We start from the raw sequence: 55,256 nt of genomic DNA, 5'->3' as shown, positions 1-55,256 counted from the left end.
GCCCCGCAAATCTGTGGCCATGGCCGAATTGTAAGCGGAAGCCGGTCGATGAGAACCAGTGTTACCGTTTTTCGGAAATCCTACTATCCTGCGCTCATGCCCTTCCCGACGATCTCACCCACGATCCCCGCTCTGGTGAGGTTTTGCGCAGCACGCTTCGGAGACAGGCCGTTCCTCATCGCCGACGGGCGGAGATTGACCTACGTTGATCTCGACCGGCGTTCAGCCGCACTGGCCGCTGCCCTGTTGGCACAGGGCATCAGCAAGGGTGATCATGTCGGAATCCTCATGCCCAACAGCGTCGACTGGGCACTGGCGTGGTTTGCCGCCACACGCATCGGTGCGGTCGCCGTTCCGCTCAACACCTTCTACAAGTCCTCTGAACTGGCCTGGACCGCGCGCCATGCGGACCTGAACGCGATCTTGGCGTGGTCGCGGTTCCACAATCACGACTTTTTGACCCGGCTGGAAGCTGCACTGCCGGGCCTCGCGGGTCAGGACCGGCCAGGTCGCATCATGGTGCGCAAGGCCCCCTTTTTGCGGACGGTCGCGGTGTGGGGACCGTCCGATCGGGCCTGGACAACGAGGCTCCACGCCGACGGCAAGCTGCCGGCCGTCGACGCCGACTTCCTCGTCGACGTGGAATCGTGTGTGACCCCGGCCGACGAGGTGATGATCATCTACACCTCGGGCAGTACCGGTGACCCGAAAGGGCCTGTGCATACCCACGGCACGCTGGTCCGCCACACCTACAACCTCACCTTCAGCTATGGCGTCACCCACGATTCCGTGATGTTCACGGCGATGCCCTTTTTTTGGGTGGGGGGACTGATCACCGGGTTGCATGCCGTAATCCACCACGGCGCCGTGCTGGTCACGCAGCCCGCGTTCGACGCCGCTGAGGCCTTGGAACTGATGGAGCGCCACCGCGCGACGATCACGCTGGGATGGCCGCAGCAGGGCAAGACGCTGGCCGAACATCCCGACTTCTCCACACACGATCTGAGCTCGGTCCAACGCACCAGCATGCCCGCGATGGTGCCACCCGAGCGTCGACCCAAAGGCCCGAATGCCCTGGGCATGACGGAGTTGTGCGGCAATCACATAGGGGTCGACCCGTACGTGCCGCAGCCGCCCGATCGGTCCGAAACGGGCGGCGTATCAATCGAGGGGCTCCAGCACTTGCTCGTCGACCCCGACACAGCACGGCCGGCGCCCATCGGCACGCCGGGCGAAATCTGGGTGCGCGGGTACTCGTTGATGCAACGTTTGCACAAGCGCGAGCGGGAAGAGGTATTCACCCCGGACGGCTACTACCGGACGGGTGACTGTGGCGTCGAGTACGACGACGGTTGGATCAAATTTACCGGGCGGCTGGGCGATCTGATCAAGACGGGTGGCGGCACCAACGTCACTCCCAGCGAAGTCGAACTGGCACTGGCCAACTGCGACGGTGTGCTCGAGGCCTACGTGGTCGGCGCCGAGAGCGATAACGGGACGGTGGTCGCCGCGGCGGTGGTGCCCCGAGGCGAATCGACACTCAATGGCGAATCTCTGCGAGAGCAACTGCGCGCGCGGCTCTCGGCCTACAAGGTGCCGAAGTTCATCTGGGTCACCACAAAACAGGACCTCCCTTTCACCGCGACCGGGAAGGTGAAGAAGTCGGAATTGGCGCGGCAGCTCAGCGGACTGTTGTCGGCCCGCTAAGGGGTAATCTGTTGCCCGTCCGGCATATTTGTACTCATCAGCGTCAACGGAATCCCGAACAGCGGCTCGAGCTTGACTTCGGTCAACTCGAAGCCGTCGCCGTCGTGCCGCTGCCGGAAGTCGGATTTGACGCCGTACCGCGCGGCGATGTGTTCGCCGGCAGCACAGTCGGCGGTACGCACGATCACCGAGAAGAGCCCGTCGCCGTTGCGGGCCAGAAAGTCCGCCGCTGTACCCGCGTCGGTTGGCGCGGCCGGGGTGGGCGCGATGAGCTCAAACCCGCGATCCCAGTCGAGGCGGATCTGCAGGCCGAGGTGCTCCAGTTCGAAAGCCTGGAACTGAAAACCCAGAGCGCTCAGGTAATCCGCGGCAAGGTCGAGCCGCTCGAGGCCGATCGCGAAAACAACGTGGTGCAACAGTGGCAGTGCCCGGGACATGTGAACGACTTTACGATGTCGGAGAAGGAATACCTTCCGTATTCGGAAACATTGATTCTCATTGCGGTAGATTTGCGGCTGCATATGCACACATCTGCGCAGAGAGGCGCGTCGTGGCACTGGAACAGTTCAAGCTAGACGGTCAGGTCGCGATAGTCACCGGCGCCGGGCGAGGTGTCGGCGAGGGCATCGCGAAGGTACTCGCAGAAGCAGGTGCCACGGTCGTCGGCACGGCCCGAACGACGTCCGAGGTGCAACGGACGATCGCCGAAATCGAAGATGCGGGCGGAAAGGGCCTTGCGCTCACCGCCGACGCGCTCGAGCGCTCCGACAGCGAGCGCGTGGTGCGGACCGCGGTCGACGAGTTCGGCCGCATCGACATACTGGTCAACAACGTTGGTTTCGCCACCTACGGACCGTTTCTGAGCCTCAACGACGATAACCTTCGCCAAACGTTCGACTATTGCGTCACAACCGCGTTCGTCATGAGTCAGCTTGCCGTGCCCCACATGTTGGAAGTGGGGCGGGGCTCGATCGTCAACATCTCCTCCGGGGCCGGTCGATTCGGAATCCGCGGATTACTGCCTTACTCGGTGGCCAAGGGAGGGCTCGAAGCACTGACCCGAGCCATGGCGCAAGAGCTCGCCCCCAAGATCCGCGTGAATGCCATCGCACTGGGCGCATTCATGACGACCGGGCTGCAGTCGAGCTTCGACCTGATGCCCGGATCCGAGGAGAAATTGAAAGAGCTGACGCCGCTGCATCGTATTGGTGACGTCGCAGACCTCGGCCGGCTGACGTTGTACCTGTGCACCAGGGATTGTTACGCCACCAATTCGACCTTCATCGTCGACGGTGGCCTGCAGGGGCCGAATTCATCACTTCCGATCCCCGATCTGTAAGCAACCGAGGAGCAGTGACCATGCCAGACAAAGTGTTACGCGTAGCGGTCATATCGACAGGCGGTGTGGGCAGCATCGCGGTGCGGGCGATAAACCGCCGAGCGCACCTCGACCTGATCGGGGTGTGGGTGCACAGTCCCGAGAAGACGGGCCGCGATGCCGGTGAGGTCGTCGGCCTTGGCCCCATCGGCGTGACGACCACATCCGACCTCGACGACATCATCAAGCTCAGACCGGACTGCGTGGTCTACGCGGCGTTGGGTGCCGACATGGATGCGGCCGCAGTTCCCGACTATGTCCGTTTCCTGAACGCCGGAATCAACGTCGTCACGACCAACACACCGGGAATGATGTTTCCCGACAGATGGATTCCCGATTTGGCAGATCAAGTGCGCGCGGCGGCGCTCGCCGGCGAGGTCACGATATACACCTCGGGTATCGAACCGGGTTTCGCCGGTGATCAGTTCGCCGTCATGCTGTCGACCCTGTCCAACACCATCCGATCGGTCCGCGCGCAGGAGATCATCGACTACTCGGCCTACCCCAATGAGTACTCGATGTTCGACGCAATGGGCTTCGGTCGTCCACTCGACTTCACGCCGCTGCTCGAGCTGGAAGGCGCACAGCGATTCGCCTGGGGACCACCGATCGGTCTGGTGGCGCGAGCCCTTGGCGTCGAGCTCGACGAGGTGACCGAACGCTACGAGCGGGTGATCACGCCACGCGACCTCCACGTGGCGTGCGGGCTGATCCCTGCCGGCACCTGTGGGGCGGTGCGCGCCGAGACCACCGGTGTCGTCGGCGGCCATCCGGTGATCACCATCGAACACATCAACCGCATGGCCCCCGATCTCGCACCCGAATGGGCGACGGCGCCACACGGCACCTACCGCATCATCATCGAGGGCGAGCCGCACATCCACTGCGATCTTCGTTTCGGTACCGAACCAACCGCGAAGTCGGCGAACGACGATGCCATGGAGGCGACAGCCATGCGCGTGGTCAACGCAATCCCGTACGTTGTCGATGCCGCCCCCGGCATCGCCACCTCGCTGGATCTGCCGATCACCGCGCCCCGCGACGCATTGGATTTCGGCTAAACGGTGAACATCGGGCCACGAGGCGCGCCCCTCACCTCGTTGCCGCCGTCGATCGCGAAACTCTGCCCGGTCATCCAACTCGACTCGGGTCCGGCGAGGTACCGGACGCCGGGCGCGATATCGTCGGACACCCCAAGCCGGCCCAGCGGGACACGTTCGAGGAAGCTGCTGGTCAATTCCTCCAGGTGAATGTAGCCCTGCGTGGTGGCCGCCTCCGTCAACCCGGGCCGGACGGCGTTGACGCGAATTCCTTTCGGCCCGAGTTCGGATGCCGCCACCCGGATCATCATCTCGAGCGCGGCCTTGCCGGCCGAGTAGTGCCCCAGTCCCTCCATCGGGATCTTCGACGACGTCGACGAGATGAACACGATTGACCCGCCGTTCGTCATCAGCGGCGCCGAGTAGCGCATCGCCAGGAAATTGGACCGCAGATTGCCCATGACGAAGTTGGTGAAGGTCTCGAGGTCCTGCTCGATCAACGGACCTGTGCCCCCGATGGCCACCGTACCGAGGACGATGTCCAGCCGCGCGTTGACGTCGAAGGCCGCCTGGGCGGCTGCCGCGACGGTCGCCTCGTCTTCCGGATCGCCCTTCTGGACTACGATTTCGGCCTCGGGAGCTACGGCGAGGATGCCCTCGCGGGTCGCTTCCAGGCGCGTGCTCGACCTGCCGAGCAGGTATAGCGTGGCACCGTCGGCGGCCAACAGCCTGGCACTCGCCTGAGCGATTCCGGCCGAGGCGCCCAGAATGAATGCGGTCTGTCCGTCAAGTACACCCATGCGATCGTAGAATACTCATTCTCAGCAAAAGATAAAGGAAGTTCTCATACGCGGGCGTGCTGATGTAGCGTACCTGTGTGCCAGACATGACCGGCAAGGTTGTATTCATTACGGGGGCCGCCCGCGGCCAGGGCCGTGCCCACGCCGTCAGGTTGAGCGCCGACGGCGCCGACGCCATCCTCGTCGACATCGCGGGCCCACTGCCGCCAAGCGTCCCATACGATTCGGCCACCCCCGAGGAGTTGGCCGAAACCGCCGACCTCGTCGCTGCGAATGGCAGGCGCGCGGTCGCCGCGATCGTCGACACCCGCGATTACGACGCGTTGTGCGCCGCCGTCGACAAGGGCGTAGCCGAATTAGGCCGGCTCGACGTGATCGTCGCCAACGCCGGCATCTGCTGCCCGGCCGCTTGGGATCAGGTCTCCCCCGGCGATTTTCAGGACACCGTCAACATCAACCTGGTCGGCACGTGGAACACGGTGATGGCCGGTGCAAAGCACATTATTGCCGGTGGGCGGGGCGGGTCGATCATCCTCATCGGATCGGTGGCGGGGATAAAGATGGAGCCCTTCATGGTGGCCTATACGGCGAGCAAACACGGCGTCACCGGGCTCGCAAAATCCTTCGCCGTCGAACTCGGCCGCTACGACATCCGGGTGAACAGCCTGCACCCGGGGTCGGTCGCGACGCCGATGGGTAGTGGCCGGATGATCGAAGCAATGCAGCAGGCGGCCGATTCCTACTCTCGTCCTCAATACGGCTTCAGTAAGCAGCTCCTACCCAACGCGGTGACGATGCCCGAGGATGTCGCCAACGCGGTCGCGTGGCTCGCCTCGGAGGAGTCGAAATTTGTTACCGCAGCCGCGATTTCGGTCGACGTCGGAGTCACCCAGGCATAGCGAGTCGAGTAACGATTTCAGGGCCGGCCAGCGGCAATTCGTGGCTCACCTGTAGAAGGGTCCCGGCTTGCCCGATTCCCGAAGATGCCCGTACGGGTCGTACACCTTGATATTCGGATACGGGTTCTGCTCGTAAGCGGGTTCGGACAGTCCCGCTGCCCGCAGCCCGGAAAGCACCGCCAGCGGCGTCGCGAACGACACCAGACCTATTGCAACCGAGACGAGGAGCTGTCGCGTCAGCGTGATACTGCTGCCGTCCCGACGCGCCGGAAGCCAGCGGGCGATCCGGTTGATCAGCACCAGCTCGCCGCCCTCGTCGCGGACGCACATGACGGCGACCATGCCGAAGATTATTGAGTCGTACACCGCCATGATCAGTGGGAAATAGACATGGCCGATTCGCAGTACAGGCCCGACGGCTTCGGTGTAGAAAAAGATGCCGAACCGCATCCAGCTGAACTGGATCAACCCGTTAACGGGGATCGCGACGATTGTCGCGCCGACGAACACCGCAATCAGTCGACGGCGGGCGAGCCAACCCACGCGCCGCATCAGCGGGTCGATAAACCGGTCATGCAAGCGCAGGAAAACCAGGCCGTTGAGGAGGTAGTACGCGGCGTAACCGCCGAGGAACGCCAGCGCCGGCTCCAGGTCCGGCGAGATCTTCACATACGGCCATGACAGCGGGAAGTGCAGCATGCGCGGGTCGAAGATCGCGAACGTCGCCCAGTTGGCCAACGGATCCAGCGCCCCGGTGATCAGGCCCGCAAAAGCGATCACCACCGTCCAGTGCACCTGGCGCCGTCTCACCGAGAGCCACACCAGCGTTGCGACCAGGCCGATCGCCATCGGAATCGAACTCAGGGCAACCGCCAGAGGCCAGTTATCAAAACCGAGGAAAGGCGGATAGGGCGTCGGGCCGGGGTTTGGGTTCGTGATCCGCGAATCCCCGTGAGTGCCCGATTGCATGGTCGCGACGGTGACGACCGCAAAGACCAGATAGGCGACGATGAAAAGTCCCCATCCGAGCCTGGACCACGACCGCGACCCGCTCCTTCCGGCCGGCCTGGCGGAGCCCGAATCGGTACTTGAGTCAACGGTATTCGTCATCTCACAGCCTCACCGGCGACGTAGTGCGGCCCAAGGCCGCGATTCTTCTCTCGCCGACGCTATCGCCATCGACGCCCTCGAGAATATACATATCCATCTTCCGTAAACGTCTCGTTTCACCAGCTTCGTTAACGTCCGGCTGCACGACGCGGATGTCCGCGCTCCGGTAGCTCAGCCGGCCACTGCGGGTTTGCCGCTGTTGCCGTTGATGACGGGCATATTCGTCCACGTCCCCTGGTCGTCGCGATACCACCCGGCCGCGGCCAATGCACCGCCATCGGCGTGCACCACAGTCCCAGACACCCAGGCTGCCAGAGGGCTCGCGAGAAACAGCACACAGCCTGCGATATCTTCCGGAGTCCCGAAGCGGCCCAACGGAATCCAACGCGGAATATGGTGCCGTTGCGACTCATGGATCATGCGATCGAGCGGCACCTGCGCGGTGTCGGTGGTCTCGGGCGCTACGGCATTCACCCGTATACCCGCCGGCCCCAGCTCGAGGGCGAGGCTCTTCGTAAAGCCCGTCACGGCGGCCTTGAATGCGCCGTACACCGCGAATTGAGGTATCCCCCGGAAACCCTCAATCGACGAGACGTTCGTGATACTGGGACTGCCCGCAGCGGCGCGCAGCAATGGCAGCATCGATCGGGTCACCAGGAAGACGTGTTTGAGGTTTACGCGATAGACATCCTCGATCTGCTCGTCGGTGAGCCGCTCGAATGGCGTCGGTCGCGTCATGAAGTGACCTACGTTGTTTACCAGTACGTCGAGGTGCCCGTACCGCTTGTCGATCGTGTCAGCGAGCGCCGAGACGTCGGCGGCGGAGGCCGCATCCCCCGCGACTACGAGCGCACGATCGCCCAACTCGTCGCGCAAACCCTCCGCCCGTTGTGCATCGATCTCGAGCGCGACCACCGACGCACCGAGGTCGGCGAACGCCTCGACCGTGGCCCGCCCGATCCCCGCTCCGCCGCCGGTGACGAGCACGACCTTGCCTTCGAAATCGAGGGAATCGATCACGTGGCCTCCTCATAATTCGCCGGGCGGCGCCGATGCCGCGCCACCCTCGCCGAGAATACTAATTCTCTCATGCGAGAATCTGCCTAACTTCGGCGCAAAGGAAGCGGATATGAGCGACCGGCACTCCAATCTCGAGGGCACCCGGATGCTGATCATCGGAGCGTCCTCGGGCATCGGAAAGGCGTTGGCCGTTGCCGCGCATTCCAGGGGCGCCTCTGTGGCACTCGCCGCGCGGCGGAAGGACGTCCTATCGGAACTGGCCGACGGACTCGACGGAACCGCGCACGAATTGGACGTATCCGACCCGCACGCGATCGAATCCGTCATCGGCGACGTCGCCGCCAAGTTTGGTGGGCTCGATGCGGTGGTGTTCACGAGTGCCGTGGTTCCATTCGCACTGATCGAAGAGACCGATGTGGAGACCTGGCTCCACGCGTACGCGGTGAACGCCGTCGGCGCGTCGCACGACCTGCGCGCCGCCCAGCCCCACCTGAGCGACAACGCGGTAGTGGTTGTCGCGTCGAGTCACGACGTAGGCCGACCCCGCGCCGGTGTGGCCGCCTACCACGCGAGCAAGGCCGCACTCGACGAGATCCTGCGGTCATGGCGGGCCGAACATCCCGACCTCGCCGTCATCCGCGTGAGCGTCGGTCCCACCGAAGGCACCGAGATCCTGAGAGGCGCCGACCGCGACCTGCTGGCCGAGTTGTATCGGGCCTGGGCGGTGGAAGGTCAGATTCCCGCCAAGATGTCCGCGGTCGCGGACGTGGCCAACGCGATGCTTTCCCTGATTTCAATTTCACGCGCGAACCCCTCCGTGGTCAGCGAGATCGTGCACCTGGCCCCCAGAGTCATCAAGGACCAGTAGGCCTTGGAAACAGATTCGAAAGGACGACTCGATGGATCTCGGTTTCGGGGGCGCGATGGCGGTCGTGACCGGCGGCAGCAAAGGGATGGGTCTGGCAATCGCCGAAACCCTCGGGGCAGAGGGCGCTTCGGTGGCGATCATGGCGCGAGGCCGGGCCGCGTTGGACTCGGCTGCGGAACAGATCCGGCGGGCGGGTGCTCCCGAAGTGCTGGCGATCAGCGTCGACATGGCCGACGCCGAATCCATCGCGGGTGCGTTCGCGTCGGTTGGTGAGGCCTGGGGCAGCCTGAATGTCCTGGTGCACACCGTCGGTCCGAACGCGGGTACATTCGAAGACCTCGATGACGACGACTGGCACGCCGCGTTCGATCTCGGCACGCTTTCCGCCGTGCGCTCGGTCCGCGCCGCGCTGCCAATGTTGCGATCGGCCGACTGGGCTCGCATCGTCACCCTCTCCGCCCATTCGATCCAGCGCCAGAGCCCTCGCCTGGTCGCGTACACCGCCTCGAAATCGGCGCTGTCCAGCTTTACTAAAAACTTATCTAAAAGCCTTGGTGCCGAGGGAATTTTGGTCAATTGTGTCTGCCCGGGCACTATTGTGACGGCCAGCTTCACCGAGGTTCTGCGGGATGTGCTGGCCGCAGACAGCCTGGACTCGTCGGATCCCAAAGACGTGATGACGTGGGTCGAGAAGACCTACGGCCATCCCTGCGACATCGGTCGTGCCGGGTTGCCCGAGGAGATCGCGTCCGTCACCGCATATCTGGCGTCATGCAGAAATGGCTACGTGACGGGAGCCACCGTAAACGTCGATGGTGGGTCAGACTTCATCTGAGCCGCCGTCAGCCCTTGGTCGTCCGGATGCCTTTGGGGTTCTCGGTCCACTGCGCCTGGTGGAGCCCCATGGTCATGGCGCCGTTCCAGCCGCCATCAGTCCACAGGGGTGGAGTAGCGGCCGACCGGCGCGACCGACTGATCGAGATCTCCTTGCCCTCGAAGTCGTGGAACGCCGGCATCATCGCGATCTCCGTAGGCCCGGGATCGATGCAGTTGACGCGGATGCCTGCCGGCGCGGGTTCGGGGTGAATGCGACCTTATAGGAATCGAGAATAAACGTTATCAATATGGAAGAGTGATGGTGCCGCTACGGTGCGAAGGGAGTCCAGAATTTGACCGTGCATTCCCGACGACTTCGAGTCATCCAGTGGGCCACCGGCGCTGTGGGCACTGAGATGATCAACACGATCCTCGACCATCGGCCCGATCTCGAACTGGTCGGGGCACGGGTGTATTCCGACTTCAAAGATGGAGTCGACGTCGGCACTCTGGCCGACCGAAGCCCGATCGGCGTCACCGCCACCACCGATGTTGCCAAAATTCTGGCGACGGACGCCGACATCGTGCTGTACGCACCATCTTTCACGAGCCTCGACGATGTGTGCGCGCTGCTGGAAAGCGGAAAGAATGTCGCGACGGTCTCGTTTCTGTTCCACCCCCGGCGCATCGGCGAAGCCGACCGCCGGCGGCTGCTGGCGGCATGCAGAAAGGGCAACAGCACGATCCACGCCAGCGGTCTCAATCCGGGCAACCTGTCCGGCGTGCTGCCGCTGGCCCTGTCCGGGATGAGCCGCACTATCGACCGGTTCACCCTGCAGGAGCGCGCCGACTGGTCGCTGTGGGAAAGCACCGGAATCACCTTCGACGGAATGTGGTTCGGGCGACCTCCCGAGGACATCACGCCGACCGCGAACGAGTTCCTAACCTTCAATACAGCCCTGTTCACCCAGCAGACCTGGTTCATCGCCGACACCCTGAACGCTGCGATCGACGATGTCACGGTCAGCGTCGACGCGGTGCCCGCGACGAAGGACTTCCAGATCTTCGATCATCAGGTGCGCGCGGGCACGACCGCCGGTCAGCGCTGGAACTTCGTTGGGCACCGGAACGGCGAGCCGCTCATCGAGTTCGAGACGCTGTGGACGGTCGGCGGCGAGTATCCCGCGCACTGGCCCAAACCGGATGATGGGTGGACCCTCACCCTCGAAGGGGACCCGTCGATGCGCGTCCACTTCTTGTGCCTGGCCAGCTTTTCGCGGCCGGCGTCGGTCGAGGAGCACGTGCGGGCCGGGCTTGTCGCCGTTGCGATGCAGGTCGTCAACGCCATACCCGCGATATGTTCCGCGCCCGCGGGTTTCGCCACGATGGCCGATCTGCCGCTGATCCGCAGCTATACGGGTTTTGGCGACGGGCCCATCGCCGTCACAGACTGACGGAGGTTGAGATGGCGAAGGCATAGCCGACGAGCTTGTCGACGCCTAGCCCAGCGGCGGCGTGACGTGTCCGCGCGCGTCGGTGACGACTACCCGTTCCATGATCAGCCAGCCCGCGCGGCCGTCACACACGTAGACGTCTTGATACCGGATGTACATCACGTCGTCATCGAGCCGGCCCGGCTCGAAGGAATTGAAATGGTGCGCAACGCAATACACTTCACCGATTGCTCGTTCGCCGTCCACTTGAAAAAGCCCCTGCCCGACCAGATGGAAGGTGCGTGGCCAGTAGCTGACGGCCTGAATCAGCTTGGCCAGTTCTTCGCGGCCGGTCAACGTCATTGGTCCGCGCCCGGGCGGGTGGGCGCGGAGCGTCGCGTCGGGGTGGAACACTGCGAGCAATGCGGACTGATCTCGCTGGTCGAGTGCCGCTGCATACCGGAATGACAGCGTCGCCAGGTCACCATCGGCAACGCCCAGCGATATAACCGTCATTTTCGATTCCGGTTCCGGGGCGGCTACGCCGTCGGCATGACGCCGCGCTCGGTCCAGTGGGCGACGAACGGGGCGATCGTCGAGAGGTCGTAAAGCCCCGGCTCAGCCGCAATCACGGCCGGGATGGCGTTGATGGCATGCATGGCGGTTGCCAGGCAACCCTGTTCGGCGTGATCCTCGTCGTGGGCGCCGATCACGAGATGGAAACTCATGTTGGGCTTGCCCTCGAAAGCCACCTGATAACCGATCTCCGTCGGCCAGTCGGGGGCCAGGTCGTCGGCCATCCTAGTGAGATGCTCTACCGCGAGCGTGGTCTCGCCGCAGTCGACCACCACACCGAAGCGCATGGCGCCCACGGTTCCCGCGGGTATCTCCCCGGCCGCCACCGTCAGCGCCCTCGGTGTCGTCGCGACCTCGCGAAACCCCTCGACGGATCGAATCTCGAGCCCGAGCGCCTGCGCCAGCACCGTCGCGCTGCCGATCCATGCGCTCGCGGCGTAGTCGGTGTTGGTCAGCAAGGGCGTCGTGTCGTCCGGTGCATGACCAAAACCCATCGCGTTGAAAATCAGGTCGTGGCTGGCGTAGGTCGAGTAGTTCAGCACCTCCCGCACACTAATGCGGCTGGTGCGCTCGGTCAGCCGGGACAGGATCGGCGCCAGTGACTCACCGACGAAGCCCGGGTACAGGCCCAGCCCGAGAAACGAGGAACCGCCCACACGACAAGCTTTTTCGATGCCGTCGGCCAGCGATTCGTGCAGCGAGCGAGGATGGATGAACCGGCTGCCGGTGGCCACCACGTTCTTGCCCGAAGCCAAAAGATCACAGACGTCGGCAAAGCAGCCGGGCGTATCGGTCTCCACCTTGCCCATGTAGAGCACCACATCGGCGTCGGTACCGATGACGGCGTCCCGATCGGCAGAAGTCAGCACCCCCGCTTTGGGAGCGCCGCACAGGGTGCCCGCGTCGACGCCGGTTTTGGCCGGGTCGTACACCCGCACGGCGACCAATTCCAGGTCCGGACGGCCCAACACGTGGCGCAACGACATCATCCCGGTCACCCCGGTCGCCCATTGGATCACGCGAGTCATATTCAGGCGAACCTCAATCCCATACCACGTCCAGCCGCGGCGGCGAACGGAACATCGTGCCGCTCACATAGGGCGGCGGGGCGTCGGGATCCAGCCGCAGTCCCGGAAGTTGGTCGAAGAGCGCGTTGAAGAACTTGGTGCTCTCCAACCGTGCCAAGTGCATTCCCAGGCACAGGTGCGCTCCGTGACCGAACCCGATGTGCGGCTTGCGTTCCCGGAAGATGTTGAAGGACTCGGCGTCCGCCCAGCGCGTCTCGTCGTGGTTGGCACTGCCGAGGTTCACCATCATGGTCGATCCTTTCGGGATGTCCAGCCCGAAGAATTCGGTGTCGGTGCTGACCTCCCGGATGAAATTCAGCAGGGGCGTCTCCCACCGGATGCCCTCCTCGATCGCCTGCGGCAACAGACTGCGGTCGGCGCGCACCGCGTCGAGCTGGTCGGTGTGGGTCAGCAAGGCCAGCGCGAGGCTGGCGGTCGATCGCGACGTGGTCTCCGCTCCGGCAGGCAGAAGATTGCGCATGAATCCGTAGATCTGCTCGTCGGACATTTTGACGCCGTCGATCTCGGCCTGCGACAGGATGGTCACCATGTCGTCCTTCGGCAACTTGCGTCGGTCGGCAAGCACGCCGACGAAGTACTCCTTCATCTCCGCCGACGCTTTCATGGCGGTCTCCATGTCGGCACGAAAGCCGAGCAGGTCGATCGCCAGCCGGTGAAACTCTCCGATGTCTGATTCCGGCAATCCGAGAAGCGCCGCGATGATGCGCACCGGAATCGGCATGAATACCGCGTCGACCAAGTCGGCACGCTTGTCGTCGCGGAACTTCGCGATCGTGCGATCCACCAGCGGCCCTACCAGTTCGGAGTCCCACCGTTTCATCGAGGACTTGGCGAAGGCGAACTCGTGCAATCGGCGGTAAGTGGCGTGCTCGGGCTCCTGCATCTCCAGGATGGTCGGTCCCTGTAGCGGCCGCACCATGTCTTCGTAGATTCGCGTGCTGAAGGTCAGATTGTCGGTGAAGACGGCTTTGACGGCGTCGAAGGAGTACGCCGTGAAGGTCTTCTTGCCCGCCGGCCCGTCCTCGGGGACGCCCATCTCCGGCCAGCCTGGGTGGACGGGCGCCTCCTTGCGCAGTTCGCGCAGCAACGGATAGGGGGTAGCGTCGCCGTCGGCGCCCATCCCGGCGTTGAACTTCTGCTGCGCCTCGCGGATGCGCTGCGCCCGGATCGTCTCGAAGTCGTCAGTAACCGCCGGCTCGACCACCTGCCACCTCGCGTACGCTCGATCAACCTACATGCTGTCGGTTGCAAACGTACATCATGTACGTTGAACGAACCAGAACCCCGCGAAATCGCGAAAGCGCAACCTGGAGCATTCGATTGGTCATTCGAGTCGTGCAATGGGCCACCGGCGCCGTCGGTCGCGCCGCCCTGCAGGAACTTATTGAGAATCCCCATTATCAGCTGGTGGGCGTGCTGGTGTACGACCCGGCGAAGGCCGGCCTCGACGCGGGCGCATTGTGCGGGCTGCCGCCGACAACGGGCGTAATCGCCACGGCGGACAAGGACGAGATCATCGCGCTGGGCGCCGATGTAGTCGTGCACGCGGCCAGCAAGGCCCACGCGATCGAGACGAACGCCGAGGACATCTGCCGGCTACTCGCGGCGGGCAGCACCGTCATCACCACGACGTCGTACAACCACCTACCCACCTACGGGGCCGAAACCGAATCGGCATTCCGCAGCGCCTGCCGGCAGGGCGGGTCACGGTTCCACGCCGCGGGCGAGAACCCTGGTTTCATGTTCGAGCGCCTGGTCGCCACGGTGACGGGGCTGAGCAAGACCATCGACCGGATCGACCTCTATGAAGCCACCGACGTGTCGGCCGTCGACAGCCGGCCGATGCTCGTCGACCTCATGGGCATGGGGAGGCCGCCCGAAGACGTCACTGTCGACTCTCCGATCATCAAAAAGCTCGACATGGCCTACCGCCAGGCGCTCAACGCCACGGCAGACGTCCTGGGGATCAGCCTGTCGCACATCGACGTGACCGTCGATGCGACCACGCTGCACCATGACATCGAGGTCCTCGCGGGTACGATCGAGGCGGGAACGGTTGTCGGGCAGCGGTTCTCGTGGACCGGTCACTGGTCGGGGCGCCCGCTGCTGGCCATCCACGAGGAGTGGGTACTCACCCGCGACCTTCCCCAGTGGAACATGGCACCGCTGGCGCCCGGAGAGAAGGCGCCGCTCATCCGCGCGGTCATCAAAGGTCAGCCGAACTTCGAACTGCAGCTCGACGTCGGATCCGATGCTTCAGCGCCGGCGGGCCAGCACGCCATCCCGGGTCACCTGATGATCGCGATGGGCGCGGTTCGCGCCATCCCCTACGTGCTTGCCCAACCGCCCGGCATCGTGACCGCGCCGGTGTTCGGCGCGATCCAACTAGCGTGAGCTGAGAGCGACCGCGCGCGCGATGTGGTCGCTGGGCGCCGCATGGAACACGTGTGCGCTGCCGTCAGCCAGCACCCGTCGGGCCACGAGATAGTCCGAACCCATCCAGCCCTGCCGGATGAACCGGCCGAACCGCAAAAACGTTCCCGGGGCGCCGCTGGCCGATGGGACGAGCTTCACCTGCTCCATCCCGTTCTTCACGCCCTCTCCGGTCAGCGGGCGCGCCGCGGCGATGGCGCGCACGATCACGGTGGCCGCGTCGTGTGACAAGCCGGGCATCGAATGTCCGGGCCGGCGTCCGTATCGTTCCTCGAACCGGTCGAGGAACGCCTGCCCGACGGTATTGCGCTCGTCGTAGCTGTCCAGACCGATCCAGCCGGACAGGTGGCGCATCCACTCCGCGTTGATGTGGGCCATTTCGAAGGCGGTCGTCGTATAGCGCGGCGGATCCCAGCCCGTAGCCAGGAGCGCATCCGTGAAGCCCCACAGGCCGTGCCCGAACCCGACATGCACCAGAGCGTCGGGCTCCGACGCGCGCAGCGCTGCCACCGCTTCCGTCTTGTCGGCCTCCACCTGCGGAATCGCCACGGTGGCAACGACATTCAGGCCGGCTGCGTCGTATGCTTTGTGAGCGAAGGCGAGGTACTCCTTGCCGATCAGCGACGACTCGTAGGCAATGGCGATCCGCGACCGGCCGTCGCCGATCATCACCGCGGCCAGCATCACCGGCTCCTCGGCCATCGAGCCGTTGTTCAGCGCGAAGCACCACTCGCCGAGCGCACCCTCCGAACCTGAGAGGGTGACGATCGGGACCCGCGCGGTGGCCTCGACGTGCGGACGCAGCGGCACCACGTTGTCCGACACCCACGGCCCGTAGATCGCCAGACAACCCTCCGCCACAAGCTCGTCGAAGGCCCGCTCGACCGCGAGGTAGGTTCCGTTGGGCAGGCCGACCACGTTGCGGGTGACGAGTTCGATCGGCCGGTCGATGAGCCCCGAGGATAGGGCTTCATCCATCACCAGCCGCAGCGCATCCATGCTGTCGTTGTCGGTGTCGCCGGTGGTCGGATAATCGTTGAGCAAGCCAACTTTCAACGGAGCGACCGAACCGTATGCGCGAACCTCGTCGTCTGCCATAGCGGCAACATACAGGATGAAGGTTGTTCCACCGGCCACGGATCTCGGCCCCCGGATCGGAAATTGCAATTTACGGAAGCTGAATATTGGCCTTCTTGCGGTGTACTTTGCGAGTGGGAACCGCACGAAGGAGATGACATGACGCTCGCATCACCGCTGGAATCGCGCGCGCCCACGGCCGAGAGAAGGTATCGCGTCATCCAATGGGGCATGGGGAATGTCGGGACGTTGGCGCTGCGGCACTTCGCACACAACCCGCTCTATGAAGTGGTCGGAGTGCTCTGTAATCGCCCAGAGAAGGTCGGCAGGGACGCCGGCGAACTGGTTGGGGTGGCGCCGATCGGCGTGCTCGCAACCACCGACAAGGCGGCCCTGGAGGCCCTCGACGCCGATTGCGTTTTCTACGCGCCACTCTGGTCGGATGTCGACGAGATCTGCCGGCTGCTGCGCGGCGGTAAGAGCGTCGTCGCCTCGGGTGGCGCGTGGTGGCATCGGACCGAGACCAACAGCGCGGACATCGACAAGATCGAAGCGGCGTGCCAAGAGGGCGGTACTTCGTTTCATGGAGGTGGCATCCACCCCGGCTATGCGGCGGACCTGCTTGTCCTGACGCTGGCCCGGATCGTCGGCAAGACCGACCACATCCACATCTACGAGGCGGTGAACTTCAACAGGGACACCCTGAAGTATCTGGACGAAATGGGTTTCGGGAAAACCCCGTCCGAGTTCGCGAAGGGAAATCTCTTCCAGGATGCGTGGTCGTTGTTCGCGCAGTCGCTGACGATGGTCGTCGAAGGACTGGGCAAAACGGTGGAAAAGTTCACGACCGACGTGGAGTTGGGCACGGCCACCCGCGATATTCCCTATGAGGGGACTCCGGACATGGACATGCCGGACCTTAAAGGTGTGATCAAGGAGGGCACCGTCGCGTCCCAACATCACCTCTGGACGGCGTGGGTGGACGGCCGGCCATTCATCACGTTGCACGAGCTGTACTCGTTCACCGACCACGACGCCATCGAACCGAAGCCGGATTGGGAGCCGTACTACCACTACCGCGTGGTGATCGAGGGCGACCCGGGAACCGAGCTGATTTTGCGGGGCAACCAGGAAGCCCGAGAGCACGCGAAGCCCGGCTACGTCGGCTACGCCTGGACCGCGATGGAACCCGTGAACTCGATCCCCGCCATCTGCGACGCCCCGCCGGGTTTCAAGTCCCACGCCGAACTCGGCCTGATGACCGTTCGCGGGATCGTGCGCTGAGGAAACAACCGGCGGGCCACTCAACATTCAAACTGAATGTTGCTACGATCGCCGGCATGGCGAAGCGCGGTGGGGCGGATGACGAGCGGAGGGCCCGAGGGGAGCAGACTCGGCTGGACCTCATCGACGCGGGTCGCGAACTCTTCGTGGAATACGGATTTTTCAACACGAGCATCAGCGACATCGTGACCCAGTCGGGCGTCGGGACCCGGGGCGCGTTCTACCACCACTTCAAGGACAAGGCCGAGCTGTTTCGCGCCGTGTTCGAAGACGTCGAGAACGACCTCACGCTTCGGTCCATTGCTGCTCCCCCGCCGGGAGCGGACCCCTGGGAGCGGCTCACGAGGGGTCTGCACGGGTTCCTCGAAGCGGCACAGGAGCCCGCAGTGCAGCGGGTGATACTCGTCGACGGACCGGTGGTGCTGGGCTGGCAAACCCTGCGCGAAATCCAGGAGGGCAACAGCATCGCCCTCATCAACGACGTGGTCCGCGAGGCGATTGCTGAAGGAATCATTGACGATCAGCCCGTCGGGGAGCTGACGCACATGATCGTCGCCGCGCTCGAGGAGGCCTCGCTACTGGTGGCGCACGCCGCAAACCCCGGCAGGGCGCGCCGACGGGCCGCCAAAGTCCTCGACCGTCTCCTGCTCTCATTTGCCGTCGAGCCCCAAAAAGTCCTGCGGCGGTGATCGGTGCGGTTACTGCGTGCGGACCCTCGCCGCCATCGCGGAAATGCATATTTCCATAAATCGAAATAGTGCCTCCACTTTCCTGATAATCTCGTTTTCAACCTCTGCCCAAGGAGACCCATGCAGCCCGAAGACATGATCCTGGTGAGCGTCGACGACCACCTGGTCGAGCCCCCGAACCTGTTCGAGGGCAGGGTCCCAGGCAAGTACGCCGACCAGACGCCGCGAATCATCCGTCAACCCGACGGGTCGGAGGTCTGGACATTCAACGGTGCGATCATTCCCAACATCGGCCTCAACGCGGTGGCGGGGCGCCCGCGCGAGGAGTACGGCATCGAGCCCACCGCATTCGACGAGATGCGACCCGGGTGCTACGACATCCACGAGCGGATCAAGGACATGGACGCGGGCGGCGTGCTCGGGTCGATGTGCTTCCCATCCTTCCCCGGCTTCGCCGGCCGGCTGTTCGCGACCCACCCCGACAAGGACCTCGCGCTCGCCGTCACGCAGGCGTACAACGACTGGCACATCGACGACTGGTGCGGCTCCTATCCGGGACGCTTCCTACCGATGGGACTGCCCGTGCTCTGGGATCCGGAGCTGTGCGCCAAGGAGATCCGTCGTAACGCCGACAAAGGCTGCCACTCCGTGACTTTCACCGAAAACCCCGCCACGCTCGGATTCCCGAGCTTCCACGACGAGTATTGGGACCCGATGTGGCGGGCGCTGTCGGACACCAACACGGTGCTCTCGGTCCACTTGGGGTCCTCGGGCAAGATCACGATGACCGCCGACAACGCCCCCATCGACGTCATGATCACGCTGCAGCCGATGAATGTGTGCTCGGCGGCCGCCGACCTGCTCTGGTCGCGCGTCATCAAGAAGTTCCCCGACGTCCGGTTCGCACTGTCCGAGGGCGGCACGGGATGGATCCCCTATTTCATCGACCGGCTGGACCGCACCTACGAGATGCATCACCTGTGGACCGGCCAGGACTTCGGCGGCAGGCTGCCCAGCGAAATCTTCCGGGAACGCTTTCTTACCTGTTTCATCGCCGATCCGATCGGAATCAAGCTCCGCCACGACATCGGTATCGACAACATCGCCTGGGAGTGCGACTACCCGCACTCCGATTCGTCGTGGCCTTTGGCGGCCGAGGAACTCGCCCTCGTCATGGCCGGGCTGCCCGACGACGAAGTCAACAAGATCACCTACGAGAATGCGTGCCGGTGGTATTCGTTCGACCCGTTCGAACACCGCACGCGCGCGCAGTGCACGGTGGGCGCCCTGCGCGCCGAGGCGGGTGACCACGACGTCGAGATCCGCAGCTTCGACCACGCCCGGTTCGAACGCACCATCGGCGCAACCCTCGGCTCCGTGAGCGCGAAGCTCGATGTCTGAGAACGAACAACGCCCGTTGCGAGTCGCGGTCGTGGGCGCCTCCTCGGGTCTGGGCCGGTGCATCGGAATCGGGCTCGCACAGCGGGGCGCGCACGTCGCGCTGTTGGCGCGTCGATACGACAGGCTGGTCGAAGCGGCCAAGGAAGCGGGCAACGGTGCGGTGGCCGTCGCCTGCGACGTCACCGTGACCGACAGTTGCCAGGAAGCGATCTCCGAGGCGGTCGGCGCGCTGGGCGGTCTTGATGCCCTGGTGTACACGACCGGCATGGGCGTGCTCGCGCCGCTGCACGATGTGACCGCAGAACAATGGGCGCAGCTGTTCGCCACCAATGTCACCGGTGCTTCGCTCGTCACGGCCGCCGCGGCGCCACACCTGGCGACGACGGCGGGCTCGGCCGTGTACCTGTCGTCGCTGAGTGCGTCGTACACGACTCCGTGGCCACTGCTAGGGGCTTACGCGGTGACCAAAGGCGCACTGGACAAACTCGTCGAGGCCTGGCGCGCCGAGCATCCGGAGATCGGCTTCACCCGCCTCGCTGTGGGCGACAGCCTCGGCGGCAGCGGCGACGCGCAGACCGAGTTCAACAAGAGCTGGGATCCCGACGCGTTGGAGACGGCCATCCGGTTCTGGATGGATAACAAGTACATGCTTGGCGGGTTGGTTGACGCCGAGCATCTGACCGATGTCGTCAATTCCGTGATCCGTTGCGGGAACAGCAGTTTCATCCCTTACCTGACCTTGGCGCCGCGCACCTCCGACGCAGTGAAGGAACTTCGCAAATGGTGAACCACGAACCGCGAATGCTGATCGATGGCAAGCTCGTCGAATCCGAGACCGGGCGACAATTCGAAAACATCAACCCCGCGACCGAGGAAACCCTGGGCACCACCAGCGACGGAACCCGCGCAGACATGGGACGCGCCATCGCCGCGGCGCGGCGCGCGTTCGACGACACCGATTGGCCGCGGGACGGCGACGCCCGAGCCGCCGGACTGCGCCAGCTGCAGGCGGCGCTGGAAGCGGAACGTGAGGACCTGCGGAGCGAACTCGTCGCCGAGGTCGGCTGTCCCGTGTTGTCCACCTACGGACCGCAGCTCGACGTGCCCCTCAAGGAGGCCCTCTCCTGGCCTGCCGACATGATCCGCGAATTCGCATGGAAGCGTTCGCTTCCCGACAAGGACGCGTTCGGCATGGGCAGCCTGACTACCCGCGAAGTGTGGAAAGAGCCGATCGGCGTCGTCGGCGTCATCACCCCGTGGAACTTCCCCTTCGAGATCATCCTCAATAAGATCGGCCCAATCCTCGCAATGGGCAACACGTGCGTGCTCAAGCCCGCTCCGGACACACCCTGGAACGCCACCAGGATCGGCCGAATCATCGCCGAGCAGACGGATATCCCGCCCGGCGTCGTCAACATTGTGCCATCGTCTGATCATCTTGTCGGCGAGGTGATTTCGACGTCTCCGCTCGTCGATATGGTGGCGTTTACCGGTTCGACGGCCGTCGGCCGACGCATCATGGCTGACGCCGCCCAGAGTCTCAAACCCACCTTTCTCGAGCTGGGCGGCAAGTCTGTGTACCTGATCCTCGACGAGGACGGTGACATCAGCGGGCCGGTCGGCGGCAGCGCCTTCATCTGCATGCACGCCGGGCAGGGTTGTGCCATGCCGACCCGCCTGCTGGTCCCCAATTCGCGCTACGACGAGGCAGTCGAGATGGTCACGGCGGCAATGGAAAAAAATAAATACGGCGACCCCACCGATCCCTCGGTGCTGCAGGGCCCGTTGATTTCCAAGAAGCAGCAAGATCGGGTGCTCGGCTACATCGAAAAGGGCAAGCAGGAAGGCGCCCGACTGGTCACCGGCGGCAACGTGCCCAAGCATCTGCCGAAAGGCTATTTCGTCGAGCCGACTGTGTTCGCGAATGTCGACAACAAGATGACCATCGCCCAGGAGGAGATCTTCGGTCCTGTGCTGTCGGTCATCGGGTTCGACGGCGACGACGATGCGGTGCGGATCGCCAACGATTCGATCTATGGCCTGTCTGGCGTCGTGTTCGCCAATGACCTCGACCGCGCCAAGTCCGTGGCGAGCCGGATCAGGACCGGCACCCTCGGCATCAACGGCGGTCTGTGGTACGGCGCCGACGCACCGTTCGGGGGCTACAAGCAGTCCGGCGTCGGCCGTCAGTGCGGCGTCGAGGGACTTGAGATGTTCACCGAGACAAAGACGGTCGGCTGGCCGGCTTCCTGACCCCCCAACTCCCCCAACGAAAGAGTGACAATGAAGTCCAAAGCAGCGGTGTTGCGCGGCGTCGGTGTCGATTGGGAAGTCACCGAAGTCGAGCTCGATCCACCGCACGCGGGTGAAGTCTTGGTCAAGATGGCCTACGCGGGAATTTGCCACTCGGACGAGCACTTCTACACCGGCGACAGTGTGCCGACCCCGGAGATGGAAGAAATGATGCGGGCCTCCGGCCTTCCGGTGCCCGAATGGTTTCCCATGCTCGGCGGCCACGAGGGCTCCGGCGTCGTCGAAGCGGTCGGTCCCGAGGTGAAAACACTCAAACCCGGTGACCACGTGGCGATCTCGTTCCTGCCTGCCTGCGGCAGCTGCCGATGGTGCGCCACCGGGCACACGTACCTGTGCGACGTGGGCTCTGACATTTACAGCAAGGCAATGACCACCGACGGCACCCGGCGTCGCCACCTCGGCGACGAGGATTTGATGGCGATGATGCAGGTCGGCACGTTTTCCGAGTACGTGGTGGCGTCCGAGCGTTCGCTGGTGAAAGTGAACGACTGGATCCCCCTGGAGGCCGCCTCCCTGGTGTCCTGTGGTGTGACAACGGGATTCGGGTCGGGATCCGTCGCGGCAGGCACGGGAGCGGGTGACACCGTCGTTGTGATTGGCGTCGGCGGGATCGGCATGAATGCGGTGCAGGGCGCGAAGGTCGCGGGCGCCAAGCACATCGTCGCTGTGGACCCCAACGAGTTCAAACGTGAGATTGCGCCGACGTTCGGCGCCACCCACACCGCTGTCGACGCCGGTGCAGCAGTGGAACTGGTCAAGGAGATCACGTGGGGAGTCATGGCCGATCGCGTCGTTCTCACTCCCGGGGTGGTGCCCGCAGACCTGATCTTTACGGCGATGATGTTGTTGCGCAAGGGCGGAACCTGTGTGCTGACCGGGATGGCCAAGATCACCGACATGATGGTCCCGATGATGCTCGGCGACATGGTCAACTCCTGCAAGACCTTCAAAGGGGCGCTCTATGGTGAGATGAACCCGCGCGAAGCCATGCCGAAACTACTGTCGATGTACGAGGCGGGCCTGATCAAGCTCGACGAGCTGGTAACCCAGAAGTACAAGCTGGACGACATCAACGAAGCCATGAAAGACCTCCGCGCCGGCAAGAACATCCGCGGCGTCATCGCCTTCGAGTAATTGCTCCGGCGGCTCGCGGCGACGGCGCCCCCAGCAAGGAATCTGCTCAGCGTCGCGGCACCACCTAGCGAAGAGGGATTGGACGCGATGAGCATGCCTGACGGGCCTAGCGCAGGCTCGTTTCGCCTGGATCCGGCTGCCATCGTATGGACACTCGTCCGCGAACTAGTAGCAGGGCACGCCGCATTGCCGAGATCGAAGAAAGGCTCGCGGTTGGACAAGCCGAGGCCGCCAGCGACGTCGACGACATGCTGAGTCTTTCCTTTGGCCTCAAGAACGATTCTGACCTGGCCATGTTGAAGGCACTCTGGTATCAGAGAACAGTCCCAAAACTCATTGCGCAACTGGGTTTCGCCCTGGAGGTTCACGAAGCGTCCGGCGATGGCGTGGCTACGATCGACGATCCCATCGATGCAGCCCGCGGGCAAAACACCGGCTCCGGTTCGTCCGAACGCGACTTCGTGGGCTGATAAAACCTGCGCCGCAACGATTCCTACAGCTGCACTCCCAGCAGCGCATCGACCGCGGTCGCCACCAGCTGCGGCGCCCCGGCGTCGTGGCCGCCGTACTCGAGCGCGTCGGTCGACCAACCATCCAGCGCGGCAAGGGCTTTCGGCGTGTCCAGGTCGTCGGTAAGATATTGGCGCACCCGGGCGACGACGTCGGTGGCGTCCGGGCCGGCGGGCAGCGCGGCCGCCTCCCGCCAGCGCCGCAGCCGCTCGGTCGCCTCGTCGAGCACCTGGGGGCTCCAGGACCGGTCCGCACGGTAGTGCCCGGCCAGCAGCCCCAGCCGGATCGCCGCCGGCTCAACACCCTGCGCGCGCAACTCCGACACCAAAACCAGGTTGCCGCGGCTCTTGGACATCTTGTGCCCGTCCCAGCCGATCATCCCGGCGTGCACGTAGTGGCGGGCGAACCGCCGCTCCCCGCGCACGCATTCGGCGTGGGCGGCGGTGAATTCGTGGTGCGGGAAGATCAGGTCGCTGCCGCCGCCCTGGATGTCCACGGGGCTGCCGATGCGGCTGAGCGCGATCGCCGCGCACTCGACGTGCCAGCCGGGCCGGCCGTCGCCGAACGGGGAAGGCCAGCTGGGCTCGCCGGGCCGCGCCGCGCGCCACAACAGGGCGTCGAGCTCGTCGGTCTTACCGGGGCGGCCCGGGTCGCCGCCGCGCTCGGCGAACAGCGCCAGCATGGTGTCGCGGTCATACCCGGACTCGTAGCCGAACTGGACTGTGGCGTCCGCCCGGTAGTAGACGTCCGGATATTCGCCCTCCAGGACGTACGCCGCGCCCGACGCCAGCATCTTCTCGACGAGTTCGACGACCTCGGCGATCGCCTCCGTCGCGCCGACGTACTCCCGCGGCGGCAGGATGCGCAGCGCCGTCATGTCCGCGCGGAACAGGGCGACCTCCCGGTCGCCCAGCTCGCGCCAGCCGATGCCGTCGCGCTCGGCGCGCTCGAGGAGGGGGTCGTCGATGTCCGTGACGTTCTGCACGTAGTGCACGTCGTGGCCGAGGTCCAGCCACTGCCGGTGGACCAGGTCGAACGCCAGGTAGGTGGCCGCGTGACCCAGGTGCGTCGCGTCGTAGGGCGTGATGCCGCAGACGTACATGGTGGCCTTCGAACCAGGTTGGGAGCCCGCCGCCACCGGACGCACCTGCCGGTCGGAGGTGTCGTACAGCCGCAGCTCCGGGCCGCGCCCGGGCACCACCGGGACCTGTGCGGAAGACCACGTCTGCATAACGTCGACTCTAAACGCGCATGCGATCAGCGAAATTCCTGCCGGATGGCGCCCAGCAGGATCGGCGCCAGCTCGGCGCGGCACATGACGAAGTCGGGCAGGTACGGGTCGAGCTGGTTGTAGCGCAGCGGCGACCCGTCGAGCCGCGACGCGTGCATGCCGGCGGCCATCAGCACCCCGGCCGGGGCCGCCGAGTCCCACTCCCACTGGCCGCCGGCGTGCACGTAGGCGTCGACGTCGCCGTCGATGACGGCCATCGCCTTGGCGCCCGCCGATCCGATCGCGACCGGCTGGATGTGCAGCGTCTGGCGGATGCGGTAGAGCACCGCCGGCGGCCGGGTGGCGCTGACCGCGATCCGGATGGTCGCGGGGACGCCGGTGCGCGCGGAGTCGGCGGTCACGGTGTCGCTGCGGTAGACCGTGTTCCCGCGGGCGGGCAGGGACACGGCCGCGTCAGTGATCTCGCGCTGCCCGTCGGTGGGGCGCTGCCACAGCGCGATGTGGACCGCCCAGTCGTCGCGGCCCGGCGTGGAGAACTCGCGGGTGCCGTCGAGCGGGTCGATGATCCACACCCGGTCGTGATTGACCCGCGACAGGTCGTCGTAGGCCTCCTCGCTGAGCACCGCGTCACCGGGCCGCTCGGCCCGCAGCCGGCGCAGGATCAGCGCGTTCGCCAGGCTGTCCCCCGCGTCGCCGAGCGCCCACGGATGGCCGAAACCGACCTCGTCGCGCACCTTGAGCAGCAGCTCCCCCGCGTCGGCGGCGAGATCGGCGGCCAAGGCGGCGTCCGTCATCTCGTCCGGGCCGCTCGTCACCGGTTCAGTATCGCCGACGACGGGGGCTGGTTTAGAACGCCGGCCACGGAATGGGGCGGTGCCGGTTGGGCGCGGGCATGACCGGGTTGTCCAGCAGCGCGAGTGCGCGCCCGCGCAGCGCCGCGATTTCGGCCCGCGTGATGTGCTCGGCCAGTTCGTCGGCGAACGCGCCGGTGAGGGCCTCGGCGAGCGCGTCGATCGCCTCGCAGGTGTTGTCGTCGATCGGCTTGCCCGCCCAGCCCCACAAAACGGTGCGCAGCTTGTTCTCCACGTGCAGGGACACCCCGTGGTCGACGCCGTAGATGTGGCCCTCGAGGTCGCGCAGGACGTGGCCGCCCTTGCGGTCGGCGTTGTTGATCAGCACGTCGAACACCGCCATCCGCCACAACCGGATGTCGTCGGCGTGGACCAGGACGACCTCGTCGCCGGCGTAGTCGTAAGCCCGCAGCACGGGCAGGTAGCCCGGCTGCACCTTGTTGGCGGGAAACAGGTCGACCAGATCGGGACCCGGCGGCGGGTCGGAGTCGGCCGCGTCCCCGGCCTGCTCCACCCACAGCTGCAGCATGCCGGGGCCCGCCGGCCCGTGTCGAATGATGGTGTAGGGCACGATGTTCCACCCCAATTGCGTCGCGATCCGATACGCGGCGAGTTCGCGGCCGGCCAGTGTTCCGTCCGGAAAATCCCACAGCGGCGCCTCGCCGGAGACCGGTTTGTAGACGCAGTGCACGCTGGATTCGCCCAGCGTCGATTCGCACAGGAAGGTGGCGTTGCTGGCCGACCGGATGCGTCCGAGGACCGTCAGCTCGCCGTCCCGCAGCACCGCACGCTGCTCGTTATTCCTCTGGTTCATCGTCGGGCCCGAGCAGCGCGCTGCGCTTGTAACCGTTGGTGCGCGCGCAGATGTGGCCCTCGGGGTCCAACGGTTCGTCGCACAGCGGGCACGGCGGACGGCCCGCCGAGATGACGCGGTTGGAGCGGGTGGCGAACTGGCGCGCCGACTCGGGCGTCAGGAACACCCGCACCGCGTCGGGACCCTCCTCGGTGTCGTCGAGCACCACCGAGGCGTCGAACTCGGCGTCGGTGACGGCCAGCAGCTCGACCACCACCGTCTGCGCCTCCGAATCCCAGCCCAGGCCCATGGTCCCGACCCGGAACTCCGCGTCGACGGGGGTGATCAACGGGTTGAGGTCGTCGATCTCGGCGGGCTCCGGCGGGACCGGCGTGCCGAACCTCCGGTTCACCTCGAGCAGCAGCGCGCCGATGCGCTCCGCGAGCACCGCGACCTGTTGCTTCTCCAAGATCACCGAGACCACCCGCGAATCGCCCACGGCCTGTATGTAAAACGTGCGATTTCCGGGCTGGCCGACGGTCCCGGCCACGAAGCGGTCGGGCGTGCGGAAGACGTGAATTGCGCGGGCCATGGCACCTCCAAAATACCGGCTGTTGCCGTTGCCGTGCGATTCGATTGCCCCGCCCCAGCGAAACTAATCAGTCGAGCCGCCGACCACCGCGTCGCTCGTCGGCACGGCTTCGGCCGGCCCGCTTTGCGACTCCCCCTTCGACTCATCGTGAGCCTGATCACCCTTGGACTCGTCCTTCGCCGGGGGCCCCGCCCGCAACGCGGCGGACAGCTTCGCGCCCGTGTGATTGACGTGCAACACGAACGGCCGCAGCGGGGTGTAGCGGATCACGGTCACCGACCCCGGGTCGGCGGTGACGCGCTGGAAGCCGTCCAGGTGCATGCCGTACGCGTCGGCGACGACGGACTTGATGACGTCGCCGTGGGTGCAGGCCACCCAGAGCGCGTCGGCGCCGTCTGCTTCGCCAAGTTCTGCGGCCAGCCGCCGGTCGTGCCCGCGGATGGCCGCGACCGCGCGCGCCTGCACCTGCGCCAGGCCCTCGCCGCCCGGGAACACCGCGGCGCTGGGGTGGGCCTGGACCACCCGCCACAACGGCTCTTTCGTCAGCTCGCCGATCTTGCGGCCCGTCCAGTCGCCGTAGTCCACCTCGGCGAGCTCCTCGTCGATCAGCGGCTCGAGGCACAGCGCCTCGGCCAGCGGCGCGACGGTGCGCCGGCAGCGCAGCAGCGGAGAGGTGACCACCGCTCGGATCGGCAGGTCGCCGATCCGGTCGATCAGGCCGGCGGCCTGCTCGCGGCCCTTGTCGTCGAGGTCGACGCCCTCCGAGCGTCCGGCCAGGACGCCGGCGGTGTTCGAGGTGGAGCGGCCGTGCCTGAGCAGGATGACGGTCACCAGGACGACCGTACTCGGTGGGGGCGTGGCTGGTCCGCTAGCGCGACACCGGCAGCGCGTGCGCGATGGAGTCGCGTACGGCGGCGGTCAGGCTGCGCTCATCGGTGAGGTCGATGTCGACGAGGCCGCGGATCGCCCGGGCGACCACGTCCTCGGCCTGCGGAACGGGGCCGGAAAGGCGTGGCCGGTAGATTTCGACGACGAGCGATCGGTGTTCGATGTGGAAGGAAAAACTGCGCCCATCCCCGAGTTGCCCGTACCCACTGGCAAAGATTCCCGTCGAGATATCCTCGACAGCAAACTCTTTGTCTGCGATATGCCGGTCAACGATGACGGTCATGACGCGACCATACCTCTCCAGTCCGACCCCATGCAGGCAACATGGCCATATTGGATGCGAAACCGTTCCCTAAAATTTGACTTTCATGTTGGTGACGCGAGGGAAAATAATTGCTGCGACGATATAGGGGTTGGGCTCAGCACAGGTTTGTTGTCCTGTCGTCTTTGCTGGCGTTGGTCACGGTCTGCGGCGGTTGCTCGAGCAATCCGCTCACAACCGCGCCGCCGACGATCGAACCCGCCCGGGCCGCGGCCTCCCCACCGGCTTCTCAGAACCCCGCCGGCACCGTGCGCCCGCTGGCCGGCCACGCCGCGGCGGCAATCTTTGACAACGCCACCCGTCAACTGGCGGTCCTCGCGCCCGGCGCCGACCCGGACGCGCCCGCCACCCTCACCGAATTCGGTGATCCGCAGGCCCCGCCGCGCGTGGTCGAGCTGCCGGGCCCGGCGACCGCGTTGACCGGCGACGGCCGGGGGACGGCCTTCCTGGCCACCCGCGGTGGCTACATCACGGTCGACCTGTCCGCCGGTGAGGCAACCCGGGTGCCCGTGGCCAATGCTCAGCAGATCGACTTCACCGCGGTCGCGCAGCGCGCCGACGGCACGCTGGTGCTGGGCACCGCCGATGGCGCCGTCTACACCTTCGCCTCCCGGACACCGGCCTCGGTCAAGAGCGCCACCATCAGCAGCCGCAACAAGATCTTCGCGCGCGTGGACGCCCTTGCCACACAAGGGAATACGACGGTGGTGCTGGATCGGGGCCAGACCTCGGTGACGACGATCGGTGCCGACGGCCGCGCCGAGCAGGCGCTGCGGGCCGGCGAGGGCGCCACCACCCTGGCCGCCGACCCGCTGGGCCGCGTCCTGGTCGCCGACACCCGCGGCGGACAGCTGTTGGTGTACGGCGTCGACCCGCTGATCCTGCGCCAGGCCTTCCCGGTGTGGCAGTCCCCCTACGGCCTGGCCGGCTCCCGCGAGCTGGCCTGGGTGTCCCTCGCCGCGTCGAACGTCGTCATTGGTTACGATCTGTCAACCGGAATTCCCGTCGAAAGGGTGCGATACCCAACCGTGCAGCAACCCAACTCGCTGGCTTTTGACGAAGCGTCGGGCACCTTGTACGTGGTGTCGGGGTCGGGTGCGGGCGTCCAGATCATCGAGCACGCGCGGGGTGCGCCATGACCAGGCCCGCACCGCGGTGGAGTCGGCTGCCCGCGGGCTGGGAAGCGGACATGTCCGACGAGTACGAATGGATCCCGCTGCGCCTGCCGCCCGAGGTGACGCGGGTCAGCGCGTCCATCCGGCTGTCGATCGAGGCCGAATACCGCGGCTGGGAACTCACCCGGGTGCGGCTCTACAACGACGGCAGCCGACGGGTGTTGTTGCGCCGCAAGAAATCTCGTCTGGATAGCCGACGGCCCGACCAACCGGAATTGTGATGTACCGGCTGACCCGCCGGCTGTTGTTCCTCTTTCCGCCCGAGCGCATTCACACGCTGGTGTTCGCGCTGCTGCGCGGCGCCACACTCCTGCCCGTCGCGCGGCGGTTGCTGCACCGACGGCTCGGCCCGACCGACCCGGTGCTGGCCAGCACGGTGTTCGGGGTGCGCTTCCCGGGACCGCTGGGCCTGGCCGCCGGCTTCGACAAGGACGGCAAGGGCCTGCTCACCTGGGGCGCGCTGGGTTTCGGGTACGCCGAGGTGGGCACCGTCACGGCGCAGCCCCAGCCCGGCAACCCCGGCCCGCGCCTGTTCCGGCTGCCCGCCGACCGGGCCCTGCTCAACCGGATGGGGTTCAACAACCGCGGCGCCGGCGCGCTGGCGATCCGCCTCACCCACCGCAAGCCCGGCGTGCCGGTCGGCGTCAACATCGGCAAGACCAAGGCGGTCTCGGCCGCCGACGCCATCGGCGACTATCGGGCCAGCGCCCGGCTGGTCGCGCCGCTCGCGTCGTATCTGGTGGTCAACGTCAGCTCGCCGAACACGCCGGGGCTGCGTGACCTGCAGGCGGTGGAGTCGCTGCGGCCAATCCTGCAGGGCGTCCTGCTGGAGGCCTCGACGACGTCGACGCCGGTGCTGGTCAAGATCGCACCCGACCTTTCCGATTCCGACGTCGACGACATCGCCGACCTGGCCGTCGAGCTGGGCCTGGCCGGCATCGTCGCCACCAACACCACCGTGTCGCGGGAGGGCCTGAGCACCCCGGGGGTGAAAAAGCTTGGCGCTGGTGGCATCTCGGGGCCGCCGGTGGCGCGCAGGGCCGTGGAGGTGCTGCGCCGGCTCTACGGCCGGGTGGGCGATCGCCTGGTGCTCATCAGTGTGGGGGGCATCGAGACGGCCGACGACGCGTGGGAACGGATCACCGCGGGCGCGTCGCTGCTGCAGGGCTACACCGGGTTCATCTACGGAGGAGGCTTGTGGCCCAAGCACATTCACGATGGCATCGCCCGCCGACTGCATGAAGGCGGATTCGCGTCGCTTAGCGACGCGGTGGGCAGCTCGGACCGGCTTGGGGAGACGGGATAGACCACCCTATTGGGCGTGTGTCAATTAATTGAGTTGGCCGCCTTGCCAATCCGGGGGGTTGTGCATTTGTAGAACAAGCTGTTAGAAACACGTTTAGTACGTCACATTCGGTCGACATTGTGACTGGTGTGACGTTATCGGGCCAATGGGGAGTCTTCGAGGGGAGACAACGATGTCCTTTGTAGTCACTGCGCCGGAGACGGTGGGCGCCGCCGCCGGGGACCTGGCGGGCATCGGTTCCTCATTACGGGAGGCCACCGCGGCCGCGGCGGGCCAGACGACCGCCATCACCTCCGCTGCCGCCGATGACGTGTCGCTCGCCATCTCGGAGCTGTTCGGCACGTACGGGCAGCAATTCCAGGCGATGAGCGCCCAGGCGGCGGCGTTTCACAACGAGTTTGTGAGCGTGTTGAACGGCGGTGCGGCGGCCTACCTCAGCACCGAGCTGGCCAATGCTGAGCAGGCCTTGATCGGCGGCTTTGCCGCCGGCGGCGCGGCCGCGTCCACCCCGATCCTCGGCGGGCTGCTCGGCTCGGGCGGCCTGCTCGGTTCGGGCGGCCTGCTCGGTGGGGGGCTCTTGGGCGGCTCGAGCAGCGGCGGCGGCCTGCTCGGTGGGCTCGACGGTCTGCTCGGCCTGGGGACCGGAGGGGGCGGGCTGCTCGGCGGCCTGGGCAGCGGGTTGAGCCAAATCTTCGCCCCCCTCAACACCATCGGCAGCCAATTCGCCAACGGCTTGGGCGCACTCTTCTTCAACCCGGCGATCCTCAACGCCTTCCCCACCCTGAGCGACTTCTTCGGGCCGATAAACCTCGGCAACTTGACCCCCGGCCTGAGCCTCACCTCGGGGCCGCTCGGCGCCTTGCTGGGCCCGACACTCAACGGCGTCGGCCTCGACCTGGGCAACTTCCTGTCCAACGAACTCGCCAACGGCATAACCCTGTCCAACCTGCTGGGCCTCGGCACCGGGCTCTTCCAGGACGTGCCGCTGCTGCAGGGACTCCAACCTTTGCTGAATGGGTTGCTGCCGGCGCTGTTCGGACCGATGCCGTCGGGCGCGGCCCCCTACCCCAACCCGTACACCGTCCTCTTCGAGACGGCGGCGCTGAATCTGAACCTGATGGGCGCGCAGTTCGCGACCCATCCGTTCCCGATCATGAGTCAGATCATCGCCAACCAGAGTCACTACGCGCAGATCTTGGCTAGTGGGTTCGCGACCGGCCTGCAGGGTTTCCCCGCGAACGTGCCGGCGAACATTCAACTCGCCATCCAGGGCGCGTCGACCTTCAACCCGGTGGCCATCGGCGAGGACTTCGTCGGTGGCACCACCGGCTTATGGGGAACCGTCGGCTCGTCGCTGGCCAAGATGGGCACGGACCTGCAGGGCACATTGCCGGCCGCGCTCCGCGACATGTCGGAGGCTCGGGACGCGATAGCCCTGGGCAACTACTACGCCGCGGTGCAGGACGCGGCGCACGCGCCGATCGATCTCTTCATCACCGGATTCGACACCAGCCACCTGGCGATCGGCGGCAGCATCACCAGCCTCATCCCGCCCAACTTCGCGCTGAACATCGCGGGGCCCGTCGGGTTGGAGGGTCCGGCCGCCGAGTTGCTGCCCATCCTTTCGGCCATCGGACAGCAGCCGGTCGGCGTCGCGAGCCTGGTCCCGCACGGGTCCATTCCCGGAATGATGCTCGGCAACCTCGCCAACGCGGTCGACACCCTGGTCAACGCGAACGTCACCGCGAACTTCGCGGTGAATATCGGTGGCATACCGCCCGCCGGCACGTTGGCCGGCACCGCGATCTTCGGGTTGCCGTTGCAGCTGGGCTTCGCGATCCTGGGCCCGCCGTTCGCCATGGCGAACGGAATCGCCCAGGGGGCAACGGCTTTCGGTGCGGCCGCGCAGGCCGGCAACGTCCTGGGAATGCTGAACGCGATCGGCGATATGCCCGCCTATGCCGCGAACGGCTTCCTCAACGGCCAACTCATCGTGGACCTGCCGTTGCCGATCACGGTGTCGACCCCGCTGCTGGGCTCCCTCACTTTGCCGGCGATCGCCCATGTCCCCTTCGACGGGCTTCTCACGCCGCCCGAACCGCTCACGGTCACGATCCCCGCCGGCGTCGCAGGCATAACTATTCCGATCAATGCCACCCTCGGCGGCACGGAATTCGGCGGCCTGTTCCCGACGCTGTTCAACACCATTCCGGAAGCGATCGCCGCGGCAATCACACCCATCGGCTAGTCCCTGCCGCGAGAGTGCAACTGCCGACGCGTTACCCGAGTGGGCCTGTCGGCAGCTGCAGTTTCGCGAACGCGCGGGCTACTTCTGCTCGTAGGTCCCGTAGATGTAGGCGCGCGCGATCGCGTGCTGGAACAGGTTGAACCCGAGGAACGCGGGGCTGGCGTCCTCGGGCAGGTCGAGCTTCTCGACGTCCACGGCGTGCACCGCGACGTAGTAACGATGCGGGCCGTGGCCCGGCGGCGGCGCGGCGCCGACGTAGCGGCGCATGCCGGCGTCGTTCACCAAAGTCAGTGCGCCGCCTGGCAACTCGTTGCCGTCGCCGGCATTGTCGGGCAGCTCGGTGACGTTCGCGGGCAGGTTGGCCACCGCCCAGTGCCAAAACCCGGACAGCGTCGGGGCGTCCGGGTCGTAGACGGTGACCGCGAAGCTGCGGGTCTCCTCCGGGAACCCCGACCAGGTCAGCTGCGGGCTGACGTCCTCGCCGCCGGCGCCCATGATCCCGCTGACCTGCGGGGTGGCCAGCGGCTGCCCGTTGGTGATCGAGTCCGAACTCAGGCTGAACGACGGCAGCTTGGGCAGCGCGTCATACGGATCGGGCGGCAGGCTCATGGAGCGGTCCTCTCGTGTCGTCATTAGCAGTGCGTTAGAAAGTGTGCCAGCACGTCGGTGCCGAACCTCAGCGCGTCGATGGGTACCCGTTCGTCGACGCCGTGGAACAGCGCGGCGAAATCCAGATCCGGCGGCAGCCGTAGCGGGCTGAAGCCGAAACAGCGAATGCCCAAGCGCGCGAAGGCTTTCGCGTCGGTCCCTCCGGACAGCATGTAGGGCACCGTCCGGCCGTCGGGGTCGAGGGCCAGCACGGCGGCGTTCATGGCGTCGACCAGCTCGCCGTCGAAGCTGGTCTCGTACGACGGGTGGTCCCTGATCCATTCGCGGGTCACGGCCGGGCCGAGCAGCTCGTCGACCTCGGCCTCGAACGCCGCCTTGCGACCGGGCAGGATGCGGCAGTCCACCACCGCCTCCGCCGTCGCCGGGATGACGTTGGCCTTGTACCCGGCCTTGAGCATCGTCGGGTTGGCGGTGTCGTGCAGCACGGCCTTGAGCATGCGGGCCATCGGGCCGAGCTTGTCGATCGTGCCCGCCAGGTCGTCCGACTCGATGTCGAAGCTCAGCCCGGTCTCCTCGCTGACTGCGGCGAGGAACTGCGCGACGGTGTCGGTCACCACGAGCGGAAACTGGTGCCGGCCGAGCCGGGCCACCGCCTCGGCGACGGCCGTGACGGCGTTCTGGTCGTGCACCATCGACCCGTGCCCGGCCGGGCCCTGGGCGCTCAGCCGCATCCACGACATCGCCTTCTCGGCCGTCTCGATGAGGTAGAGGCGACGCTCTCCCCCGTCGCGGCGCGGCACGGTCAGGGAGAACCCGCCCACCTCGCCGATCGCCTCGGTGACGCCGTCGAACAGCTCCGGCCGATTGTCGACCAACCATTGCGCCCCGTAGTGGCCGCCGTGCTCCTCGTCGGCGACGAACGCGAACACCAGATCGCGCGGCGGCACGATGCGGTCCCGCTTCAACTGCCGGGCGACCACGAGCATCATGCCGACCATGTCCTTCATGTCGACCGCGCCGCGGCCCCAGACGAAGCCGTCGCGGATCGCGCCCGAGAACGGGTGCACGGTCCAATCGGCAGGCTCGGCCGGCACCACGTCGAGATGCCCATGGATCAGCAGCGCACCGCGCGAGCTGTCCGCGCCATTCAGGCGGGCGACCACGTTGCCGCGGCCGGGGGCGCCGGACTCGATGTATTGCGGCAGGTAGCCGACCTCTTGGAGCTGCTCGGCGACCCACTGCGCGCACTCGGCCTCGCCGCGGGTGGTCTCGGGTTCGCCGGTGTTGGTGGTGTCGAACCGGATCAACCGGCTGACGACCTCGGCCACATCGTCGCGGGGACTGGTCGGCGGCTCGGTGTGAGAGGTCACAACCACCTTTCCTACCACTGCCGGGGCCGCCGGGCTCGGGGTGGAACCCCCGGCCCGCGGCGAGCTAACTTGGGTCCGCGCGGGCCGATCCGATAGCCTTAGCTGCCAACTCTCGTTGGTCTTGTCCGAGTGGCGGAATGGCAGACGCGCTAGCTTGAGGTGCTAGTGCCCTACTAATGGGCGTGGGGGTTCAAGTCCCCCCTCGGACACACGACTGAGGCGAGCGAAATGAATGCTCGCATTCATTTCCGAGCCGAAGGAGTGTGTTGAGCGGCGAAGCCGCGATCACACATCCGGTACACGACTGAGGCGAGCGAAATGAATGCTCGCATTCATTTCCGAGCCGATGGAGTGTGTTGAGCGGCGAAGCCGCGATCACACGCCGATGCAGGGTGTTGAGCGGCGAAGCCGCGAACACACATCCGACGACTGGGGCGAGCGAAATTGCCGCACCAAAACGGCCGAGGGCGCGTCATCGGACGGGTCTGGCGGCGGATCCGGTGGACCTTGGCCCCTATGCAAGGAATTTGATTGCGGCGTCGCCGAATTCGCGGTGGTACTGGAAGATCGCGCCGTGGCCGGAGTCTGGGTAGATGATTAGTTCGGATCCGGCGATTCGTCGGTGCATGTCCTCGGAGAGCACGCTGGGGACCATGCGGTCGTTGTCGCCGTTGGCGATGAGTGTGGGCTTGGTGATGCGCGACAGGTCGGCGGGGGTGGAGCGTCCCCACCGTTTGATGGCCTTGAGTTGGGTTTGGAAGGCTTTGACGGCGATCTTGGCGTCGCGGTCCGTAGTGCGTTGCTTGAGGCGTTCAACGAACGCGCGGGCCGCGCGCTTGCCGGTGTCGTCGCGGTTGAAGAACAGGTACTCCTTGGGGTCCTTGAGGGTGAGGGTGGCGCGCAGCGAGTCGTAGTACGTGGTGCCGGCGACCTTGTCGATTCCGTTGCCGCCGGCGGGTCCGGTTCCGGTCAGGATGAGCTTGCGGACCAGGTCGGGGTGCCTGAGCACGAGGGCCTGGGCGACCATGCCGCCCAGGGAGAAACCGAAGAGGTCGACGGTGTCGTATCCCAGCGCGGTGATGAAGGTGTAGGCGTCGTCGGCCATCGCTTCGACGGTGTCGGGCACGCTTCCGGTGGAGGCCCCGACGCCGCGATTATCGAAGGCGATGACGTGGTGATGGGCGGCGATGGGGTCGATGACGGCGGGATCCCAGTTGTCCAGCGTCGCCGCGAGGTGCACGAGGAAGACGACGGGGATGCCGCCGGTGGCTCCGAGTTCGCGGTAGGCGTAGGTGACCCCCTCGGCGGTGACGGTGCGCGTCGGTGCGTCCTTGTAGGACGTTACGGTGTTCGGGTGCTGACGATTGGTGGCCATGAGTGGTCTCCTCAGAATTGTGGGTGGATGTTAGTCGGCGAGGAATTGCAGTGCGGCGGGGACGAATTCGCGGTGGTGCTGGAACACGCCTCCGTGCCCGGAGTCGGGGTAGATGACCAGCTGGGCGTTGGGCAGCCGGCGTGCCATGTCGGCGGAGTGTTCGCTGGCGACCATCAGGTCGTTGTCTCCGTTGACCACCAGGACGGGCTGGGTGATCACCGAGAGGTCGTCGGGCTGGCTCTGACCGGCGTGGCGGATGGCTTTGATCTGGGCGACGCGGGCTTGCAGAGAGATTTTCTTGTCGAGGCCTGTGGTGCGCTCCCGTAGCCGCTGCTGATAGTCGGCTGCGGCGCGTTTGCCTACGGGGGTTCGGGGGAAGAACAGGAAGTCACGCGGGTCGCTGCGGGTCAGGGCCGCTTTGAGGTAGGCGGCTCCGACGATGGTGGCCATCTTGTCGATGCCACCGCCGCCGCGCGGACCGGTGCCGGCCAGGATGATGCGGCGCACCAGGTGCGGTGCCTGCAGGGCGACCACCTGCGCGACCCCGCCGCCGAGGGAGAACCCGAACAGGTCGACCTGTTCGGGGCCCAGGGCGCGGATGAACGCGATGGCGTCGGTGCCCATCTGTTCGACGGTGGTCGGCACGGAGCCGCCGGTGGCGCCGACGCCGCGGTTGTCGAAGGCGATGACGCGGCGGTGGGCGGCGATGCCGTCGACCACGCGTGGGTCCCAGTCGTCCAGGACGGCGGTGAGGTGATGCAGGAACACCACCGGAACGCCTGTGCCGGTTCCGAGTTCGCGGTAGGCGAAGCTCACGCCGTTTACGTTGACGGTTCGGGTCGGTGCGTCTTTCCAGGTCGTCCTCACGGTGCGCCTTTCGGTGGGAACTTCTGTCAGCGGGTCGTGCGCGGTGGTCATCAGGTAGGCCTTCCGGGGGCGAACGCGGATTGACTTACGATCATACTATTATGACCGTAAGCTAAAGTGGTAGCGTCGGTCAAGCACGAGATTCCGAAGACAACTGGGAGGCCGCCCATGGCGCGTTACGAGCCGGAGCACAAAGCCGCGACGCGGAAGCGGATCATCGGCACGGCCGGCGAGCGGTTCAAACGGGGTGGCATCGACGGCTCCGGTATCGCCACGCTGATGTCCGATGCCGGACTGACCAACGGCGCGTTCTACGCGCACTTCGAATCCAAGGACGACCTGGTGGCCCACGTGGTGGCCGACCAACTACGCGTGCAGCTCGACACGCTGAGCGCGTTGCCGCCGGAACGGTCGGCGATCGAGGACTACATCCGCGACTACCTGTCACCGCATCACCGCGACGACCCCGAATCGGGCTGCCCGAACGCCGCCCTGCTTGACGAGATCGTGCGTTGCAACGACACGGTTCGCGAAACATACACGCAGGGAATGCAATCCATCGTCGATCAGATCGCCGCGAAAATCTGTCCGCGCGATCTATCGAGCGCACGCGCCCAAGCGCTAGGTTTGATCACCGTCTTGGTCGGCACCCTGCAACTGGCCCGCGCGGTCTCGGACCGAGCGCTGTCCGACGAGATCCTGGCCGCCGGCATCCTCAACGCCGAGTCGTTGCTCAAACGCTAGTACACACAACACATTTCATCGTAGGCTGCCTGAGCGCGGGGTCGGGTCATGCGTCCTCACCCGCGGCTCAAACCCGACGAAGCAGAGAGGAAACAAGCCACTCCCCGGACTACGAATGCTCGCCAGGCGGGACTGGCACGCCATCGACCGTTCCGCGCGAATCATGCCCTTGCAGTACGGTGACGGCCGACACTAGAGCGAGTCGAGCGCAGCACGGACTACGACCGGATATGCCGCCTGGGCGGCGGGTAGACGGCCCTGGCGATCGTCGCCGACAGCCAGCCGATCCCCCATCCGAGGCCGACCAACAGGAACGTGCGCCGGGTATCCGCGCCGGCCACCGCCGAAACCCCGATCAAGATGACAGCCCACACCACCGCGCACGCGATGCTGTAGGACGTGTAGGTGCGCCGACCCATTTCGCGATTCCTCTCGTGTCGCCGCCAATTCCCCTCGCACACAAGGTTATCCGAGTGATCAATCTCACCGCCAAAATCCGGCCCGACGGCCTTCTTCGAGATTCTCGACGTCGCACGTAGGCTTGGTAAAAGCCAGCAGCCTCCGAATGCGACCAATGACCCCACCGAGCGGCTTTCTTCGGCGAACGGCGACGCGCACGTTCCGCGACCGCCGCGAGGCCGGCCGCGTGCTCGCCGAGCAGTTGGCGTCCTACCGCGGCAAGGACGATCTACTGGTTTTCGGGCTCGCCCGCGGCGGCGTCCCGGTGGCGTGGGAAATCGCGGCCGCGCTGCACGCCCCGCTCGACGTGTTCCTGGTCCGCAAGCTCGGGGTGCCGCGCTGGCCGGAGCTCGCGATGGGCGCGCTGGCCAGCGGCGGTGCGGTGGTGATGAACGACAACGTGGTGTCCAGCCTGCACATCACCGACGAGCAGCTGCGCGAGGTGATCGCCAGCGAGACGGCCGAACTGCACCGGCGCGAACAGGCCTATCGGGGTGGCCGCCCCATCGCCGACCCGCGCGGCAAGATCGTGATCCTGGTCGACGACGGGATCGCCACCGGCGCCAGCATGCTGGTCGCCGTCCGGGCCCTGCGGGCCGCGGGGCCGCAGTCGATCGTCGTCGCGGTGCCGGTCGGTCCCCCGTCGACGTGTCGCGAGATCGGGCAGGAAGCCGACCAGGTGGTGTGCGTGACCATGCCGCCCGGTTTCGAAGCCGTCGGGCAGGTCTACGCCGATTTCCACCAGGTCAGTGACGACGAGGTCCGCGAACTGCTCAATACGCCGACCCGCTGACGGTTAGGTTGCGCGGTCCTCGCCCGGGACCGCCGACTCTTCGCTGGTTTCGAGCCCCTGCGACGACTCGCCGGCGGTGGTGTCCTCGGCGGCGGCGGGCTGTTCGCCCTCGTCCGCGGCCTCCTCGGGGTAGTCGACCAACGCGTCCTTGTCCCCGGTTTCTTCTTCGGGCTCGGGCTCGGCGTCGCGCCGCTGGCGTTCCCGCAGGGCGTCGATGATCAGCAGCACCACGCCCAGGACGCTGGCGCCGATGCACACCCAGGCGACCAACTCGTTGCTGGTGACGACCGCGAACACCAACGCGACGAGCCCGATCAGGGCGAGTACCAGCGCAACGATCAGCATCGGCCATCCTCCAGGCGACGAGCGGGACTGCCAGGTCTAGTGCAGGTTAGTGTGCCGCGTCGTGGCTTGGCGAGTACCCGGCACGGCTGCCAGGCTAGTTATTACCCCGATTGAATTGCTCGAACCCGCCGGCGTCGGCGCTGGAGTCGACGGGTGCCGCCGACCCGCGCTGGCCGAGCTCCTCGAGCTGGGATTCGAGGTAGGTCTTGAGGCGGGTGCGGTATTCGCGTTCGAACGTGCGCAGCTGCTCGAGGCGGCCTTCGAGCACGGTGCGCTGCTGGTTGATGGTTCCCATGATTTCGGAATGCTTGCGTTCCGCGTCGGCCTGCAGGGCGTCGGCCTTCTCCTGGGCCTGCCGCAATTGCGTCTCCGAGCGGCTCTGGGCGTCGGCCAGCATGGCGTCGGCGCGCTGCCGGGCCTCGGCGACCGTGGTCTCGGCGGTGTGCTTGGCCTCGCTGAGGATCTGGTCGGCATTGGCGCGGGCGTCGGCGAGCATCTTGTCGGATTCCGCCTTGGCGGTGCTGGTGAGCCGGTCGGCGGTGTCCTGGGCCAGGCTCAGCACCCGGGCGGCCTTGAGGGCCTGCTCCTCGTTGGTGCCCGCGGAGGCCGCGGGGGCCGGGGGCGGCGGGGCCGCCACGACCGGCGCCGGCTTGACCGGCTCGGGTTCGGGCTCGAAGGTGGGAATCGCCTGGGTGGGCTGGGCGGCGCCGCCGCCACCACCGGCGGCCAGCTCGCGGTCCAGCTCCTCGATGCGTTGACGCAGATCGGAGTTCTCCTCGATGAGCCGCGTCAGCTCGTTTTCCACCAGGTCGAGGAAGGCGTCGACCTCGTCTTCGTTGTAACCGCGCTTGCCGATCGGCGGCTTACTGAACGCCACATTGTGGACGTCGGCTGGTGTAAGCGGCATTGTTCGTCCCCTCGAGTTCCTGTCAAACGATCTGGAAAGTGTAGAACGGAGTGGTTGCCGTCGTGCAACTGCCGTCCATCCTGTCACACCAGACCCGGCGGTAGCCGATTAGCCCAATAATTAAGAACCAATTTCAAACACTAAGACCAATAAAATCCAAACCCTTAAAGTTTTTAAATCGCGGCCGCCGAACCGACGCTAAAACGTGGCCGAACCGTCTCCCGGCTTGGTCGCCGCGGTCACGGCCACGGTCACGGCGCGGCTCCCGCCGCGGCGCCGAATGCCAGTTGCATGCCGATGAACGCGACCAACAGCAGCACCATGATCGACAGGTCGAAGCGGACCGCGCCGATGGTGAGCTGCGGGATCAACCGCCGCAGCAGCTTCACCGGCGGGTCGGTGATCGACATGATGATCTCGAGAATCACCACCGTGATGCCGGTCGGACGCCAGTCGCGGCTGAACGAACGGATGAACTCGACGACGACCCGGGCGATCAGCAGCAGCCAGAAGATGAACAGCGCGAACCCAAGGATCTGAAAGAACAGCACCAACTGGAGCCCCGACCTTACCGATGAGATGACCCGAATATCAGCCGCCAGCGTACCGATTCCGAGGTGCGGGCACACACCTCACCGACGCTGACCTGCCAGTCGGCGGGCCGGGTGCGCCTATTGGTAAGCGTAAAAACCGGTTTCGGCGATCCGGCGGCGCTCCTCGGGCGAGACGTCGACGTCGGCGGGCGACAGCAGGAACACCTTGGTCGCGACCTTGTCGAACGAGCCGCGCAGCGCGAAGGCCAAGCCGGCGGCGAAGTCGACGAGCCGCTTCGCGTCGGCGTTGTCCATCGACACCAGGTCCATGATGACCGGGGTGCCGTCGCGGAACCGTTCGCCGATGGTGCGCGCCTCGCTGTAGTCCTTGGGACGCAGCGTGGTGATCTTGGACAGCGGGCTGCCCTCTTCGAACAGCATCGCCATGCGGCGCGGGTCCATCGCCAGCGCGCCGCGGGTGGAATTCCGCAGCCACGACCCGAGGCGCGGGCGGCTCATCTCGGGACGGTCGAACTCGCGCGGATGCACCGGGCCGTAGCGCCCCTCGTCGGCGTAGCCGCCGCGGTAGCCACCGGTCGGCGGGTAGTCGGCGGGCTCGCCGCGCGGGTCGTCGTAGTCGCGCCCGTCGAATCGGCCGTATCCCTCGTCGAAGCGCGGACGGGGGAAACCGCGGGAGGGCGCGCGGTCGTCGTAGTACTCGTCGTCGTAGTCCTCCATCGGAGCCATACCGAAGTACGCCTTGACCTTGTGCAGTGTGCTCATCGCTTAAACCCTTCTAGCCCCTGGGATTATTGGTGTCTGTGATGAAGGTGTGACTACAGTGACTACTCACGGTGACGGTAGCCGCCGCGGACCCAATAGCGCGGTACCGACACGCACACATGTCGAACCATGTTTTACGGCGATTTCGAAGTCGTTGGACATGCCGGCGGACAGGCCCACCGCCTCGGGGTGCGACTCGAGCACCCGGCGGTGCTCCGATCGCAGCAGGTCGAAGGCCCGCCCCGGGTCCCAATCCAATGGCGGGATGCCCATCAGGCCGAGCAGTTTCAGGCTCTTGGAGTCCGCGACCTGCGCGCAGACCTGATCGAGGGCGCCGGGCCCGGTGATGTCGACGCCGCCGCGGGACACGTCGCCGTCCAGGCTGACCTCGACGTAGACGCGCAGCGGCTCGCGCCGGCGGTCCTCGGACAGGGCCGTCGACACCGCCCGGTCGAGCGCGGTCACCAGCCGCGTGCTGTCGACCGAGTGGGCGGTGTGCGCCCAGTTGGCCAGCGACCGCGCCTTATTGCGCTGAATGCGGCCGACCATGTGCCAGTGCATATTCGGTAAGTCCGCAAGCGCCGAACTCGCGGCCAACCGCGCGACTTCGGCGACCTTCGCCGCGGCTTCCTGGTCGCGAGATTCGCCAACGCAGCGACAACCCAATCGAGACAAAATCGCTACATCGGTTGCTGGAAAGAATTTGGTAATGGGGAGAAGTTCAATTTCGCTGACATTGCGGCCCGCGGCTTCCGCGGCCGCCGCAAGTCGCGAACGAACCGCCGCCAATGCGTGCGTCAATTCCGTTTCGCGGTCTTGCCCGGCCGGCATGTCCACCGCCATGGTGGTCACTCCATCCAGACCAGCGATGCCAGCCGACCGGTCGGCGCGCCCCGGCGGTGGCTGAACAGCGCCGGGTCGGACACCGTGCAGCGGGGGTCGACGTCGATCGCCGTGACGCCCAAACCCCTTAGCTGGCAAGCGATTCCGGCCCGAAGATCCAGTCCGGGAGTGCCGGACGCGGTGGTGGTCCGGCTGCCCGGCAGCGCCGCCTCGACCTCGTCGGCCATCGCGGCGGGCACCTCGTAGTTGCGACCGCTTACCGCCGGCCCGAGCAGTGCCGAGATGTCGCCGGCCTGCGCGCCCAGCTTCAGCATCGCCTCCACGGCGCGCGCCACCACTCCCCGCGCCGCGCCGACGCGACCGGCGTGCACGGCGGCGACCACGCCGGCGCGCGCGTCGGCCAGCAGCACGGGCACGCAGTCGGCGGTCACCACCGCCAGCGCCAATCGCGGGGTGGCGGTCACCAGCGCGTCGGTGCCGTCGAGCGGGGTGTCCCGCGGCCCGTCGACCACCTCGACCCGGTCGCCGTGGACTTGGTTCATCCACACGATCCGATCTCGGCCGAGCCGGTCGGCACCCCCCTTGACACTCAGGCCGAGGGCGGCGGCAAGCCGGGACCTGTTGGCGGCCACCGCCTTCGGGTCGTCGCCGACGTGGTCGCCCAGGTTGAAGGTGTCGAACGGCGGCGCCGAGACCCCGCCCGCCCGGGTGGTGGTCACCCGCCGAATGCGAAAGCTCACGTGACCAGTATCCGGAAAGCCAGGCCGTTCCTGTGCCACGCGCACGGCGTCAGCGGCGCATGAACGGCGGCACGTCGACGTCGTCGTCGTCGCCGCCAATACTCAAGGTCGCGCCGTTGGTGTGCACCGGCACGCTCACCGCGTCGACGGGCTCGAATAGCGTCGACGTGAGCTTGCCGGCCTTCGCCGACTCGATCCGGTGCGCGCCGGACTTGTCCGCGGCGCTGCCCCCGATGACGGGCTTGCGTCCCGGCCCGCTGGCCTCGAAGCCGGCGGCGATGACGGTGACGCGCACCTCGTCGCCCAGCGAGTCGTCGATGACGGTGCCGAAGATGATGTTGGCGTCCTGATGGGCGGCGTCCTGCACCAGCGAGGCCGCCTCGTTGATCTCGAACAGGCCCAGGTCGCTGCCGCCGGCGATCGACATCAGCACGCCCTGGGCGCCCTCCATCGACGCCTCCAGCAGCGGCGAGTTGATCGCGATCTCGGCGGCCTTGAGCGAGCGGCCCTCGCCGCGCGCCGAGCCGATGCCCATCAACGCGGTGCCGGCGCCGGACATGATGCCCTTGACGTCGGCGAAGTCGACGTTGATCAGGCCCGGCGTGGTGATCAGGTCGGTGATTCCCTGCACGCCGTTGAGCAGCACCTCGTCGGCGCTGCGGAACGCGTCCATCAGCGACACCGCGGCGTCGCCCATCTGCAGCAGCCGGTCGTTGGGGATCACGATGAGCGTGTCGCAGCTCTCCCGCAGCGCGGAAATGCCGCTTTCGGCCTGGTTGCCGCGCCGCTTGCCCTCGAACGAGAACGGCCGGGTGACCACGCCGACGGTCAGCGCCCCCAGCTTGCGGGCGATGCTGGCCACGACGGGCGCCCCGCCGGTGCCGGTGCCGCCGCCCTCGCCGGCGGTGACGAACACCATGTCCGCCCCGCGCAGCAGCTCTTCGATCTCGTCCTTGGCGTCCTCGGCGGCCCGGCGGCCGACCTCGGGGTCGGCTCCGGCGCCCAGCCCGCGGGTGGAGTCGCGACCGACGTCCAGCTTGACGTCGGCGTCGCTCATCAACAGCGCCTGGGCGTCGGTGTTGATGGCGATGAATTCCACGCCCTTGAGGCCCTGCTCGATCATCCGGTTGACGGCGTTGACGCCGCCGCCACCGATACCCACAACCTTGATGACGGCCAGGTAGTTATGCGGGGGGGTCATCATTACTTCTTCCTCCCTGGTGGGACTCGGTGTGTCCGCTTGGCAAACCCTCAACCTCAACCATAGAGTTAGAGTTATGTCAAGTAGTTCCGCGCAAACAGAACGGTATGGGTCCGGCGGGCGCTAATCCCGCAGGCGCGCCGACGCGCGGCATGCAAATTTTTGGCTTACCGAGCGTGCGGCTGGCCGCACGTTGGGCGCCGAGCGTGCGGCTGGCCGCACATTCGGGGCCGCGCGGCTACTTGACGGTGGGCAGATCGGGGCTGGACACGTCGTAGGTCCGGCCCGGCTGGGTCAGCAGCGCGGCCAGCTTCTCGGCCTTCTCCTCGGTGCGGTCGGTGGTCCCCCAGATCACCACCCGCCCGTCGCCCAGCGTCAGCGTGATGGAGGCCACCGACGGGGCCGCGATCCGGGCCACCTGGCCCGACACCTCGGGGCGGAGCGCAATCAGGACCTGCAGCGCGGCCTTGGTCGCCGGGTCGCTCGGGCCGGGGTCGGCGACGTCGATGTAGGGCAGCGCCGGGGGCGGCGGCGCGGTCGCGAAGTCGACGCCGTCGCGGTCGAACAGGTGCGGGCCGTCGGGAAAGTCCTTCACCACCAGCGGAACCCGCTCGACGATGGTGATGCGCAGGGCCGACGGGTACTGCCGCTGCACCCGCGCGCTGGCCACCCGCCGGATCGCGGCGACCCGCTCGGCGACCTGGTTTGTGTTGATCTGCAGCAGCGGCGTGCCCGGCCGCACCCGCGCCGCGTCCAGCACCTCCTCGCGCGTGACCGTGCCCGTCCCGGTGACGACGATCTCGCGCGCCGACATCGCGGGCGTGAAATACAGCACCAGCCCGAGCCCGACGCCGACGATGGCCACGACCACGCTGATCAACAGCATCTTCAGGCCGCGGACGACGCCGCGGGCGGCGGGTTTGGGTTGGTTGACGATGCGCCCGCTGGCCTGGCGCTTGGCCTCGCGACGGGCCTCCTCGATGGCCCGGGCGCGCTCCTGCGCGGCGCGGCGCTCGGCCCGCTCCCGGCGGGCCCGTCGCCGCGGCCCCTCGAACTCGGCGGGGTCCTCGGGTGGCGCCTGCTCCCCCGTCGCGAGCGGTTCGGTGATCACGCCGTCGGCGGCGTCGGCGGGGTCGGCGGCCGGGTCGGGCCCAGGATCGGACCCAGCGGGCTCGTTCGGCTCGGTCAACGGGGGATCCCCGGCCGGCCCGGCGCGCTGCGGTTGGCCCGCACCCGCAGCGCGGTCACGATCTCCGGACCCAGCAGGGTCACGTCACCGGCGCCCATCGTGACGACGACGTCGCCGGGGCCGGCGGCCGCGGCGACCTCCTCGGCGACCGCGGAGAGATCCGGGAGGTAGCGCACCGGCACGCTGACGTGCTCGGCGACGCTGGCCCCGCTGACGCCGGTCAGCGGTTGTTCGCGCGCGCCGTAGACGTCGAGGACGAAAACTTCGTCCGCAGCGTCCAGCGCGCGACCGAACTCGGCCGCGAAAGCCTTTGTGCGCGAATATAAATGGGGCTGGAACACCACGATGGAGCGGCCGCTGAAACCGCTCTGCTCGAGGACGGTGCGGACCGCCGCCAGCGTGGCGCCGATCTCCGTCGGGTGGTGGGCGTAGTCGTCGAACACCCGCACCGCCTCCGGGCCGGTTCCCGAGGTCCCGACGAGTTCGAATCGGCGCCGCACGCCCTCGAACCCGGCCAGCCCGTCGAGCACCTCGTCGGCCGACGCGCCGATCTCGATCGCCGCCAGCAGCGCGCCCAGCGCGTTGAGCGCCATGTGCCGCCCGGGCACCGACAGCCGCATCACGCGCGGGTGCTCCTCGCCCGCGAGTTGGATGTGCGCGACCGCCTCGGTGCCCTGCTGCTCCCACGTCATCAGCCGGGCGGCCAGCCCTTCCCCCGCCGAGCCGTAGCGCAGCACCCGGATGCCCAGCTCGGCGGTGCGCTCGGCCAGTGCCGCCGCCCCCGGGTCGTCGGTGCAGACGACGAGCGCTCCCCCGGGCGCGAGCCGCTCCACGAACGCGTCGAACACCTCGACGTACGCGTCGGTGCTGCCGTAGAAGTCCAGGTGGTCGGCCTCGATGTTGGTGACCACCGCGACGTTGGGCGTGTACTCCAGCAGCGAGCCGTCGCTCTCGTCGGCCTCGGCGACGAAGCAGTCGCCGCTGCCGTGATGCGCGTTGGTGCCGGCCTCGCCGAGTTCCCCGCCCACCGCGAACGACGGGTCGCGCCCGCAGTGCTGCAGGGCCACGATCAGCATCGACGTCGTCGTCGTCTTGCCGTGCGTGCCGGTGACCATCAGCGTGGTGCGCCCGGCCATCAGCTTGGCCAGCACGGCGGGCCGCAGGACGACGGGAATGCCGCGCCGGCGCGCCTCGACGAGCTCGGGGTTGGTCTTCGGGATGGCGGCGTGGGTGGTGATGACCGCCGTGACGCCGCCGGGCAGCTGATCCAGCGCCGACGCGTCGTGGCCGACGCGGATCAGCGCGCCCCGCGCCCGCAGGGCGTGCAGGCCGCGCGACTCCTTGGCGTCGGACCCGGACACCAGGCCGCCCCGGTCGAGCAGGATGCGGGCGATGCCGGACATCCCGGCTCCCCCGATGCCGACCATGTGCACCCTCTGTAACTCAGGGGGTAGCGAGTTCGGCAGCTGCTCGGCGGTCACCCGCGCCTCCGCGCCGCGATGTCGAGCGCCGCCTGGGCCACCCGTCGCGCCGCGTCCGGATGTCCCACCAGCGCGGCGGCCGCCGTCATGGCCGCCAGCCGCGCCGGGTCGTTGAGCAACCCGCCCGCCTCGCGGGCGACCAGCGCCGGCGTCAGGTCGCTATCGGCGACGATGATGCCCCCGCCGGCGTTGACCACGGGCAGCGCGTTGAGCCGCTGCTCGCCGTTGCCGATCGGCAGCGGCACGTAGATGGCCGGCAGGCCGACGGCCGACACCTCCGCGACGGTCATCGCCCCCGACCGGCAGATGGCCAGGTCGGCGGCGGCGTAGGCCAGGTCCATCCGGTCCAGGTAGGGCACCGCCACGTACGGCGGGTCGCCCGGCTCGGGCGTGCGCAGCTCGAGGGTGTTCTTGGGCCCGTGGGCGTGCAGCACGGCGACACCTGCGGCGGCCAGGTCGGCCGCGGCCGCCGACACCGCCCGGTTCAGCGAGACCGCGCCCTGCGAGCCGCCGAACACCAGCAGCACCCGGGCGTCGTCGGCGAAGCCGAAGTGCTGGCGCGCCTCGGCGCGCAGCGCGGCGCGGTCGAGCGCGGTGATGGCCGCCCGCACCGGCACCCCGACCACCTCGGCGCCGCGCAGCCCGGAATCGGGCACCGCCGAAAGGATCCGCTCGGCCGTGCGCGCGCCGACGCGGTTGGCGATGCCGGCCCTGGCGTTGGCCTCGTGGATCACCACCGGGACGCGGCGCCGAAGCCCCGGGATGCCGCGGGCGGCCAGGTACGCCGGCACGGCCACGTACCCGCCGAAGCCGATCACCACGTCGGCGTCGACGGCGTCGAGCACCGCGCGCGTCTCCCGGACGGCGCGCCAGACGCGCGGCGGCAGCCGGGCCAGGTCGCCGCTGGGCTTTCGCGGCAGCGGGACCGGGGTGATCAGCTCGAGGTGGTAGCCGCGCTCGGGCACCAGCCTGGTCTCGAGCCCGCGGGCGGTGCCCAGCGCGGTGATCCGGACGCGGGGATCCAGGGCGGACAACGCGTCGGCGACGGCCATGGCGGGCTCCACGTGGCCGGCCGTCCCGCCGCCGGCCAGCACGACCGACAGGCCGGAATTGGCCGACGAGGGGGAATCAAGGGCCGATGATGCGGCACCGGCGGGCGAGGGGCTTGCCCCCAGCCCGCCGGCCGGCTCTTTGATCGTGCCGTTCACCCGTAACGCTGACCTTCCAATGCGCGCGTCTGCCGTGCCTTGCGCTGGCCGGCACGCTGGCCGGCGTATCGCTGGCCAGATCCATGATGCCCTCCCCGCCCGCGCGGGGTGCCCCCAGACTGGCGCGCCGGCCGGGCGGCCTTTCGTCCGGCGGCCTGCCGCAGCGGGGCGTCGTGGTCGCGGGCCCCCTTGCGCGGGGGCGCCTTGGGGCCCTTGCCGGCGGCTTGCGGGCCGACCCGCTTGCGATCGCGGAACGACTCGATGCGGCTGGGCACGTAGGGCTGGGGCAGCGGCAGCCGCAGCAGCCGGTTCACCTTGTCGTCGCGCCCGGCCCGCAGCGCGGCCACCGCCTCGGGTTCGTGCCGAGCAGCGTTGGTCATGATCCCGATCATGAATAGTGTTGCGGCCGTCGATGTTCCGCCAGCCGAGATGAGCGGCAGCTGCAGGCCGGTGACCGGCAGCACGCCGATCACGTAGCCGATGTTGATGAACGCCTGGCCGAGGATCCACATCGTCGTGGTGGCGGTCAGTAGCCGCAGGAACGGGTCGGCCGAGCGGCGCGCGATCCGCATCCCGGTGTAGGCGAACACCCCGAACAGCGCCAGCAGCCCGAACGCGCCGATGAAGCCCAGCTCCTCGCCGATGATCGCGAAGATGAAGTCGTTGTGGGCGTTGGGCAGGTAATTCCACTTGGCGACGCCCTGGCCGAGGCCGTCGCCGAAGACGCCGCCGTGGGCCAGCGCGAACTTGGCCTGCCGGGCCTGGTAGCCGGTGTCCTGCGGGTCGTTTTCGGGGTTGATCCAGGACCGCACCCGGTCCGAGCGGTAACCCGCGGACATCGCCAGCACCGCGCCGGCCACGAAGACGGCCGCCAGCGAGGTGACGAAGACCCGCAGCGGCAGCCCGGCGTACCACAGCAGGGCCAGCAGGATGATGCCCAGCGACACCGTCTGACCGAGGTCGGGCTGGGCGACGATCAGCGCCAGGGCGATGACCGCGGCCGGGACCAGCGGGATCAGCATCTCGCGCAGCGAGGCCCGCTCCATGCGCCGGGCCGCCAGCAGGTGGGCGCCCCAGATGGCGAACGCGATCTTGGCCAACTCCGACGGTTGCATCGAGAAGCCGGCGATCACGAACCACTTCCGCGAGCCGTTGGCCAGGTTGCCGATCCCGGGAACCAGCACGAGGACCAGCAGGATGATCGTGATCAGGTAGCCGGTGAAGGCCACCCGCCGGATGAAGCGCACCGACACGCGCATCGCGACGTAGGCCGCGATCAGCCCGATGACCGTCCACAGCACCTGCTTGCCGAAGATCACCCACGCGGACCCGTCGGCGCCGTAGGAGCGCACGCCCGACGCGGACAGCACCATGATCAGGCCCAGCGTGGTCAGCAGGCCGGTGACGGCGATGATCAGGTGAAACGACGTCATGGGCCGGCCCAGCCAGGCACCGAACCGGCCGCGCAGGCCGGCCGGCAGGGCCGCGAACCTGGCTTTTGCCGCTTTGGCGCCCGCCTTGGCGTCCGGGGCGGCCCCGTAAGCGTCGAAGGCGTCCGTGGCGTCCTCGTCGTTCGGGACGTCGGCCTCGGCCGCCTCGCCCTGCCCGGCGGCGGTCTCTTTGCTCCCCTTGCCCCGGCGCAGCCGCCGGGTCAGTCCGTTAGCCACGCCTGCCTACTGGATCGCCGCGCGGACGGCCGCCGCGAACGCGTCGCCGCGGGCGGCGTACCCGGCGAACTGGTCGAACGACGCGCCGGCCGGTGCCAGCAGCACCGTGTCGCCCGGCCTGGCGAGGTCGCGGGCCGCGGCCACGGCCGCGGTCATGACGCGAGCGCCGAGGTCACCGTCCGAAGGTCTCACTTCTGTCACAGAAGCATCAGGAACCACAGCAGTCGCATTCATATCAGCATCCTCGCCTGTCACAACCTGGACGACGGGGACATCCGGCGCGTGTCGCGATAACGCCTCTGCAACCTCGGCCCTATCTCGGCCGATCAGCACCGCACCGACCAGCCGCGATGCGATCCTGGCGACCTCGGCGTCGACCGCTGCGCCCTTCAGCAAACCGCCGGCCAGCCAGACCACCCGCGGGTAGGCCAACACGGACGCCTGGGCGGCGTGCGGGTTGGTGGCCTTGGAGTCGTCGACGTAGGTGATCCCGTCGGCGACGGCCACCACCTCGGCGCGGTGGCGGCCCAGCCGGAAGGACGAGATCGCGGCCGCGATCGCGTCGGCGGGCACGCCGACGCTGCGGGCGAGGGCCGCCGCGGCCAGGGCGTCGAGGACCCCGACCGGGCCGGGCACCGGGATCGATTCGGCCGGCAGCAGCGCCAGGTCGTCGGCGAAGGCGCGGTCGACGAGCAGCCCGTCGCGCACGCCGAGCTCCCCCGGGCCCGGTTCGCCGAGCCGGAAACCCGCCCGGACCGGTGCGGCCGCGGTGTCCAGCAACGCGGCGGCCCGGGCGTCGTCCAGCCCGACCACCGCCACCCGGCCACCCAGCACCCGGGCCTTGGCCTCGGTGTATTCGGCCATCGTGGCGTGCCAGTCCAGGTGGTCCTCGGCGATGTTGAGCACGACGCCGGCCTCGGGCCGCAGCGAGGGCGCCCAGTGCAGCTGGAAGCTGGACGCCTCGACGGCCAGCAGGTCGGCGGGCCGGTCCAGCACGTCGAGCACCGGGTCGCCGATGTTGCCGCACAGCACGCTGTTTTTCCCGCCGGCGACCAGCATGGCGTGCAGCATCGACGTCGTCGTGGTCTTGCCGTTCGTGCCGGTCACCACCAGCCAGCGGCGCGGCGGGCCGTACTGGCCGGCGGCGTCGAGCCGCCAGGCCAGCTCCACGTCACCCCAGATGGGCACGCCCGCGGCCGCCGCGGCGGCCAGCAGCGGCGTGGACGGCGAGAAGCCGGGGCTGGTCACCACCAGGGCGTAATCGGAGACCCTTTCCGCGGCCGTCGACGTCGTCACCGTCGCGACCCCGCCGTCGGCGTACCGGCGCAGCGTTTCGGGGTCGTCGTCGCAGAGGGTCGGGGCGGCGCCGAATCGGGTCAGGGCCGCCAGCACCGCCTTGCCGGTGACGCCGCCGCCGGCCACCAGCACGGGCGCGCCCGGGGCGAGCGGGTCAAGCACGTCAGGCTCCGATCGTGGCCAGCCACTCACCGTAGAACAGGGCCACGCCCAGCCCGCAGGTGATCGCGGTGAGCAGCCAGAAGCGGATGATCACCGTGGTTTCGGCCCAGCCGACCAGTTCGAAATGGTGGTGGAAGGGCGCCATCCGGAACACCCGGCGCCCGGTGGTGCGAAAGGCCAGGATCTGCAGCACGACCGAGGTGACCTCTGCGACGAACAGCGAGCCCAGCACGACGGCCAGGATCTCGGTGCGGCTGGTGACCGACAGGCCCGCGATGATGCCGCCCAGCGCCAGCGAGCCGGTGTCGCCCATGAAGATCTTGGCGGGTGCCGCGTTCCACCACAGAAAGCCGATGCAGGCGCCGGCGGTGGCCGCCGCGATCAGCGCCAGGTCCAGCGGGTCGCGCACGTTGTAGCAGCCCAGCCCCGGCGCGGTGACGCACGCGTTGCGGTACTGCCAGAAGGTGATCAACACGTAGGCGGCGGTGACCATGGCCATGCAGCCGGCGGCCAGCCCGTCCAGGCCGTCGGTGAAGTTGACCGCGTTGGACCAGGCGCTGACGACGACGACGCAGAACAGCACGAACAGCCCGGGAGCCAGTGTGACGGTGGCGATTTCGCGCACGTAGGACAGGTTGGCGCTGGCCGGCGTCAGGCCGTTGGCGTTGCGGAACTGCAGCACCAGCACGCCGAAGAGCACCGCGGCGACGATCTGGCCGACCGTCTTGGCCGTCTTGTTCAGCCCGAGGTTGCGCGACCGGCGGATCTTGATCAGGTCGTCGAGGAACCCGACGACGCCCAGCGCGGTGGCCAGGCCGAGGACCAGCAGGCCCGACGCGGAAATGCCCTCGCCGTCGAAGGCCAGGCCGGCCAGGTGGGTGCCCAGGTAGCCGGCCCAGATGCCGGCTAGGATCGCCACGCCGCCCATCGACGGGGTGCCGCGCTTGGTGTGGTGACTCGGCGGGCCGTCCTCGCGGATCTGGTGGCCGAAGCCCTGCTTGGTGAACAGCCGGATCAGCGCCGGGGTCAGCAGGATGGACACGGTCAGCGCGATGGCGACCGCGATGAGGATCTGTCTCACGGGCGCGCCCCGCTGTCGGCCGCGAGCGCTTCGGCGAGCGCCCCGAGCCCGGCGGCGTTGGACGCCTTGACCAGCACGACGTCGCCGGGACGCAGCTCGGCCCGCAGCAGGGCGAGCGCGGCGTCGCCGTCGGGCACGCTGACGACCTCGCCGCCCCAGGAACCTTCCATGACCGCCGCGTGGTGCATGGCGCTCATCGACCTCCCGGTTCCGACGACAACGAGTCGAGACACATCTAAGCGCACCGCGAGCCGGCCGATGCGATCGTGCTCGGTTATCGCGTCCTCGCCGAGCTCGGCCATCTCGCCGAGCACCGCCCAGCTCCGGCGCTTTGGGCCCGGGCCGCCGTGAGCGATCCACGCCAGCGCCTGCAGCCCGGCCCGCATCGAGTCGGGGTTGGCGTTGTACGCGTCGTCGATCACCGTGGCGCCGTCGGCGCGGGTGCTCACCTGCATGCGATGGCGCGACACCGGGCCGGCCCCGGCCAGCGCGTCCGCCACTTGCTCGAGGCCGGCGCCGCAATGCAGGGCGACCGCGCCGGCGCACAGCGCGTTGGTGACCTGATGGTCGCCGAACACGCCGAGCCGCACGTCGACTTCGCTGTCCATCGCGTGCAGGGTAAAGCGCGGCCTGGCCAGTTCGTCCAGCGACACTCCATCGGCCCACACGTCGCTTGACCCGGTATCGGCGCGGCTGACCCGGATCACCCGGGCGGTGGCGACCTCGGCCATCGCCGCCACGGCCGCGTCGTCAACGTTGAGGATGACGACGCCGGACGGCGGAACGGCTTGGGCCAGTTCGGCTTTGGTTCGCGCGATCGCCTCCCGGGAGCCGAATTCCCCCAGGTGGGCGGTCCCGACGTTGAGGACCACCCCGATCGAGGGCGTGGCGATCTCGGCCAGCGCGGCGATGTTGCCGGGGTGCCGGGCCGACATCTCGAGGATCAGGTAGTCGGTGCGCCGCGTCGCGCGCAGCACCGTCCAGGGGTGACCCAGCTCGTTGTTGAACGACCCGGGCGGGGCGACCACCTCGCCGAGGGGCGCCAGCACGGCGGCCACCAGATCCTTCGTCGAGGTCTTTCCCGACGAGCCGGTGATCCCGACGATCGTCAGCCCGCCCGCCACCAATTCGGCCGCCACCGCCCGGGCCAGCCTGGCCAGCGCCGCGAGCACCGCGGCGCCCGACCCGTCGGCGTCGTGCTCCAGCACGCCGGCCCGCGATCCCGAAGCGCCTTCGGGGGCGACCACGATGGCGGGGACGCCGACCGGACGGGCCGCGAGCACCGCGACCGCGCCGGCCGCCACCGCCGAGGCCGCGTGGTCGTGGCCGTCGGAGCGGGCCCCCGGCAGCGCCAGGAACAGCCCGCCCGGGCCCACGGCCCGCGAGTCGAACTCGACGGTGCCGGTGACGCGCAGTTCCGCGGCGTCTTCCGGGGTGATGTCGGCCAGTGTGCCGCCGACGATTTCGGCGATCTGCGCGACGGTCAGCTCGATCACGCGCGATCCTCCAGGGCCCGGGCGAGCTCGACGCGATCGTCGAACGGGCGGACCACGTCGCCGGTGCGCTGGCCGGTTTCGTGGCCCTTGCCGGCGATCAACACGACGTCGCCGGGACCCGCCCAGTTGACCGCATGCCGGATCGCCTCGCCCCGGTCGCCGATCTCGACGACCTCGGCCTTGGTGCCCGCTTCGCCTGCGCCGGTGAGGATTTCGCGCCGGATCGCCGCGGGGTCTTCGCTGCGCGGGTTGTCGTCGGTGACGACGACCAGGTCGGCCAGCTCGGCGGCGATTTTGCCCATGGCGGTCCGCTTGCCCGGATCGCGATCGCCCCCGGCGCCGAACACCACGGCCAGCCGGCGCTGCGGACGGGTCAGGGCGGCCAGCACCGCGCGCAACGCGCCCGGCTTGTGCGCGTAGTCGACCAGCGCCAGGAAATCCTGGCCGCGGTCGATCTCTTCGAGCCGCCCGGGCACGCGGGTGCGCAGCAACCCCGGGGCCGCCTGCTCCGGCGAGACGCCCACCGAATCCAGAATCGCCAGCGCCACAAGGGCATTGGCGACGTTGTAGTGGCCCGGCAGCCGGATGCCGACGCGGTGGTGCACCCCCGCGGGGTCCGTGGCGGTGAACTCCTGTCCCCCCGCGCCCATCGGCGCCACGTCCGACGCGCGCCAGTCGGCCGGTTGGCCGGTGGCGCTGACGGTCACGGCGGCACCGGCCCTGGTGGCCATCGCGCGCCCGGCGTCGTCGTCGACGCACACGATGGCCGCGCGGGCGTGCAGCGGCGAATCGGGGTCGAACAGCAGCGCCTTGGCCTCGAAATAGTCGGCCATGGTCGGGTGGAAGTCGAGGTGGTCGCGGGACAGGTTGGTGAACGCGCCCACCGCGAACCCGGTGCCGTCCACCCGGCCCAGGGCCAGCGCGTGGCTGGACACCTCCATGACCACCGTGTCCACCCCTTGCTCGGCCATCGCCGCGAGCATCGCCTGCAGCGCGGGGGCCTCCGGGGTGGTCAGCGCGCTGGGGATGTCGGCGCCGTCGACGCGGATGCCGATGGTGCCGATGAGCCCGGCCGTCCGCCCGCCGGCGCGCAGACCCGACTCGACCAGGTAGGTCGTGGTGGTC

Annotated in this window: 55 protein-coding genes, 1 tRNA gene and 1 pseudogene (1 of these 57 only partly in view); 22 read left to right on the top strand and 35 right to left on the bottom strand. The window is 67.6% G+C overall.

The genetic code is table 11. The features are described from left to right. Positions 1–96: 96 nt before the first annotated feature. Positions 97–1,707, top strand: a complete 1,611-nt coding sequence (locus AC5Y7V_RS17490; protein WP_499881282.1) for a class I adenylate-forming enzyme family protein — start codon at positions 97–99, stop codon at positions 1,705–1,707. Here AC5Y7V_RS17490 and AC5Y7V_RS17485 read toward each other — a convergent pair. Beyond that, on the bottom strand, positions 1,704–2,144 hold the full coding sequence (locus AC5Y7V_RS17485) for a VOC family protein (RefSeq protein WP_499881281.1): 441 nt from the start codon (positions 2,142–2,144) through the stop codon (positions 1,704–1,706). The two genes, AC5Y7V_RS17490 and AC5Y7V_RS17485, sit on opposite strands and share 4 nt — an antisense overlap. 113 nt (positions 2,145–2,257) lie before the next feature. Between AC5Y7V_RS17485 and AC5Y7V_RS17480 the strand changes: the two genes are divergently transcribed. After that, entirely contained in the window at positions 2,258–3,046 is a 789-nt protein-coding gene (locus AC5Y7V_RS17480; protein WP_499881280.1) for an SDR family NAD(P)-dependent oxidoreductase, read from the top strand. 20 nt (positions 3,047–3,066) lie between these two features. Beyond that, a complete protein-coding gene (locus AC5Y7V_RS17475; RefSeq protein WP_499881279.1) occupies positions 3,067–4,146 on the top strand; it encodes an NAD(P)H-dependent amine dehydrogenase family protein in 1,080 nt (359 codons plus the stop codon). Here the strand turns inward: AC5Y7V_RS17475 and AC5Y7V_RS17470 are convergent. Continuing rightward, positions 4,143–4,925, bottom strand: coding sequence for an SDR family NAD(P)-dependent oxidoreductase (locus tag AC5Y7V_RS17470; RefSeq protein WP_499881278.1), 783 nt, complete (start codon positions 4,923–4,925; stop codon positions 4,143–4,145). The two genes, AC5Y7V_RS17475 and AC5Y7V_RS17470, sit on opposite strands and share 4 nt — an antisense overlap. An 86-nt stretch (positions 4,926–5,011) precedes the next feature. On the opposite strand from AC5Y7V_RS17470, the gene AC5Y7V_RS17465 reads away from it, so the two are divergent. Further along, the gene (locus tag AC5Y7V_RS17465; RefSeq protein WP_499881408.1) at positions 5,012–5,824 is read left to right on the top strand and encodes a mycofactocin-coupled SDR family oxidoreductase; all 813 of its coding nucleotides are present in this window, start codon (positions 5,012–5,014) and stop codon (positions 5,822–5,824) included. Positions 5,825–5,869: 45 nt separating this feature from the next. Here the strand turns inward: AC5Y7V_RS17465 and AC5Y7V_RS17460 are convergent, their stop codons facing one another. Continuing rightward, the gene (locus AC5Y7V_RS17460; protein WP_499881277.1) at positions 5,870–6,673 is read right to left on the bottom strand and encodes a hypothetical protein; all 804 of its coding nucleotides are present in this window, start codon (positions 6,671–6,673) and stop codon (positions 5,870–5,872) included. A gap of 432 nt (positions 6,674–7,105) precedes the next feature. After that, entirely contained in the window at positions 7,106–7,954 is an 849-nt protein-coding gene (locus tag AC5Y7V_RS17455) for an SDR family NAD(P)-dependent oxidoreductase (RefSeq protein WP_499881276.1), read from the bottom strand. Positions 7,955–8,063: 109 nt separating this feature from the next. Between AC5Y7V_RS17455 and AC5Y7V_RS17450 the strand changes: the two genes are divergently transcribed. Further along, a complete protein-coding gene (locus AC5Y7V_RS17450) occupies positions 8,064–8,822 on the top strand; it encodes an SDR family oxidoreductase (RefSeq protein WP_499881275.1) in 759 nt (252 codons plus the stop codon). Positions 8,823–8,853: 31 nt separating this feature from the next. Next, complete coding sequence (locus AC5Y7V_RS17445; RefSeq protein WP_499881274.1) at positions 8,854–9,657, top strand: SDR family NAD(P)-dependent oxidoreductase; 804 nt, start codon at positions 8,854–8,856, stop codon at positions 9,655–9,657. A 7-nt stretch (positions 9,658–9,664) separates the two neighbouring features. Here AC5Y7V_RS17445 and AC5Y7V_RS17440 read toward each other — a convergent pair whose 3' ends face one another. Continuing rightward, positions 9,665–9,841, bottom strand: a complete 177-nt coding sequence (locus AC5Y7V_RS17440) for a hypothetical protein (RefSeq protein WP_499881273.1) — start codon at positions 9,839–9,841, stop codon at positions 9,665–9,667. Between the two features lie 213 nt (positions 9,842–10,054). On the opposite strand from AC5Y7V_RS17440, the gene AC5Y7V_RS17435 reads away from it, so the two are divergent. Continuing rightward, positions 10,055–11,092, top strand: coding sequence for an NAD(P)H-dependent amine dehydrogenase family protein (locus AC5Y7V_RS17435; RefSeq protein ID WP_499881407.1), 1,038 nt, complete (start codon positions 10,055–10,057; stop codon positions 11,090–11,092). 45 nt (positions 11,093–11,137) lie between these two features. Here AC5Y7V_RS17435 and AC5Y7V_RS17430 read toward each other — a convergent pair whose 3' ends face one another. From AC5Y7V_RS17430 to AC5Y7V_RS17420, 3 genes are read right to left on the bottom strand one after another with little or no spacing between them, the layout of a single operon-like run. Next, on the bottom strand, positions 11,138–11,587 hold the full coding sequence (locus AC5Y7V_RS17430) for a nuclear transport factor 2 family protein (RefSeq protein WP_499881272.1): 450 nt from the start codon (positions 11,585–11,587) through the stop codon (positions 11,138–11,140). Between the two features lie 23 nt (positions 11,588–11,610). Further along, a complete protein-coding gene (locus AC5Y7V_RS17425) occupies positions 11,611–12,675 on the bottom strand; it encodes an NAD(P)H-dependent amine dehydrogenase family protein (protein ID WP_499881271.1) in 1,065 nt (354 codons plus the stop codon). Positions 12,676–12,688: 13 nt separating this feature from the next. Further along, positions 12,689–13,939: a cytochrome P450 gene (locus AC5Y7V_RS17420; protein WP_499881270.1), complete on the bottom strand. Its 1,251-nt coding sequence runs from the start codon at positions 13,937–13,939 to the stop codon at positions 12,689–12,691. Between the two features lie 131 nt (positions 13,940–14,070). Between AC5Y7V_RS17420 and AC5Y7V_RS17415 the strand changes: the two genes are divergently transcribed. Next, complete coding sequence (locus AC5Y7V_RS17415) at positions 14,071–15,129, top strand: NAD(P)H-dependent amine dehydrogenase family protein (RefSeq protein ID WP_499881406.1); 1,059 nt, start codon at positions 14,071–14,073, stop codon at positions 15,127–15,129. On the opposite strand, the gene AC5Y7V_RS17410 is transcribed toward AC5Y7V_RS17415, so the two are convergent. Then, the gene (locus tag AC5Y7V_RS17410; RefSeq protein WP_499881269.1) at positions 15,121–16,266 is read right to left on the bottom strand and encodes an ABC transporter substrate-binding protein; all 1,146 of its coding nucleotides are present in this window, start codon (positions 16,264–16,266) and stop codon (positions 15,121–15,123) included. The two genes, AC5Y7V_RS17415 and AC5Y7V_RS17410, sit on opposite strands and share 9 nt — an antisense overlap. A 138-nt stretch (positions 16,267–16,404) precedes the next feature. Here AC5Y7V_RS17410 and AC5Y7V_RS17405 point away from each other — a divergent pair, with 138 nt between their 5' ends. From AC5Y7V_RS17405 to AC5Y7V_RS17375, 7 genes are all read left to right on the top strand, one after another. Further along, positions 16,405–17,529, top strand: a complete 1,125-nt coding sequence (locus tag AC5Y7V_RS17405) for an NAD(P)H-dependent amine dehydrogenase family protein (protein WP_499881268.1) — start codon at positions 16,405–16,407, stop codon at positions 17,527–17,529. Between the two features lie 56 nt (positions 17,530–17,585). Then, positions 17,586–18,218 (top strand): TetR/AcrR family transcriptional regulator, encoded by a 633-nt coding sequence (locus AC5Y7V_RS17400; protein WP_499881267.1) that lies wholly within the window; start codon positions 17,586–17,588, stop codon positions 18,216–18,218. Positions 18,219–18,338: 120 nt separating this feature from the next. Then, on the top strand, positions 18,339–19,619 hold the full coding sequence (locus AC5Y7V_RS17395) for an amidohydrolase family protein (RefSeq protein WP_499881266.1): 1,281 nt from the start codon (positions 18,339–18,341) through the stop codon (positions 19,617–19,619). Further along, positions 19,612–20,406, top strand: a complete 795-nt coding sequence (locus tag AC5Y7V_RS17390; protein WP_499881265.1) for an SDR family oxidoreductase — start codon at positions 19,612–19,614, stop codon at positions 20,404–20,406. Before AC5Y7V_RS17395 ends, AC5Y7V_RS17390 begins: the two co-directional genes overlap by 8 nt. Continuing rightward, positions 20,400–21,872, top strand: a complete 1,473-nt coding sequence (locus tag AC5Y7V_RS17385; RefSeq protein WP_499881264.1) for an aldehyde dehydrogenase family protein — start codon at positions 20,400–20,402, stop codon at positions 21,870–21,872. The genes AC5Y7V_RS17390 and AC5Y7V_RS17385 overlap by 7 nt, the downstream gene beginning before the upstream one ends. Positions 21,873–21,902: 30 nt before the next feature. Next, the gene (locus tag AC5Y7V_RS17380; protein ID WP_499881263.1) at positions 21,903–23,066 is read left to right on the top strand and encodes an NDMA-dependent alcohol dehydrogenase; all 1,164 of its coding nucleotides are present in this window, start codon (positions 21,903–21,905) and stop codon (positions 23,064–23,066) included. Positions 23,067–23,212: 146 nt separating this feature from the next. Beyond that, positions 23,213–23,536, top strand: a complete 324-nt coding sequence (locus AC5Y7V_RS17375) for a hypothetical protein (RefSeq protein WP_499881262.1) — start codon at positions 23,213–23,215, stop codon at positions 23,534–23,536. A gap of 23 nt (positions 23,537–23,559) precedes the next feature. Here AC5Y7V_RS17375 and mshC read toward each other — a convergent pair whose 3' ends face one another. The 6 genes from mshC to AC5Y7V_RS17345 all read right to left on the bottom strand — a co-directional run bounded on the left by mshC (position 23,560) and on the right by AC5Y7V_RS17345 (position 28,214). Next, on the bottom strand, positions 23,560–24,807 hold the full coding sequence (mshC, locus tag AC5Y7V_RS17370) for a cysteine--1-D-myo-inosityl 2-amino-2-deoxy-alpha-D-glucopyranoside ligase (protein ID WP_499881261.1): 1,248 nt from the start codon (positions 24,805–24,807) through the stop codon (positions 23,560–23,562). 26 nt (positions 24,808–24,833) lie between these two features. Beyond that, complete coding sequence (locus AC5Y7V_RS17365) at positions 24,834–25,601, bottom strand: 3'(2'),5'-bisphosphate nucleotidase CysQ (protein WP_499881405.1); 768 nt, start codon at positions 25,599–25,601, stop codon at positions 24,834–24,836. Positions 25,602–25,653: 52 nt separating this feature from the next. After that, positions 25,654–26,472 (bottom strand): SCO1664 family protein, encoded by an 819-nt coding sequence (locus AC5Y7V_RS17360; RefSeq protein ID WP_499881260.1) that lies wholly within the window; start codon positions 26,470–26,472, stop codon positions 25,654–25,656. Beyond that, the gene (locus AC5Y7V_RS17355) at positions 26,456–27,043 is read right to left on the bottom strand and encodes a DUF3090 domain-containing protein (RefSeq protein WP_085101624.1); all 588 of its coding nucleotides are present in this window, start codon (positions 27,041–27,043) and stop codon (positions 26,456–26,458) included. Before AC5Y7V_RS17355 ends, AC5Y7V_RS17360 begins: the two co-directional genes overlap by 17 nt. A 63-nt stretch (positions 27,044–27,106) precedes the next feature. Then, the gene (locus AC5Y7V_RS17350; RefSeq protein ID WP_499881259.1) at positions 27,107–27,874 is read right to left on the bottom strand and encodes a histidine phosphatase family protein; all 768 of its coding nucleotides are present in this window, start codon (positions 27,872–27,874) and stop codon (positions 27,107–27,109) included. A gap of 37 nt (positions 27,875–27,911) precedes the next feature. Next, positions 27,912–28,214: a hypothetical protein gene (locus AC5Y7V_RS17345; protein WP_499881258.1), complete on the bottom strand. Its 303-nt coding sequence runs from the start codon at positions 28,212–28,214 to the stop codon at positions 27,912–27,914. A 164-nt stretch (positions 28,215–28,378) separates the two neighbouring features. Here AC5Y7V_RS17345 and AC5Y7V_RS17340 point away from each other — a divergent pair, with 164 nt between their 5' ends. From AC5Y7V_RS17340 to AC5Y7V_RS17325, 4 genes are all read left to right on the top strand, one after another. Further along, complete coding sequence (locus AC5Y7V_RS17340) at positions 28,379–29,392, top strand: YncE family protein (protein ID WP_499881257.1); 1,014 nt, start codon at positions 28,379–28,381, stop codon at positions 29,390–29,392. Then, positions 29,389–29,649 (top strand): DUF5703 family protein, encoded by a 261-nt coding sequence (locus AC5Y7V_RS17335; RefSeq protein WP_499881256.1) that lies wholly within the window; start codon positions 29,389–29,391, stop codon positions 29,647–29,649. Before AC5Y7V_RS17340 ends, AC5Y7V_RS17335 begins: the two co-directional genes overlap by 4 nt. Further along, positions 29,649–30,734, top strand: a complete 1,086-nt coding sequence (locus AC5Y7V_RS17330) for a quinone-dependent dihydroorotate dehydrogenase (RefSeq protein ID WP_499881255.1) — start codon at positions 29,649–29,651, stop codon at positions 30,732–30,734. The genes AC5Y7V_RS17335 and AC5Y7V_RS17330 overlap by 1 nt, the downstream gene beginning before the upstream one ends. 172 nt (positions 30,735–30,906) lie before the next feature. Next, complete coding sequence (locus AC5Y7V_RS17325) at positions 30,907–32,982, top strand: PE family protein (protein ID WP_499881254.1); 2,076 nt, start codon at positions 30,907–30,909, stop codon at positions 32,980–32,982. Positions 32,983–33,060: 78 nt separating this feature from the next. Here AC5Y7V_RS17325 and AC5Y7V_RS17320 read toward each other — a convergent pair whose 3' ends face one another. Together AC5Y7V_RS17320 and AC5Y7V_RS17315 are read right to left on the bottom strand one after the other, a co-directional pair. Beyond that, positions 33,061–33,591, bottom strand: a complete 531-nt coding sequence (locus AC5Y7V_RS17320) for a YbhB/YbcL family Raf kinase inhibitor-like protein (protein ID WP_499881253.1) — start codon at positions 33,589–33,591, stop codon at positions 33,061–33,063. A gap of 23 nt (positions 33,592–33,614) precedes the next feature. After that, positions 33,615–34,961 (bottom strand): M20/M25/M40 family metallo-hydrolase, encoded by a 1,347-nt coding sequence (locus AC5Y7V_RS17315; protein ID WP_499881252.1) that lies wholly within the window; start codon positions 34,959–34,961, stop codon positions 33,615–33,617. A gap of 123 nt (positions 34,962–35,084) precedes the next feature. Between AC5Y7V_RS17315 and AC5Y7V_RS17310 the strand changes: the two genes are divergently transcribed. Beyond that, a tRNA-Leu gene (locus AC5Y7V_RS17310) sits at positions 35,085–35,170 on the top strand. A gap of 305 nt (positions 35,171–35,475) precedes the next feature. On the opposite strand, the gene AC5Y7V_RS17305 is transcribed toward AC5Y7V_RS17310, so the two are convergent. Together AC5Y7V_RS17305 and AC5Y7V_RS17300 are read right to left on the bottom strand one after the other, a co-directional pair. Next, a complete protein-coding gene (locus AC5Y7V_RS17305) occupies positions 35,476–36,336 on the bottom strand; it encodes an alpha/beta fold hydrolase (RefSeq protein ID WP_499881251.1) in 861 nt (286 codons plus the stop codon). Positions 36,337–36,366: 30 nt separating this feature from the next. Next, positions 36,367–37,254, bottom strand: a complete 888-nt coding sequence (locus AC5Y7V_RS17300; RefSeq protein WP_499881250.1) for an alpha/beta fold hydrolase — start codon at positions 37,252–37,254, stop codon at positions 36,367–36,369. Between the two features lie 117 nt (positions 37,255–37,371). On the opposite strand from AC5Y7V_RS17300, the gene AC5Y7V_RS17295 reads away from it, so the two are divergent. Further along, entirely contained in the window at positions 37,372–37,947 is a 576-nt protein-coding gene (locus AC5Y7V_RS17295) for a TetR/AcrR family transcriptional regulator (protein ID WP_499881249.1), read from the top strand. Positions 37,948–38,165: 218 nt separating this feature from the next. On the opposite strand, the gene AC5Y7V_RS17290 is transcribed toward AC5Y7V_RS17295, so the two are convergent. Further along, the gene (locus AC5Y7V_RS17290; RefSeq protein ID WP_499881248.1) at positions 38,166–38,366 is read right to left on the bottom strand and encodes a hypothetical protein; all 201 of its coding nucleotides are present in this window, start codon (positions 38,364–38,366) and stop codon (positions 38,166–38,168) included. 116 nt (positions 38,367–38,482) lie between these two features. On the opposite strand from AC5Y7V_RS17290, the pseudogene AC5Y7V_RS17285 reads away from it, so the two are divergent. Beyond that, positions 38,483–39,199: pseudogene (locus tag AC5Y7V_RS17285) on the top strand (phosphoribosyltransferase); the annotation flags it as partial. Positions 39,200–39,202: 3 nt separating this feature from the next. Here AC5Y7V_RS17285 and AC5Y7V_RS17280 read toward each other — a convergent pair. The 15 genes from AC5Y7V_RS17280 to AC5Y7V_RS17210 form a co-directional block, all read right to left on the bottom strand. Then, entirely contained in the window at positions 39,203–39,544 is a 342-nt protein-coding gene (locus AC5Y7V_RS17280; RefSeq protein WP_499881247.1) for a hypothetical protein, read from the bottom strand. Positions 39,545–39,638: 94 nt separating this feature from the next. Beyond that, a complete protein-coding gene (wag31, locus tag AC5Y7V_RS17275) occupies positions 39,639–40,451 on the bottom strand; it encodes a DivIVA-like cell division protein Wag31 (protein WP_499881246.1) in 813 nt (270 codons plus the stop codon). 251 nt (positions 40,452–40,702) lie between these two features. Continuing rightward, positions 40,703–41,005, bottom strand: coding sequence for a YggT family protein (locus AC5Y7V_RS17270; protein WP_499881245.1), 303 nt, complete (start codon positions 41,003–41,005; stop codon positions 40,703–40,705). Between the two features lie 117 nt (positions 41,006–41,122). Next, the gene (locus AC5Y7V_RS17265; RefSeq protein ID WP_499881244.1) at positions 41,123–41,767 is read right to left on the bottom strand and encodes a cell division protein SepF; all 645 of its coding nucleotides are present in this window, start codon (positions 41,765–41,767) and stop codon (positions 41,123–41,125) included. A 66-nt stretch (positions 41,768–41,833) separates the two neighbouring features. Then, on the bottom strand, positions 41,834–42,610 hold the full coding sequence (locus tag AC5Y7V_RS17260) for a YggS family pyridoxal phosphate-dependent enzyme (protein WP_499881404.1): 777 nt from the start codon (positions 42,608–42,610) through the stop codon (positions 41,834–41,836). A 5-nt stretch (positions 42,611–42,615) separates the two neighbouring features. Further along, positions 42,616–43,350: a peptidoglycan editing factor PgeF gene (gene pgeF, locus AC5Y7V_RS17255; RefSeq protein WP_499881243.1), complete on the bottom strand. Its 735-nt coding sequence runs from the start codon at positions 43,348–43,350 to the stop codon at positions 42,616–42,618. 49 nt (positions 43,351–43,399) lie between these two features. After that, entirely contained in the window at positions 43,400–44,551 is a 1,152-nt protein-coding gene (ftsZ, locus tag AC5Y7V_RS17250) for a cell division protein FtsZ (RefSeq protein WP_499881242.1), read from the bottom strand. A 238-nt stretch (positions 44,552–44,789) separates the two neighbouring features. Next, positions 44,790–45,740, bottom strand: coding sequence for a cell division protein FtsQ/DivIB (locus tag AC5Y7V_RS17245; RefSeq protein ID WP_499881241.1), 951 nt, complete (start codon positions 45,738–45,740; stop codon positions 44,790–44,792). After that, positions 45,737–47,167 carry a UDP-N-acetylmuramate--L-alanine ligase gene (gene murC, locus AC5Y7V_RS17240; protein ID WP_499881403.1) on the bottom strand — a complete coding sequence of 477 codons (1,431 nt, stop codon included), beginning with the start codon at positions 47,165–47,167 and terminating at the stop codon, positions 45,737–45,739. Before murC ends, AC5Y7V_RS17245 begins: the two co-directional genes overlap by 4 nt. A gap of 50 nt (positions 47,168–47,217) precedes the next feature. Further along, positions 47,218–48,429, bottom strand: a complete 1,212-nt coding sequence (murG, locus tag AC5Y7V_RS17235; protein WP_499881240.1) for an undecaprenyldiphospho-muramoylpentapeptide beta-N-acetylglucosaminyltransferase — start codon at positions 48,427–48,429, stop codon at positions 47,218–47,220. Further along, positions 48,426–50,096 carry a putative lipid II flippase FtsW gene (gene ftsW / locus AC5Y7V_RS17230; RefSeq protein ID WP_499881239.1) on the bottom strand — a complete coding sequence of 557 codons (1,671 nt, stop codon included), beginning with the start codon at positions 50,094–50,096 and terminating at the stop codon, positions 48,426–48,428. Before ftsW ends, murG begins: the two co-directional genes overlap by 4 nt. A gap of 6 nt (positions 50,097–50,102) precedes the next feature. Continuing rightward, positions 50,103–51,554, bottom strand: coding sequence for a UDP-N-acetylmuramoyl-L-alanine--D-glutamate ligase (gene murD / locus AC5Y7V_RS17225; protein ID WP_499881238.1), 1,452 nt, complete (start codon positions 51,552–51,554; stop codon positions 50,103–50,105). A 1-nt stretch (position 51,555) separates the two neighbouring features. Continuing rightward, positions 51,556–52,635 (bottom strand): phospho-N-acetylmuramoyl-pentapeptide-transferase, encoded by a 1,080-nt coding sequence (gene mraY / locus AC5Y7V_RS17220; RefSeq protein WP_499881237.1) that lies wholly within the window; start codon positions 52,633–52,635, stop codon positions 51,556–51,558. Further along, positions 52,632–54,131 (bottom strand): UDP-N-acetylmuramoyl-tripeptide--D-alanyl-D-alanine ligase, encoded by a 1,500-nt coding sequence (locus tag AC5Y7V_RS17215; protein ID WP_499881236.1) that lies wholly within the window; start codon positions 54,129–54,131, stop codon positions 52,632–52,634. The genes mraY and AC5Y7V_RS17215 overlap by 4 nt, the downstream gene beginning before the upstream one ends. Continuing rightward, positions 54,128–55,256 carry the 3' portion of a UDP-N-acetylmuramoyl-L-alanyl-D-glutamate--2,6-diaminopimelate ligase gene (locus AC5Y7V_RS17210; protein ID WP_499881235.1) on the bottom strand. Its footprint extends 398 nt past the window's final position, so the window shows 1,129 of its 1,527 coding nt (coding positions 399–1,527); its start codon lies beyond the right edge, outside the window — the gene reads right to left on this strand; its stop codon occupies positions 54,128–54,130. Before AC5Y7V_RS17210 ends, AC5Y7V_RS17215 begins: the two co-directional genes overlap by 4 nt.

The sequence above is a fragment of the Mycobacterium sp. NGS34 genome (assembly GCF_059812845.1).
This window is presented reverse-complemented; position numbering and strand designations above follow the sequence as displayed.

What these genes read in the sequence shown, in the direction of transcription:
- AC5Y7V_RS17490 (WP_499881282.1), top strand. Translation starts at nt 97, where the DNA reads ATGCCCTTCCCGACGATCTCACCCACGATCCCCGCTCTGGTGAGGTTT.
- AC5Y7V_RS17485 (WP_499881281.1), bottom strand. Translation starts at nt 2,144, where the DNA reads ATGTCCCGGGCACTGCCACTGTTGCACCACGTTGTTTTCGCGATCGGC.
- AC5Y7V_RS17475 (WP_499881279.1), top strand. Translation starts at nt 3,067, where the DNA reads ATGCCAGACAAAGTGTTACGCGTAGCGGTCATATCGACAGGCGGTGTG.
- AC5Y7V_RS17470 (WP_499881278.1), bottom strand. Translation starts at nt 4,925, where the DNA reads ATGGGTGTACTTGACGGACAGACCGCATTCATTCTGGGCGCCTCGGCC.
- AC5Y7V_RS17465 (WP_499881408.1), top strand. Translation starts at nt 5,012, where the DNA reads ATGACCGGCAAGGTTGTATTCATTACGGGGGCCGCCCGCGGCCAGGGC.
- AC5Y7V_RS17460 (WP_499881277.1), bottom strand. Translation starts at nt 6,673, where the DNA reads ATGGCGATCGGCCTGGTCGCAACGCTGGTGTGGCTCTCGGTGAGACGG.
- AC5Y7V_RS17450 (WP_499881275.1), top strand. Translation starts at nt 8,064, where the DNA reads ATGAGCGACCGGCACTCCAATCTCGAGGGCACCCGGATGCTGATCATC.
- AC5Y7V_RS17445 (WP_499881274.1), top strand. Translation starts at nt 8,854, where the DNA reads ATGGATCTCGGTTTCGGGGGCGCGATGGCGGTCGTGACCGGCGGCAGC.
- AC5Y7V_RS17440 (WP_499881273.1), bottom strand. Translation starts at nt 9,841, where the DNA reads ATGATGCCGGCGTTCCACGACTTCGAGGGCAAGGAGATCTCGATCAGT.
- AC5Y7V_RS17435 (WP_499881407.1), top strand. Translation starts at nt 10,055, where the DNA reads ATGATCAACACGATCCTCGACCATCGGCCCGATCTCGAACTGGTCGGG.
- AC5Y7V_RS17430 (WP_499881272.1), bottom strand. Translation starts at nt 11,587, where the DNA reads ATGACGGTTATATCGCTGGGCGTTGCCGATGGTGACCTGGCGACGCTG.
- AC5Y7V_RS17425 (WP_499881271.1), bottom strand. Translation starts at nt 12,675, where the DNA reads ATGACTCGCGTGATCCAATGGGCGACCGGGGTGACCGGGATGATGTCG.
- AC5Y7V_RS17410 (WP_499881269.1), bottom strand. Translation starts at nt 16,266, where the DNA reads ATGGCAGACGACGAGGTTCGCGCATACGGTTCGGTCGCTCCGTTGAAA.
- AC5Y7V_RS17405 (WP_499881268.1), top strand. Translation starts at nt 16,405, where the DNA reads ATGACGCTCGCATCACCGCTGGAATCGCGCGCGCCCACGGCCGAGAGA.
- AC5Y7V_RS17400 (WP_499881267.1), top strand. Translation starts at nt 17,586, where the DNA reads ATGGCGAAGCGCGGTGGGGCGGATGACGAGCGGAGGGCCCGAGGGGAG.
- AC5Y7V_RS17395 (WP_499881266.1), top strand. Translation starts at nt 18,339, where the DNA reads ATGCAGCCCGAAGACATGATCCTGGTGAGCGTCGACGACCACCTGGTC.
- AC5Y7V_RS17390 (WP_499881265.1), top strand. Translation starts at nt 19,612, where the DNA reads ATGTCTGAGAACGAACAACGCCCGTTGCGAGTCGCGGTCGTGGGCGCC.
- AC5Y7V_RS17385 (WP_499881264.1), top strand. Translation starts at nt 20,400, where the DNA reads ATGGTGAACCACGAACCGCGAATGCTGATCGATGGCAAGCTCGTCGAA.
- AC5Y7V_RS17380 (WP_499881263.1), top strand. Translation starts at nt 21,903, where the DNA reads ATGAAGTCCAAAGCAGCGGTGTTGCGCGGCGTCGGTGTCGATTGGGAA.
- AC5Y7V_RS17375 (WP_499881262.1), top strand. Translation starts at nt 23,213, where the DNA reads ATGGACACTCGTCCGCGAACTAGTAGCAGGGCACGCCGCATTGCCGAG.
- mshC (WP_499881261.1), bottom strand. Translation starts at nt 24,807, where the DNA reads ATGCAGACGTGGTCTTCCGCACAGGTCCCGGTGGTGCCCGGGCGCGGC.
- AC5Y7V_RS17365 (WP_499881405.1), bottom strand. Translation starts at nt 25,601, where the DNA reads ATGACGGACGCCGCCTTGGCCGCCGATCTCGCCGCCGACGCGGGGGAG.
- AC5Y7V_RS17360 (WP_499881260.1), bottom strand. Translation starts at nt 26,472, where the DNA reads ATGAACCAGAGGAATAACGAGCAGCGTGCGGTGCTGCGGGACGGCGAG.
- AC5Y7V_RS17355 (WP_085101624.1), bottom strand. Translation starts at nt 27,043, where the DNA reads ATGGCCCGCGCAATTCACGTCTTCCGCACGCCCGACCGCTTCGTGGCC.
- AC5Y7V_RS17345 (WP_499881258.1), bottom strand. Translation starts at nt 28,214, where the DNA reads ATGACCGTCATCGTTGACCGGCATATCGCAGACAAAGAGTTTGCTGTC.
- AC5Y7V_RS17335 (WP_499881256.1), top strand. Translation starts at nt 29,389, where the DNA reads ATGACCAGGCCCGCACCGCGGTGGAGTCGGCTGCCCGCGGGCTGGGAA.
- AC5Y7V_RS17330 (WP_499881255.1), top strand. Translation starts at nt 29,649, where the DNA reads ATGTACCGGCTGACCCGCCGGCTGTTGTTCCTCTTTCCGCCCGAGCGC.
- AC5Y7V_RS17325 (WP_499881254.1), top strand. Translation starts at nt 30,907, where the DNA reads ATGTCCTTTGTAGTCACTGCGCCGGAGACGGTGGGCGCCGCCGCCGGG.
- AC5Y7V_RS17320 (WP_499881253.1), bottom strand. Translation starts at nt 33,591, where the DNA reads ATGAGCCTGCCGCCCGATCCGTATGACGCGCTGCCCAAGCTGCCGTCG.
- AC5Y7V_RS17305 (WP_499881251.1), bottom strand. Translation starts at nt 36,336, where the DNA reads ATGGCCACCAATCGTCAGCACCCGAACACCGTAACGTCCTACAAGGAC.
- AC5Y7V_RS17300 (WP_499881250.1), bottom strand. Translation starts at nt 37,254, where the DNA reads ATGACCACCGCGCACGACCCGCTGACAGAAGTTCCCACCGAAAGGCGC.
- AC5Y7V_RS17295 (WP_499881249.1), top strand. Translation starts at nt 37,372, where the DNA reads ATGGCGCGTTACGAGCCGGAGCACAAAGCCGCGACGCGGAAGCGGATC.
- AC5Y7V_RS17290 (WP_499881248.1), bottom strand. Translation starts at nt 38,366, where the DNA reads ATGGGTCGGCGCACCTACACGTCCTACAGCATCGCGTGCGCGGTGGTG.
- AC5Y7V_RS17280 (WP_499881247.1), bottom strand. Translation starts at nt 39,544, where the DNA reads ATGCTGATCGTTGCGCTGGTACTCGCCCTGATCGGGCTCGTCGCGTTG.
- wag31 (WP_499881246.1), bottom strand. Translation starts at nt 40,451, where the DNA reads ATGCCGCTTACACCAGCCGACGTCCACAATGTGGCGTTCAGTAAGCCG.
- AC5Y7V_RS17265 (WP_499881244.1), bottom strand. Translation starts at nt 41,767, where the DNA reads ATGAGCACACTGCACAAGGTCAAGGCGTACTTCGGTATGGCTCCGATG.
- AC5Y7V_RS17260 (WP_499881404.1), bottom strand. Translation starts at nt 42,610, where the DNA reads ATGGCGGTGGACATGCCGGCCGGGCAAGACCGCGAAACGGAATTGACG.
- ftsZ (WP_499881242.1), bottom strand. Translation starts at nt 44,551, where the DNA reads ATGACCCCCCCGCATAACTACCTGGCCGTCATCAAGGTTGTGGGTATC.
- murC (WP_499881403.1), bottom strand. Translation starts at nt 47,167, where the DNA reads ATGGTCGGCATCGGGGGAGCCGGGATGTCCGGCATCGCCCGCATCCTG.